At 62.5% G+C, this 57,350-nt stretch carries 49 protein-coding genes, 1 tRNA gene and 1 pseudogene; 26 read left to right on the plus strand and 25 right to left on the minus strand.

What is annotated here, in order from left to right; all coding sequences use genetic code 11:
- Window positions 1–317: 317 nt before the first annotated feature.
- Window positions 318–1,439 carry an efflux RND transporter periplasmic adaptor subunit gene (locus tag GL286_RS02290; RefSeq protein ID WP_170295011.1) on the plus strand — a complete coding sequence of 374 codons (1,122 nt, stop codon included), beginning with the start codon at window positions 318–320 and terminating at the stop codon, window positions 1,437–1,439.
- 4 nt (window positions 1,440–1,443) lie between these two features.
- Window positions 1,444–4,566, plus strand: coding sequence for an efflux RND transporter permease subunit (locus GL286_RS02295; protein ID WP_155093922.1), 3,123 nt, complete (start codon window positions 1,444–1,446; stop codon window positions 4,564–4,566).
- An 18-nt stretch (window positions 4,567–4,584) separates the two neighbouring features.
- Here the strand turns inward: GL286_RS02295 and GL286_RS02300 are convergent, their stop codons facing one another.
- From GL286_RS02300 to GL286_RS02325, 6 genes are all read right to left on the minus strand, one after another.
- Window positions 4,585–4,959: a GFA family protein gene (locus tag GL286_RS02300; protein WP_155093923.1), complete on the minus strand. Its 375-nt coding sequence runs from the start codon at window positions 4,957–4,959 to the stop codon at window positions 4,585–4,587.
- Window positions 4,960–5,118: 159 nt separating this feature from the next.
- A complete protein-coding gene (locus GL286_RS02305) occupies window positions 5,119–6,375 on the minus strand; it encodes a histidine kinase dimerization/phospho-acceptor domain-containing protein (protein ID WP_170295012.1) in 1,257 nt (418 codons plus the stop codon).
- A 65-nt stretch (window positions 6,376–6,440) separates the two neighbouring features.
- Window positions 6,441–7,202 (minus strand): glycosyltransferase family 2 protein, encoded by a 762-nt coding sequence (locus GL286_RS02310; protein WP_155093925.1) that lies wholly within the window; start codon window positions 7,200–7,202, stop codon window positions 6,441–6,443.
- Entirely contained in the window at window positions 7,199–8,758 is a 1,560-nt protein-coding gene (locus GL286_RS02315; protein ID WP_155093926.1) for an ArnT family glycosyltransferase, read from the minus strand. Before GL286_RS02315 ends, GL286_RS02310 begins: the two co-directional genes overlap by 4 nt.
- Window positions 8,755–9,033: a lipid-A-disaccharide synthase N-terminal domain-containing protein gene (locus GL286_RS02320; RefSeq protein ID WP_155093927.1), complete on the minus strand. Its 279-nt coding sequence runs from the start codon at window positions 9,031–9,033 to the stop codon at window positions 8,755–8,757. The genes GL286_RS02315 and GL286_RS02320 overlap by 4 nt, the downstream gene beginning before the upstream one ends.
- Before the next feature lie 108 nt (window positions 9,034–9,141).
- Window positions 9,142–9,798, minus strand: coding sequence for a response regulator (locus tag GL286_RS02325; protein WP_155093928.1), 657 nt, complete (start codon window positions 9,796–9,798; stop codon window positions 9,142–9,144).
- On the opposite strand from GL286_RS02325, the gene GL286_RS02330 reads away from it, so the two are divergent.
- The 4 genes from GL286_RS02330 (at window position 9,797) to GL286_RS02345 (ending at window position 13,494) form a co-directional block, all read left to right on the plus strand.
- Window positions 9,797–10,444, plus strand: a complete 648-nt coding sequence (locus tag GL286_RS02330) for a tyrosine-protein phosphatase (RefSeq protein WP_246184802.1) — start codon at window positions 9,797–9,799, stop codon at window positions 10,442–10,444. The genes GL286_RS02325 and GL286_RS02330 overlap by 2 nt on opposite strands.
- A 110-nt stretch (window positions 10,445–10,554) precedes the next feature.
- The gene (locus GL286_RS02335) at window positions 10,555–11,679 is read left to right on the plus strand and encodes an ABC transporter substrate-binding protein (RefSeq protein ID WP_155093929.1); all 1,125 of its coding nucleotides are present in this window, start codon (window positions 10,555–10,557) and stop codon (window positions 11,677–11,679) included.
- Window positions 11,669–12,739 carry a FecCD family ABC transporter permease gene (locus GL286_RS02340; protein ID WP_155093930.1) on the plus strand — a complete coding sequence of 357 codons (1,071 nt, stop codon included), beginning with the start codon at window positions 11,669–11,671 and terminating at the stop codon, window positions 12,737–12,739. The genes GL286_RS02335 and GL286_RS02340 overlap by 11 nt, the downstream gene beginning before the upstream one ends.
- Complete coding sequence (locus tag GL286_RS02345) at window positions 12,733–13,494, plus strand: ABC transporter ATP-binding protein (protein ID WP_155093931.1); 762 nt, start codon at window positions 12,733–12,735, stop codon at window positions 13,492–13,494. Before GL286_RS02340 ends, GL286_RS02345 begins: the two co-directional genes overlap by 7 nt.
- A gap of 566 nt (window positions 13,495–14,060) precedes the next feature.
- Here GL286_RS02345 and GL286_RS22845 read toward each other — a convergent pair.
- Entirely contained in the window at window positions 14,061–14,450 is a 390-nt protein-coding gene (locus GL286_RS22845) for an ATP-binding protein (protein WP_155093932.1), read from the minus strand.
- Window positions 14,451–14,601: 151 nt separating this feature from the next.
- Here GL286_RS22845 and GL286_RS02355 point away from each other — a divergent pair.
- A pseudogene (locus tag GL286_RS02355) lies at window positions 14,602–15,535 on the plus strand (IS5 family transposase).
- Window positions 15,536–16,119: 584 nt separating this feature from the next.
- On the opposite strand, the gene GL286_RS02360 reads toward GL286_RS02355, so the two are convergent.
- The 7 genes from GL286_RS02360 to leuB form a co-directional block, all read right to left on the minus strand.
- Window positions 16,120–17,790, minus strand: coding sequence for a calcium-binding protein (locus GL286_RS02360; protein ID WP_155093933.1), 1,671 nt, complete (start codon window positions 17,788–17,790; stop codon window positions 16,120–16,122).
- Window positions 17,791–17,822: 32 nt separating this feature from the next.
- A complete protein-coding gene (locus GL286_RS02365; protein ID WP_155093934.1) occupies window positions 17,823–19,820 on the minus strand; it encodes a TonB-dependent receptor domain-containing protein in 1,998 nt (665 codons plus the stop codon).
- A 62-nt stretch (window positions 19,821–19,882) separates the two neighbouring features.
- On the minus strand, window positions 19,883–24,094 hold the full coding sequence (locus GL286_RS02370; protein WP_155093935.1) for a cadherin domain-containing protein: 4,212 nt from the start codon (window positions 24,092–24,094) through the stop codon (window positions 19,883–19,885).
- Between the two features lie 1,149 nt (window positions 24,095–25,243).
- Window positions 25,244–25,666: an AAA family ATPase gene (locus GL286_RS02375; protein WP_343038816.1), complete on the minus strand. Its 423-nt coding sequence runs from the start codon at window positions 25,664–25,666 to the stop codon at window positions 25,244–25,246.
- Between the two features lie 334 nt (window positions 25,667–26,000).
- Window positions 26,001–26,077, minus strand: a tRNA-Pro gene (locus tag GL286_RS02380).
- A 70-nt stretch (window positions 26,078–26,147) separates the two neighbouring features.
- A complete protein-coding gene (locus tag GL286_RS02385; RefSeq protein WP_155093936.1) occupies window positions 26,148–27,095 on the minus strand; it encodes a DMT family transporter in 948 nt (315 codons plus the stop codon).
- 60 nt (window positions 27,096–27,155) lie between these two features.
- Window positions 27,156–28,277, minus strand: coding sequence for a 3-isopropylmalate dehydrogenase (gene leuB / locus GL286_RS02390; protein WP_155093937.1), 1,122 nt, complete (start codon window positions 28,275–28,277; stop codon window positions 27,156–27,158).
- Between the two features lie 144 nt (window positions 28,278–28,421).
- On the opposite strand from leuB, the gene GL286_RS02395 reads away from it, so the two are divergent.
- Both GL286_RS02395 and GL286_RS02400 read left to right on the plus strand, forming a co-directional pair.
- On the plus strand, window positions 28,422–28,823 hold the full coding sequence (locus GL286_RS02395; RefSeq protein ID WP_155093938.1) for a hypothetical protein: 402 nt from the start codon (window positions 28,422–28,424) through the stop codon (window positions 28,821–28,823).
- A gap of 61 nt (window positions 28,824–28,884) precedes the next feature.
- A complete protein-coding gene (locus GL286_RS02400) occupies window positions 28,885–29,682 on the plus strand; it encodes a uracil-DNA glycosylase (protein WP_155093939.1) in 798 nt (265 codons plus the stop codon).
- On the opposite strand, the gene GL286_RS02405 is transcribed toward GL286_RS02400, so the two are convergent.
- Window positions 29,679–30,485: a protein-disulfide reductase DsbD domain-containing protein gene (locus GL286_RS02405; protein WP_155093940.1), complete on the minus strand. Its 807-nt coding sequence runs from the start codon at window positions 30,483–30,485 to the stop codon at window positions 29,679–29,681. The genes GL286_RS02400 and GL286_RS02405 overlap by 4 nt on opposite strands.
- A 120-nt stretch (window positions 30,486–30,605) precedes the next feature.
- On the opposite strand from GL286_RS02405, the gene GL286_RS02410 reads away from it, so the two are divergent.
- The gene (locus GL286_RS02410; protein ID WP_155093941.1) at window positions 30,606–31,178 is read left to right on the plus strand and encodes a YqgE/AlgH family protein; all 573 of its coding nucleotides are present in this window, start codon (window positions 30,606–30,608) and stop codon (window positions 31,176–31,178) included.
- On the opposite strand, the gene GL286_RS02415 is transcribed toward GL286_RS02410, so the two are convergent.
- On the minus strand, window positions 31,175–32,125 hold the full coding sequence (locus GL286_RS02415) for an L-threonylcarbamoyladenylate synthase (RefSeq protein WP_155093942.1): 951 nt from the start codon (window positions 32,123–32,125) through the stop codon (window positions 31,175–31,177). The genes GL286_RS02410 and GL286_RS02415 overlap by 4 nt on opposite strands.
- A gap of 110 nt (window positions 32,126–32,235) precedes the next feature.
- Here GL286_RS02415 and GL286_RS02420 point away from each other — a divergent pair, with 110 nt between their 5' ends.
- From GL286_RS02420 to GL286_RS02435, 4 genes are read left to right on the plus strand one after another with little or no spacing between them, the layout of a single operon-like run.
- Window positions 32,236–33,927 (plus strand): acyl-CoA dehydrogenase family protein, encoded by a 1,692-nt coding sequence (locus GL286_RS02420; protein ID WP_155093943.1) that lies wholly within the window; start codon window positions 32,236–32,238, stop codon window positions 33,925–33,927.
- The gene (locus GL286_RS02425) at window positions 33,924–34,946 is read left to right on the plus strand and encodes an MBL fold metallo-hydrolase (RefSeq protein ID WP_170295013.1); all 1,023 of its coding nucleotides are present in this window, start codon (window positions 33,924–33,926) and stop codon (window positions 34,944–34,946) included. Before GL286_RS02420 ends, GL286_RS02425 begins: the two co-directional genes overlap by 4 nt.
- A 59-nt stretch (window positions 34,947–35,005) precedes the next feature.
- Window positions 35,006–35,158, plus strand: coding sequence for an aa3-type cytochrome c oxidase subunit IV (locus GL286_RS02430; RefSeq protein WP_155093944.1), 153 nt, complete (start codon window positions 35,006–35,008; stop codon window positions 35,156–35,158).
- Between the two features lie 22 nt (window positions 35,159–35,180).
- The gene (locus tag GL286_RS02435) at window positions 35,181–35,828 is read left to right on the plus strand and encodes a hypothetical protein (protein ID WP_155093945.1); all 648 of its coding nucleotides are present in this window, start codon (window positions 35,181–35,183) and stop codon (window positions 35,826–35,828) included.
- On the opposite strand, the gene GL286_RS02440 is transcribed toward GL286_RS02435, so the two are convergent.
- Together GL286_RS02440 and GL286_RS02445 are read right to left on the minus strand one after the other, a co-directional pair.
- Window positions 35,813–36,142, minus strand: a complete 330-nt coding sequence (locus tag GL286_RS02440; protein WP_155093946.1) for an AzlD domain-containing protein — start codon at window positions 36,140–36,142, stop codon at window positions 35,813–35,815. The two genes, GL286_RS02435 and GL286_RS02440, sit on opposite strands and share 16 nt — an antisense overlap.
- Window positions 36,139–36,933, minus strand: coding sequence for an AzlC family ABC transporter permease (locus GL286_RS02445; protein WP_246184803.1), 795 nt, complete (start codon window positions 36,931–36,933; stop codon window positions 36,139–36,141). Before GL286_RS02445 ends, GL286_RS02440 begins: the two co-directional genes overlap by 4 nt.
- Before the next feature lie 79 nt (window positions 36,934–37,012).
- Here GL286_RS02445 and GL286_RS02450 point away from each other — a divergent pair, with 79 nt between their 5' ends.
- Window positions 37,013–37,603 (plus strand): GNAT family N-acetyltransferase, encoded by a 591-nt coding sequence (locus tag GL286_RS02450; protein WP_246184804.1) that lies wholly within the window; start codon window positions 37,013–37,015, stop codon window positions 37,601–37,603.
- Here GL286_RS02450 and GL286_RS02455 read toward each other — a convergent pair.
- Window positions 37,600–38,520 (minus strand): hypothetical protein, encoded by a 921-nt coding sequence (locus GL286_RS02455; RefSeq protein WP_155093948.1) that lies wholly within the window; start codon window positions 38,518–38,520, stop codon window positions 37,600–37,602. The two genes, GL286_RS02450 and GL286_RS02455, sit on opposite strands and share 4 nt — an antisense overlap.
- Before the next feature lie 15 nt (window positions 38,521–38,535).
- Window positions 38,536–39,006, minus strand: a complete 471-nt coding sequence (gene greA / locus GL286_RS02460) for a transcription elongation factor GreA (protein ID WP_170295014.1) — start codon at window positions 39,004–39,006, stop codon at window positions 38,536–38,538.
- Between the two features lie 283 nt (window positions 39,007–39,289).
- Between greA and GL286_RS02465 the strand changes: the two genes are divergently transcribed.
- The 11 genes from GL286_RS02465 to GL286_RS02515 all read left to right on the plus strand — a co-directional run bounded on the left by GL286_RS02465 (window position 39,290) and on the right by GL286_RS02515 (window position 51,160).
- The gene (locus GL286_RS02465; protein WP_155093949.1) at window positions 39,290–40,936 is read left to right on the plus strand and encodes an electron transfer flavoprotein-ubiquinone oxidoreductase; all 1,647 of its coding nucleotides are present in this window, start codon (window positions 39,290–39,292) and stop codon (window positions 40,934–40,936) included.
- Window positions 40,937–41,031: 95 nt separating this feature from the next.
- Window positions 41,032–42,873 (plus strand): tetratricopeptide repeat protein, encoded by a 1,842-nt coding sequence (locus tag GL286_RS02470; protein ID WP_343038818.1) that lies wholly within the window; start codon window positions 41,032–41,034, stop codon window positions 42,871–42,873.
- 2 nt (window positions 42,874–42,875) lie between these two features.
- The gene (locus GL286_RS02475) at window positions 42,876–43,703 is read left to right on the plus strand and encodes a 4-(cytidine 5'-diphospho)-2-C-methyl-D-erythritol kinase (RefSeq protein ID WP_155093950.1); all 828 of its coding nucleotides are present in this window, start codon (window positions 42,876–42,878) and stop codon (window positions 43,701–43,703) included.
- Window positions 43,704–43,734: 31 nt separating this feature from the next.
- Window positions 43,735–44,472, plus strand: coding sequence for a pyridoxine 5'-phosphate synthase (locus tag GL286_RS02480; protein ID WP_155093951.1), 738 nt, complete (start codon window positions 43,735–43,737; stop codon window positions 44,470–44,472).
- Window positions 44,469–44,903, plus strand: coding sequence for a holo-ACP synthase (gene acpS, locus GL286_RS02485; RefSeq protein ID WP_155093952.1), 435 nt, complete (start codon window positions 44,469–44,471; stop codon window positions 44,901–44,903). The genes GL286_RS02480 and acpS overlap by 4 nt, the downstream gene beginning before the upstream one ends.
- Window positions 44,904–44,952: 49 nt before the next feature.
- The gene (gene lepB, locus GL286_RS02490) at window positions 44,953–45,753 is read left to right on the plus strand and encodes a signal peptidase I (RefSeq protein WP_155093953.1); all 801 of its coding nucleotides are present in this window, start codon (window positions 44,953–44,955) and stop codon (window positions 45,751–45,753) included.
- 43 nt (window positions 45,754–45,796) lie between these two features.
- Complete coding sequence (rnc, locus tag GL286_RS02495) at window positions 45,797–46,486, plus strand: ribonuclease III (RefSeq protein WP_155093954.1); 690 nt, start codon at window positions 45,797–45,799, stop codon at window positions 46,484–46,486.
- Window positions 46,483–47,394, plus strand: coding sequence for a GTPase Era (gene era / locus GL286_RS02500; protein ID WP_155093955.1), 912 nt, complete (start codon window positions 46,483–46,485; stop codon window positions 47,392–47,394). The genes rnc and era overlap by 4 nt, the downstream gene beginning before the upstream one ends.
- A complete protein-coding gene (locus GL286_RS02505) occupies window positions 47,387–47,722 on the plus strand; it encodes a DUF1491 family protein (RefSeq protein ID WP_155093956.1) in 336 nt (111 codons plus the stop codon). Before era ends, GL286_RS02505 begins: the two co-directional genes overlap by 8 nt.
- 93 nt (window positions 47,723–47,815) lie before the next feature.
- Window positions 47,816–50,251 (plus strand): DNA topoisomerase (ATP-hydrolyzing) subunit B, encoded by a 2,436-nt coding sequence (gene gyrB / locus GL286_RS02510; RefSeq protein ID WP_155094508.1) that lies wholly within the window; start codon window positions 47,816–47,818, stop codon window positions 50,249–50,251.
- A gap of 204 nt (window positions 50,252–50,455) precedes the next feature.
- Window positions 50,456–51,160 carry an outer membrane protein gene (locus tag GL286_RS02515; RefSeq protein ID WP_155093957.1) on the plus strand — a complete coding sequence of 235 codons (705 nt, stop codon included), beginning with the start codon at window positions 50,456–50,458 and terminating at the stop codon, window positions 51,158–51,160.
- 58 nt (window positions 51,161–51,218) lie between these two features.
- On the opposite strand, the gene pdeM is transcribed toward GL286_RS02515, so the two are convergent.
- The 5 genes from pdeM to GL286_RS02540 are packed head-to-tail and all read right to left on the minus strand — an operon-like array spanning window position 51,219 to window position 57,311.
- Complete coding sequence (gene pdeM / locus GL286_RS02520) at window positions 51,219–51,875, minus strand: ligase-associated DNA damage response endonuclease PdeM (protein WP_170295016.1); 657 nt, start codon at window positions 51,873–51,875, stop codon at window positions 51,219–51,221.
- The gene (locus GL286_RS02525) at window positions 51,872–54,271 is read right to left on the minus strand and encodes a ligase-associated DNA damage response DEXH box helicase (protein ID WP_155093958.1); all 2,400 of its coding nucleotides are present in this window, start codon (window positions 54,269–54,271) and stop codon (window positions 51,872–51,874) included. Before GL286_RS02525 ends, pdeM begins: the two co-directional genes overlap by 4 nt.
- Window positions 54,268–55,815 (minus strand): cisplatin damage response ATP-dependent DNA ligase, encoded by a 1,548-nt coding sequence (locus GL286_RS02530; RefSeq protein WP_155093959.1) that lies wholly within the window; start codon window positions 55,813–55,815, stop codon window positions 54,268–54,270. The genes GL286_RS02525 and GL286_RS02530 overlap by 4 nt, the downstream gene beginning before the upstream one ends.
- Window positions 55,812–56,804: a ligase-associated DNA damage response exonuclease gene (locus tag GL286_RS02535; RefSeq protein ID WP_155093960.1), complete on the minus strand. Its 993-nt coding sequence runs from the start codon at window positions 56,802–56,804 to the stop codon at window positions 55,812–55,814. Before GL286_RS02535 ends, GL286_RS02530 begins: the two co-directional genes overlap by 4 nt.
- Before the next feature lie 30 nt (window positions 56,805–56,834).
- Window positions 56,835–57,311 (minus strand): Lrp/AsnC family transcriptional regulator, encoded by a 477-nt coding sequence (locus tag GL286_RS02540; protein WP_155093961.1) that lies wholly within the window; start codon window positions 57,309–57,311, stop codon window positions 56,835–56,837.
- Between the last annotated feature and the right edge of the window lie 39 nt (window positions 57,312–57,350).

Genomic DNA, 57,350 nt, shown 5'->3' on the forward strand with positions numbered 1-57,350 from the left:
CGGGTCCGCGTTTTTCGTTTCGGATGATCCGAGGGGGCGCGGCCATAACGCCCTAAACCGGCTCAACTGTGGCTGGTGCAGTGGCGCAACGGCGGTGCAGACAAATACCAAACATAATGCCCGACTTTTGAAATTAAGCTGGTAACCTCTGCGCAGATAACTCGGCTTTCAGGATGGGAATTGGCATGCGCAGTTTCTGGCTCGATGGTGCGTTCGGGATCACCTCCCGATTGAAATGGCAACCAAAGCCGAAACGAAGCCAAGCCCTTCCGAAGGGCAACGCCACAGCCAAATGCCAAAGCCTAGGGACAGGCTTGATGCTGGCCTTGTCCTTGGGGGTCGTTTTGCACGCCGCCCCTGTCATGGCCCAGCAGGCCCCGGTGGTGGGAACAACGGCGGTCGTCTCGAAAGACATCGCCGAAAGCGCCGAATTTACCGGTCGGGTCGAGGCGGTGGATCGGGTCGATATTCTGGCCCGTGTTTCCGGCTTCCTACTGTCGGTCGGCTTTCAGGAAGGGCAGCGGGTCGCCAAAGGCCAAACCCTGTTCGAGATCGAGCCCGATTCCTACAAGGCCGACATTGCCCAGATCGAAGGCCAGATCGGCTCGGCACAAGCGGAAAAGACGCTGGCCGATCTTGAGGTGGCACGTCAGCAGGAACTGTATGACCGCAAGGTTTCGGCCCTGAACATCCTGCAGCAGGCACAGGCCCAGCAGGGCAAGATCGCCGGACAGCTGCAGCAGCTTCAGGGCGCTCTGCAGAACGCGGAACTGAACCTGTCCTATGCCACGATCGCCGCCCCATTCGATGGGCGGGTCGGGCTGACGGATATGTCGATCGGGGCCTTTGTCTCGCCGCAAAGCGGCGCATTGGTGACGATCACCAGCGTCGATCCGATCCACGTCACCTTTCCGGTGCCGGAGGCCGAGTTGCTGAACTATATCGCGCGCGGCACGGGTGGACCCGGAGGACCGCCCTTGGGTGTGCATATCACGCTTTCGAATGGTCAGGTCTATCCGCAGGCCGGAGCGATCGAGGTCGTGGACCCTCAGGTACAGGAAGGAACTGACACGGTCCGCGTGCGCGCGACATTCCCGAACCCCGACGGATTACTGCGCGACGGCCAGCTTGTGCGGGTGACGCTGACACAGGATGCGGGAACGCAATCGCTGACTGTTCCTGCACAGGCCTTGCAGCGCGATCAGGGCGGCTATTTCGTGCTGGTGGTCGGACCGGAAAACAAGGTCGAAAAACGCGTCGTCACCTTCGGTCGCCTTGCCGGAGCCGAAGTCGTCATCAGCGGCGGCGTAAGGGCCGGAGAGCAGGTCATCACCGAGGGCGCGCAACGGGCAAGACCCGGCGCGACTGTGACACCGCAACCAGCTAGCGCGGCTCCGGTGACCGGCAGCCCCTCTGCTCCGACCAAGACGGCGGAGTAACCGGATGCTCTCGAAAATCTTCATTCATCGCCCGCGTATGGCGCTGGTGATTTCCATCGTCATCACGCTTGCGGGGCTAATCTCGCTGACCCGCCTGCCCGTCGCGCAATTCCCCGATATCGTGCCGCCACAGGTTCAGGTGACGGCGGTCTATCCCGGCGCGGGCGCGGATGTCGTCGAGGCGACCGTCGCCCAACCGATCGAGGCGCAGGTCGTTGGCGTCTCGGACATGCTGTACATGAAATCGACCAGCGGAGCGGATGGCAGCTACAGCCTGACCGTCACCTTCGCGCCCGGCACAGATCCCGATATCAACACCGTCAACCTGCAGAACCGCGTCAGTCTGGCGGAAGCATCGCTGCCCGACGAGGTGACACGCAGCGGCGTTCGGACCAAGAAGAAATCCTCGGCGCTGCTGCAGGTGATCAACATCGTATCCAGCGACAGCAGCCATGACGACCTGTTCCTGTCGAACTTCGCGACGATCAACGTGCTCGACAATATCAAGCGCGTGCCGGGTGTCGGCGATGCCACGCTGTTCGGCGCACAGGATTACTCGATGCGGGTCTGGCTGGATATCGACAGCCTGACCAATCTGGAAATGACACCCGACGATGTGATCGCGGCGATTCAGGCACAGAACGTTCAGGCCGCAATCGGTCGCGTCGGGGCGCAGCCCATGACCAACGACCCGACCTTCCAGCTGACCATCCAGACCGAGGGTCGTCTGGCCTCGGTCGAGGCGTTCAACAGGATCGTAATCCGCGCGCAGGCAGACGGGTCCTTCGTGCGGCTCGGGGATGTGGCGCGGGTAGAACTGGGCGCGAAATCTCTGGACAGCGAAAGCCGGTTGAATGGCCAGCCCACGGCGATGATCGGGGTCTACCTTGCCCCCGGCGCGAACGCGATGCAGACCTCCGAGGCAATTGCCGCCACCCTGCGCCAGGCCGAGCAAGCCTTTCCGCAAGGCATAAGCTGGTCGGTCCCCTACGACTCGGTCAGTTTCGTCAAGGCCAGTATCCACGAGGTCATCAAGACCCTGATCGAGGCATTCATCCTTGTCGTGATCGTGGTCTTCCTGTTCCTTGGCAGCGTCCGGATGACGATCATCCCGCTGATCGCGGTGCCGGTTTCGCTGATCGGCGCGATGGCCTTCATGCTGGCGCTGGGGTTCTCGCTGAACACGATCTCGCTTCTGGCGCTGGTGCTGGCCATCGGCATCGTCGTCGACGACGCCATCGTCGTGATCGAGAACGTCGAGAAGGTGATGGAGGACCACCCCGAACTGTCCGTCCCCGAGGCGACCGAACTTGCGATGGAGCAGATCACCGCCCCGATCATCGCGATCACGCTGGTCCTGTTGTCCGTCTTCGTTCCGGTTGCCTTCATCCCCGGCATCAGCGGCACGATCTTCAAGCAATTCGCGGTGGCAGTGTCTTTTTCGATGCTGATTTCGGCCTTGAACGCGCTGACGCTTAGCCCTGCCCTGTGCTCGTTGCTGCTCAAGCGGCACGAGGGGCCGAAACGCGGGCCTTTGGCGTGGATATCGCGCCAGATCGACCGGGTCGGTCTGGGCTATGCCTATGTTGTGGGCGCATTGGCGCGGCGGGCATTGCTGGCGCTGGTGTTTCTGGCCGTCGCAATCTTTGGCGCGGGCTACCTGTTCAAGACATCGCCTTCGGGCTTTCTGCCGACCGAGGATCAGGGCGCCTATTTTGTCGAACTAAAGCTGCCCGACGGGGCCTCGATCAACCGCACCCGCCAGACTATGGCCGAGGTCTATAGCCAGCTGAAGGATGCCCCCGGTGTCGCCACGGTCGAGACGGTGACAGGTTACAGCTTTATCGACGGATTGGCGAAATCGAATAGCGGTTTCGCGATCGTCATCATGAAGCCCTTTGAGGAACGGACCGGCGCCGATGAAACCGTCGATGCATCATTGGCCTATACCCGCCAAAAACTGGCCGGTCTGACGACGGCGCTGGCGATCCCCTTCAATCTGCCCCCGATCATCGGGCTGGGGACCGGATCGGGGTTCGAATACCAGCTTCTGTCCTTGCAGGGGGCCGAACCGATAGACCTTGATGCGACGGCCAAGGGCATGGTGACGTCAGCGCATGGCGATCAACGCTTGCAGGGCGTCTATACGACGTTCTCGGCCAGTTCCCCGATCCTGCACCTCGATCTGGACCGCGAAAAACTGCAAACGCTGGGCGTCGATGTCAGCACGTTGTTCCGCGCCATGCAGGCGACATTGGGCGGCTATTACGTCAACGACATCAACCTGTTCGGTCGTACATGGCAGGTGAATGTGCAGGGCGAGGAAAGATATCGCGCCAGCGTCTATGACATCGGCCGCATCCATGTCCGCAACAATCAGGGTGAAATGGTGCCCATCCGCGCGGTCGCGAATGTCTCGCTGGCTGCTGGCCCGCAATCCCTGATCCGCTACAACAATTACCGCAGCGTGACCCTTGCCGGAGGACCGGCAACCGGCGTGTCTTCGGGCGAGGCACTGACCGCGATGGAGGAAGTCTCGGCAGCCGCACTTCCCACCGGCTACAGCTTCGAATGGACCGGCACAGCCCAGCAGGAAAAAGAGGCCGCAGGAAAGACGCCCATCGTCCTTAGCCTTGCGGTCCTTTTCGCCTATCTGTTTCTGGTCGCGCTTTATGAAAGCTGGACGATTCCAGTCGCCGTGCTGCTTTCGGTCGCGTTTGCCGTGTGCGGCGCGTTGATCTCGCTGCGGCTATGGGGGCTCGACAACAACATCTACGCGCAGATCGGGCTGGTGGTGTTGATCGCACTTGCCGCCAAGAACGCGATCCTGATCGTCGAATTCGCCATGGAGCGGCGCAAGCACGGCCAACCTGTCACGGATGCAGCCATAGACGGCGCAAGGGCACGCTTCCGTGCCGTGATGATGACCAGCTTTGCCTTTATCGCGGGGCTATACCCACTGGTCGTGGCCGAAGGCGCCTCGATGCTGGCCCGTCGAGGCGTCGGCGTGCCAGTTTTCGGTGGCATGATCGCCGCCGCGCTGATCGGCATCTTCATCATCCCCCCGCTGTATGTCATCGCGCAAACCCTGCGCGAAAAGGTGCATGGACAGGGAAAAGCTGACTGAACGCCACTCTACCGGCTCCTAGCCGTGACGATCACGTTCGTATTGCGTCATGGCCGGAAATTCGGGCAACCAGCCCTCGCGCCGGATCGTCCAGTTTTCATAGGTCGGCACGAACCCGTCCGGCGCATCCAGAGATCCAAGATAAACCTCGGTCTCGTCCCCCGTCCGCGCGAAGACCGAAGACCCGCAGCGCGGGCAAAAATGCCTTCCCGCGTATTCGCGCGTCTCGCCCGTAACTGTCACCGCGTCCGACGGAAAGATGGCCGCCGCATAGAAGACCGCTCCATGATGTTTGCGGCAGTCAAGACAGTGGCAGATGCCGACCCGATCCGGCCTGCCCTTGGCCAAGATCCGAACATCGCCGCACAGGCAGCCACCGGAAAGTTCATCCATCGAAGCGAACCTTTCTTACCCGAAAGCGAAGCACCATAGACCGTCCGGCATCTCCTGCAAAAACATTGCGGAATGGGCGGCACGACACATCAGAGCGGGCCGCACCGAATAGCCTTATGTCGTCGCTGGTCGCATGATTTTCTGCCGGAGTCATGCATCTTACGATTTGAACCGGACCTCGGCCAAGAACCCGTCGGGCTTGTCCGGTGCGGGTGAGGTCAGGCGCAGCGAAGTACCGGAATTGCGGGCGATGGTCTCGACAATGGCAAGGCCAAGGCCCGAGCCCGGATTCTGGCTGCCCGCGCGTTCAAAGCGCCGCGTCAGCTTGGCCAGTGCGTCGGGGGCGACAGGCGGCCCGGAATTTTCCACGACCAGTGACGACGCAGACAGACGCACGGTCACGGGCGGCGTGCCATGGACCAGCGCATTCTCGATCAGGTTGCGGGCAAGAACGGCAAAGGAGTCGATATCCATGGCAATCGGCGCGGGAACGTCGGTCAGCTCCAACCGCACCCGCCCGTCGAACTCCGAGGCCAGCAGACGCAACACCGGGACCATGTCATGCAGCCCGTGATCGCGGCCCGAAATGCCCTCGGCACGGGCCAGATCAAGCAGCTTTTCCGACAGTCGCGAAAGGCGGCGCAGCGAGGTTGCGATACCTTCGGCGCGGGCGCGGGTCTCGGGGTCCCTGGTTTCCGCAATCAGGCGCTGGGTCTGGGCCAAAGTGGCGGCGATGGGGGTGCGCAGCTCATGCGCGGCATTCGAGGAAAAATCCCGCTCGGCGGTCAGGGCGATGTCCAGCTGCGCCATCAGCTGATCGACCGCCTTCTGGATCGGCTCCAGCTCGGCGGGTAGGTCTTTCAGCCCCAGCGGGCGCAGGTCGCGAGCATCGCGCCCGGCCACCTCGCGTGACAGATCGTCAACGGGCGCAAGGCGGCGGCGGGTGAACCAGCTGATGCCCAGAAAGGCCAATGGCAGCAGCAGGATCGAGGGCAGAAGCATCCCCGCCAGCGTCTCTCGCGCGGCAGCACCGCGTTCCTCAAGCGGCGCCGCAATCTGCAACAGCCCGCCGCCTTCGGTTTTCAGTGTCAGAACCCGCATGTCGCCCGCATCCGAAAAGCCCTCGTCAATGGTCGCGGAGAACAGTGTGTCATCGGCATTGCGCGAGCGGAAAAGGACCTGCCTATCCGGTCCGGTCATTTGGGCCACCAGATCGCTGCGCCGAGGGGTGCCGCGCTGAATATCCTCGATCGCCAAAATCCGGTCGGCGGTGCGGCCAAGGGCGGCGTCATAGACCTCGTCGATCTCGCGGCGCAGGATAGTCCAGCCGACCAGCAGCGCGATCAGCCAAGTCAGGACGATGCCCGCGCCAAAGCCAAGGGCAAGATCGCGTCGCAGGCTGCGGGGGCGGGGCATGGGAACTCCATCACTGGGCCCGTTCATTGAACGGCCGGATTCCCCGCCACGTCCAGCCGCAATTTCTATTCGCGGCCCAGCAACAGGGGTTCGCTAGTCGGGCTTTCCGTCAGCACCGGGCGGGGCCTGCCGCTGCGCCGGATCAGCCATGCCGCGCCCAGCAGATCGACCGCGCCGACCAGCGCACGCTGCAGGTTAGAATAGTTCGAGCGCCCCGCGACACGAGCGCGATGGGTGACGGGAGTGACCAGAACCTCCCACCCGTCGCGGCGGATCATCGCCGGGGTGAAGCGGTGGATATGGTCAAAGAACGGCATCGCCAGCCAAGCCTCTCGCCGGAACAGCTTCAGCCCGCAGCCGGAATCCGCGACCCCGTCCTGCAGCGCGGCATTGCGCAAAGCGTTGGCCAGACGCGAGGCAATGCGCTTGCTGGCCGGGTCGCGCCGTCCCTGACGCTGACCCTGCACCATCCCGACCCGCGCCGCGGGCGCGATGGCAAGGGCGGCGATTAGGACCTGGATCTGGTCGGGCGGGTTCTGCCCGTCGCCGTCCAGCGTCGCGACCCAGTCATGCCGCGCCGCCGTGACGCCGCTGCGGATCGTCGCTGATTGTCCGCTGCACCGCGCGTGGCGGATCAGGCGCAGGCGTGGTTCGTGCGCGGCCAGTTCCAGCACCCGCGCAGCGGTGGCATCCTGCGAGCCGTCATCGACGATGATGACCTCGATCGCGCGCTCGGGCAGGGCGGCGAAGCATTCGGTGATCAGTCCGGCGATCGCGCCTTCTTCGTTATGGCAGGGAATGACGACGGAGAGAGAGGTGACGCTCATCTGCATGCCTCATTGTTTTGTTTGTCTTGGTCAGAGGAAACCCACAGCCCGTAAGACTGGCCGCGGAAGGTGATGATGTCCGAGGGCGAGGGTTCTTGCGCCGCGCGTTCGGTGGGCATGACAAGGATGCGGGCGGGGCGTTCGGCCAGCCATGCAAGCCCTGCTCCGGGCGCGTCGAACAGCTTCACAGGGTTGCGAAGGCGTCCGGCAAAATTGAACTCGCCCGCGTAATTGCTGCCGACCAGACCGACGCCCTCCTCGTCATGCAAAGCAAGGCGGCGGCCCAGATTGCCCGCGTCATAGACCTCGGTCATGCGGCCCAGAAACAGGGTGGAAACCGACAGGACGATCGCGCTGCTCGCAAGGGCCGCTGTCATGCCTCCGCGCCAGACCAGCAAGGCGGCGGTCAGGGCCAGAGCGGTCGCAAGTAGCGCGGGCGCAAGCGGCTTGGCCGCGATACCCCATTCCGTGGGGCCAAAGCCAAGGATGATCGCGCTCAGCAGCAGGGCCAAAGCCATAGGCACCAGCGCCGCCACCCGCAGCGGCAGACGTGGCAAGGTCAGCGCCGGGGCAAAAGCGATGGCCACGGCGGGCAGCATCGGCAGCAGGTAATGCGCCTGCTTGCCGCTGATCAGGCTGAAGATCGCGAAAGTTGCAAGGGTCCAGACCGCCAGAGGCCCCGGCAGTCGTGCCGCGCGCCAGCTGGCAAGGGACCAACCCCAAGGCCAGATCAGCAGCGGAGCCATGGCAAGGAAGAACCAGATCGGCTTTTGATGGGCAAATGAGTCGACCACCCTTCCGGCGCTTTGGGTCCATAGAACGGCGGTACGATATTCCGAGCCGCCCGCGATCAGCGCCGGACCCAGCCACAGCCCGACAAGGCCAAGGCCGGTCAGCAGACCCAGTGCCAGACCCTTGGCGGCTTGTCTCCAACCGATCCCGGCCCAAAGCGGCGTGGCCAGCGCCACGGGCAGCAGATGGACCAGAATGACCGGCCCTTTGGCCAGCGCGCCAAGCGCCAGCGCCGCGCCCCAGCCGAGCCATGCCGCCCGCCCGCGTGAGGCCACCCCGGTCAATGCGGTGACGCCCAGCACGGTGGCCAAGGTCTGCATCGCGTCGAACATGGTTAGCCCGGCAAAGAAGCTAAAGCCCAGCATTCCTGCCAGCACCAGCGCAGCATGGCCGCCGATTTCGGGCGTGTCGGGGACCAGCTTGCGCGCCAATCGCGCCGTCGCCCAGATCGAGGCCAGCCCGAAAGCCGGCGCGACGAGCCGTGCCGCGATCTCGGACGGTCCGGTGACCAGCCAGACAAGGTTGATCAGCCAGAACAGCAAAGGCGGCTTGTGGCTATAGGGCAACCCGTTCAGATGCGGGACCAGCCAGTCGCCGGAAAGCCGCATCTCCCAGGCGACGGTCAGATAGCGGGTCTCGTCGATGGGAATGGCGGGGCGCAGCAGGACGCCCGGCACCGACAGCCCTGCAAACAGGAGCATCGCCAGCGCCAGCGGCGGAACCACCAGCGTGTCGCGCCGGATCTGCGAGATCTGGTCGCTCATGCAGGGACCTTGGTTGCGGCCTCGGTCCGGATCAGGCGCAGATTGCGCAGATAGACGGCCAACCCTGCAGCCTGTCCGATGATGAAGACCGGATCGCGCCGCGCGATCGCATAGGCCAGCAGCGTGACCCCGCCCGCAAGGCTAAGCCACCAAAATGCCAAGGGGATGACGCTGCGGCCCTGCCTTTCGCTGGTGATCCACTGGACCAGAAATCGGGCGCTGAACAGCATCTGGCCTAAAAACCCGATGCCAAGCCAAAGGTTGGATGTGGTCATGTTCCCGTCCATGCAGTCCCGCCCTGGTCGCCATTGGTGCGGCCCGGATCATCGTTTCTGCGGCGGGGTTAGACGGCGAAGCTGAAGCGAAGCTGAACGCCGGACAGGTTATTTCGGGATGCGGTATCCCAAGCCACGCTGGGTCTGGATGCTGTCACGGCCCAGCTTGCGGCGCAACCGACTGACATAGACCTCGACCGTGTTGCTTTCGACGCCTTCCTCGAAGCTGTACAGCCGGTCCTCGATCTCGGGGCGCGAGACATAGCGCCCCGCATTGCGCAGCAGCGTCTCAAGCACGATCCATTCGCGGCGACCCAGATCGACCGGCCCCTCTGGCCCGGTTACCTGCCGTGCGGCCAGATCGATGCGGAACGCGCCAAGCACCATCAGCGGATTGGGATTGCCGTTATAGCGGCGGGCGACAGCCCCGATGCGGGCCGAAAGCTCGGACAGGTCAAAAGGTTTGACCAGATAGTCGTCGGCACCGGCATTCAGCCCCTCTATCCGGTTCGAAATGCGGTCCATCGCCGTCAGGATGATCACCGGCGTGGTGGCACCACGCCCGCGCAGGGCACGCAGAAACGGGATGCCTCGCCCGTCGGGTAGCATCAGGTCCAGCAGGATCAGATCATAATCGACGGTCTCGACGCAGGCCTCGGCATCGGCCAAGTCGCGCACCCAATCTGCCAGATGGCCATCGGCGACGATCTGTTCGCGGACTGCGAAACCCAGCCCCGCGTCATCCTCAACCAGCAGGATCCGCATGATCGCCCCTTTCGTGATTGCCGTTCAGCTTGCCTTCAGCTTCGCGCTGCAAGGACGCGGCATGACAGAATCATCCGCCCCCTCCCGCCCTTTTCGATCGTTTCTTTTCGCAACGGCAATCCTTGTCCTGCAAGCCATTTGCCTTGCCGTAGTCTGGGCCATGCATCTGCAGGCCAGCGGTAATTTCCACGAGGTCATCAAGGGAGAGCTTTACCGCTCGGCCCAACCTGACGGGGCGCAACTGGCGGATTGGGCGCAAAAGCACGGCTTTCGCAGCGTGCTAAACCTTCGCGGCGCCTCGGACGGGACGTGGTATGCCGAGGAAATCGCGACCTCGCAGCGGCTGGGGCTAGAGCATGCCGATTTCGGCATGAGCGCCGGGAAGCCTCTGTCGCAGGAACGTGCCGATCAGTTGATCGCCCTGATGCGGCGCCTGCCTAAGCCGCTTTTGATCCATTGCAAGCAGGGCGCGGACCGGACGGGACTGGCCTCGGCACTGTATCTGGCCACGAAAGGCGCAGGCGAGGACGAAGCCGAGGGGCAGATCTCGTTCCGCTATGGCCATGTCGGCCTGCCGCTGACCGCCGCATGGCCGATGGATCAAAGCTGGGAGGCGCTGGAACCCTCGCTGGGGTTCGAAAGCTGATCCGGCGGGCTCTCGCCCAATCCGACTGATTTGGTCAGACCAATCTTGACTTTTATTCTAAACATTCATCTAAGCCGCGCAGAACCTTTCGCCCAATACAGGTTGTATCCATGCTTGCGCGCCTTCTCGCCCTGACCACGACGCTTTGCGCCGTCCAATTCTCGGCGGCCCTTGCCGACCCGATCACGCTGACCGACATTGCCGGGCGCGAAGTCACCGTCGAGGCCCCCGCCAAGCGCATCATCCTTGGCGAAGGCCGCCAGATCTATCTGCTGGGCGCGCTGGAGCGTGAAGACCCCTTCGCCCGCGTCGTCGGCTGGCGCGAGGATCTGCATCAGGCCGATCCTGACACCTATGCCGCCTATGCCGCGAAATTCCCGCAACTGAAGGATCTGCCGACCTTTGGCGGCTTCAAGGACGGCACGTTCGATGTCGAGCAGGCCGCCGCGCTGAAGCCCGATGTCATGCTGATGAACCTTGAATCCAAGGCCGCGACCGAGGATGCGGGCTATGACAAGAAGCTGGCCGCATTGGGCATCCCGATCGTCTACGTCGATTTCCGCGAAGACCCGGTCGCCCATAGCGTCAAATCCATGGAGATCATGGGCAAGCTGGTCGGCAAGGAAGACCGTGCCAAGGAATATGTCGATTTCGTCGACCAGCAGATGAAGCGCGTGACCGATGTCATCGCCAAATCCGACATCAAGCGGCCCTTGGTGTTCGTTGATCGCGCCGGTGGGTATTCCGACGATTGCTGCATGACCTTCGGGAATGGCAATTTCGGCGAATATGTCGAAATCGCGGGCGGCACGAATATCGCCAAGGACATCCTGCCGACCACCTTCGGCACGCTGAACCCCGAACAGATCATCGCCGCGAACCCCGATCAGGTCATCGTCACCGGCGGCCAATGGGAGGCCTATGTGCCGGGCGGTGCATGGGTCGGTGTCGGCCCCGGCTCGGACATGAAGGCCGCGCATGACAAGCTGGAAGCGCTGACCAAGCGCACCGCGATGACCGGCATCAAAGCGGTCGACACCGGCAACTTCCACGCCATATGGCACCAGTTCTACGACAATCCCTATTACTTCGTTGCGGTCCAACAGCTGGCGAAATGGCTGCAGCCGGAACTGTTCGCCGATCTCGACCCCGAGGCGACGCTGAAGGAACTGCACACGCGCTTCCTGCCGGTCGATTACCAGCCGGGCTACTGGGTCTCGCTCAATGACAAGTAAGACCGATCCTCAGGATCAGGTTGTGGCGGGGCGCGATTTTTATCGCGCCCTCGTCATTCGCCGGCAGCTGATCCTTGTGGCGCTGGCGGCGGCGCTGGTCCTTAGCCTTTGCACCGATCTGGCGCTTGGTCCGGCGCGCTATTCCCTGTCCGAGGTGGTCACCGCCCTACTGCGTCCCGGTTCCGTCGATGAACGCGTCCGCGTCATCTTGTGGGAAATCCGCATGCCCGTCGCCCTGATGGCGATGACGGTGGGGGCAAGCCTGTCGATTGCGGGCATGCAGATGCAGACCATCCTGAACAACCCGCTGGCCAGCCCCTTCACGCTGGGCATCTCGGCCGGGGCGGGGTTCGGGGCGGCCTTGGCGCTGGCCTTTGGCGTGGCGCTTTTTCCCTTTGCCATCGAATATGTCATTCCGGTCAATGCCTTCCTGATGGCGATGCTGACTTCGCTTGCGATCTACGGCCTCAGCCTGCGGCGCGGTGTCAGCAGCGAGACCATCGTGCTTCTGGGCATTGCGCTGGTCTTCATCTTCAACGCGCTGATGTCGCTGATCCAGTTCTTCGCCAGCCAACAGGCCGTGGCCGCCGTCGTCTTCTGGACCATGGGCAGCCTGACGAAAGCCACTTGGCCCAAGCTCTGGATCTCGCTTGCGGTGCTGGCGCTGTCGGTGCCGCTGCTGACGCGGCGCGGCTGGGCGCTGACCGCGATGCGGCTGGGCGATGCGAAAGCCGAAAGCATCGGCGTCAAGCTGCGCAGCCTGCGGCTTGAAGTGCTGGTGATCGTCAGCCTGCTGGCCTCGATCTCGGTGTCATTCGTCGGCACGATCGGCTTTGTCGGTCTGGTCGGCCCGCATATCGCGCGGATGCTGCTGGGCGAGGATCAGCGCTTCCTTTTGCCCGGCGCGGCGCTGGCGGGTGCGTTGATCCTGTCGGTGGGCTCGGTCCTGTCGAAAATGATCATCCCCGGCACAGTCATCCCGATCGGCATCATCACCTCGATCGTGGGGATTCCCTTCTTCCTTTACCTGATCCTGAGCCGCAGGGGGGCATCATGGTAAGCCTGCAACTGACGGACCTTGGCGCGGCCTATCGTGGCCACAAGGTATTTGCAGAGATATCGACCCCTGCCCTGCAAGGCGGTCAGTTGGTCGCACTGCTCGGGCCTAACGGAGCGGGAAAATCGACGCTGTTCCGCCGCATCTTCGGACTGCTTTCCGGTCCCGGCCAGATCAGGATCGAGGGCGCCACCGCCGCCCGCCCCATCGCCTATATGCCGCAGGACAATGGCGCTCGGCCGGTGCTTTCGGTTTACGAATCCATTCTTCTGGCCCGCATGCAGGGCCGTCGCCTGAAAGTCCTGCCCGAGGATCATGCCGAGGTCGAACGGGTGCTAAACCTGCTCAGCATCACCCATCTACGCGGGCACAATGTTGGGGATCTCAGCGGCGGCCAGCGCCAGATGGTCAACGCGGCACAGGCTTTGGCGCAGCAACCGCAGATCCTGCTGATGGACGAGCCGACGTCGGCGCTGGATCTGAGCCGCCAGATCGACCTGATGTCGCTGCTACATCGCCTGACCCGCGAGCAGGGACTACTAATCATCGTCGCCATGCATGATCTGGGCCACGCCCTTCGATTTGCCGACGCGGCAATGGTCGTCAATCGAGGCCGGATGGTCGCCTGTGGCCCCACGCATGGAGTGGTCACCGCAAACCTTCTGCGCGAAGTCTTCGAGGTCGAGGCACGGGTCGAACCCTGTTCGAAAGGCACGCCACAACTCGTCGTTGAGGGACGCGCGGCGCAACCTGCTTGAACGCCCGCCAGATAGTCTGGGTCGGCAAGGTATCGTGCCGGTATCACTGTCAGTTCCAGGTGCCGAATGCCAGTCTTCTGCTGTCCGGAAAACCGGCAAGCCGTCATTGGGAGAACTCAACGGATGACCGGATAAAGTTGTGCTGATGGCGAGACGAAGAAATTTCGCTTAACACGGTCGGCCAATATATCGCTACAGAACCGCGGCTACCCTTAACGTCGAAAACGTTCGTGTCGCAGGGCAGCAGTGTTCCGGGTGTCCCCAAGCAATCATTCAGGCCAGGTCCGGCGAGCGGCAGGCAGGAACGATTGGCCGTCTCGCTGTTGATTTCCGCCCAGAGCTTCCCCGCCTTGCCAATCCGTTGGGCAGGTCATTGCCGGTTTCAAGGAGCAAGCCATCGGAGGCACCGTCAGTTCGAGCCCGATGGCGATAGCCCGTTCGCTGTAGCCAAGATTGGTGGTGATGATGACGCTGGTGCGCTGGTAGAGCTTGCTTCGCAGCTGGAGTGAAGCGGATCAAGAGGCGGTCCGCGCGACCGTTTTCCCGCTGGACGAGATCCAGCCGTATCAAGGTTTTGCTAACTGGCCGATCCTGCCTCTCGCCTTCGCCTGCTCGAGCGTGTTGACCAATTCTCTGTCCGAGACAAACCGGACCTTTCGGCGATAATGTTCAACGGCCTGAATGCCGCGGGACGCGGCAACATGGGTCTTTCCGGTGCCGTTCGCCATCGGGCTCGGACCGATGGCTCCTCGATGGCTCCTCGATGGCTCACCGCCAATCAGCAAGATGTTCTCGGCGCGCGCGATAGGCTGGTAGATCGCAAAGGGCGTGTAGCGACTCTTGTCGGCCTCGCCGCCAGAGATCTGGTGGCTGGCCTCCTCACAGGGCTGAAATCCTTTGCTGTAGGGCCTAAGCATCCGAGAATAGCGATGGCGGCTACCGGCAAGGTCGTCCACCCACCCGCAGCATGAGGTGGATCACATATACTTCGACAATTCAGTAAGCGATCAGTCTCTTCAAGAGGCAATTTTTTTGATCAAAAAGGGGCTTTGTTGCACAAATGCTGTGGGGATTCATACGGTGAATCCAGCGTGTTAGTCAGGCTGGATGAGCAGACCTACATCGCCGATCTACAAGACCAGGAACTGGCCAGCCGACAACAAAGCGTTGAAGCAACGCGACTCCCTGACCATCTGGTTTGACCCCGAGATGATCTGGGAGGCCAAGCCAACCGGAAAGCGTGGTCGTCAACCTACCTATAGTGATGCCGCGATCCAGATCTGTCTGTCGATGAAGGTTCTGTTCGGGATGGCCCTGCGCCAAACCACGGGCTTTATTGAAAGCCTTCTGGATCTGATCGGGTTGGATTGGTCGGTGCCGGATTTCAGCACCCTTTTCCCGTCGGCAGAAGGTCCTTGACGTGAGCATCCCCTACCGCGACTCACCAGGTCCGCTACGCCTGCTGATCGACAGCACGGGCATCAAGGTGGAGGGCGAAGGCGAATGGCACGCCCGCAAGCATGGTGGCCGAAAACGTCGCATCTGGCGCAAGGTGCACCTTGGTATCGACGAGGAGACCCTGGAAATCCGGGCGGTCGAGTTCACCAGCAGTGATATCGGCAATGCCCCGATGCTGCCCGGACTGCTCGACCAGATTCCGCCTGATCAGAAGATTGGCAGCGTCACCGCCGACGGTGCCTATGACACCTGGAAATGCCACGATGCCATCGCGGACCGGGGTGCTGCGGCCATCATTCCGCCCCGCAGGAACGCCAAGCCCTGGAAGCCGACCTCGGTTGGCGCAGTCGCGCGCAACGAAGCGTTCCAGGCGTCGAAATACCTTGGCCGGACGCTCTGGCAAAAATGGAGCGGCTATCACCGCCGAAGTCGCGCCGAAACCAAGATGCATTGCATGAAGCTTCTGGGACAACGCCTCATGGCGAGAGACCCCGATCGCCAGGTGGCCGAACTTCAGGTCCGTGTCGCCGCGCTCAACGGCTTCACAGCACTCGGTATACCCGTCACCCAGACTCAGGGATGAGCCCGTCCGGGGAAAGGGGGAACTCGACCGGTACCTGATTTGCGCATCAGAGCCGCGGCGCAGCGCCATCGTTTCGAGCGCATCGCGAACGCCGCGCATCGTTTAGGCCCTGATAACACGGGGTGGCGTCTACAAGCCTCCGGCCGTGGCGGCATAAGCCGAGCATCGGTCGCGAGGCCGTCGGAGCGAAAGAGGGCAAGGAGCCGCTTGGCGCAACTGTCGTGCGACAGGATCAGACGAACCAGTCTGCAACAAATTGCCTCTGAGCATGCGGTGTTGATTTGGGATGTTCAGCATATCTCTCGGACCGATGATGTTCGATGCCTCACTCCGCGAACACCATACGGGCCCGTGGCATTGTCCATGGCCGTATCAGCGGGCGGATACATTCCAGGCCTTAAAGCCAAACCTAGTGGGGTCGCGATGCCAATTTGGGCGGGAGGGTACGGGACGCAATATCATCCGCCGCAACGGCCCATGGCAAACCTCACAGCACCGTCGCGACTACAGGCCGGAAACGCCCCTGCCACAATACAGCTATGCTGAGCAGTGGAAACGCATAGGTTCCAAAGCGAGGGGATGCATCAAAGCAGGAAGAAACTCTCGTTCAGATTGACTTGGGCATCGATGACGATTGCAAAATCGGTGACCCTATCGCCGTTCACATCGCCATAGATGAAGGTGTCGCCGTTCTGCTGTTGATAGCGCAATTGGCCAGCCGTGCCCGAAAACACTGCCGTCCCCATCCATGAAAACGCCTGGTTACCCGCGACAGCGGTGTTCGCGTCGATCCCGCTTAGGCCGATGCGATCACCCGTACCTCCCTGAAAGTCGACGATCACGTCGCGACCGCCAATCGCAACGGTCGAGTCAGACATAGCTGCGAAGACGAAGGTATCGGCACCAGCGCCCCCGGTAAGCCTATCTGCGCCTGTGCCGCCATTCAGGTTGTCGTTACCAGTACCGCCATTCAGGCGGTCGTTACCGGCCGCACCCAGAAGAACATCCGCACCCGCACCTCCAATCAGGATATCATTGCCTGCGCCGCCGTTCAGGCGATTTGCAGCCCCGTTTCCGGTCAGCGTATTGGCCAGAGTGTTGCCGATCCCATTGATCGCACCGGTGCCTAGCAGTAACAGCGCCTCGACATCGGCGGGCAGTATATAGCCCACGGTCGAGCGCACGGTGTCGGCACCGCCCGCAGCCGCCTCGACTACGCGATCGCTGGCCGAGTCGACCCAATAGATATCGTTGCCGATGCCGCCTGTCATGACGTCGGCACCTGTACCGCCATTCAGCGTATCGCTTCCGGCACCGCCATTCAAAGTGTCATTGCCAGCATCGCCGCTCAGAAGGTTCGCGGCCCCGTTTCCGGTCAGCGTATTGGCTAGCGCATTGCCCTTTCCGTTGATCGCGCCCGTGCCAAGCAGCTGCAGCGCCTCGACATTGGCGGACACAGTGTAGCTGACGGTCGAGCGCACGGTGTCGGTGCCCCCTGCCGCGGCCTCGATCACGCGGTCGCTGGCTGAATCGACCCAATAAAGGTCGTTTCCGGCACCGCCGGTCATGGCGTCCGCGCCCGCGCCGCCATTCAATGTGTCATTTCCGGCCGCTCCGCTCAGGTTGTCGTTGCCTGTTCCACCGATGATGCTGTCATTGCCGGCAGCCCCAGCCAGCGTATCATTGCCTGCACCCCCGTTGATCGTGTCGTTGAAGCGCGTTCCGGAATAGGTGTCTGCCCCGGCCGAGCCGATGACGTTATGCGCTTCGGCCCAGATGAAACTCTCCAGCCGGGTGGGGTCGGCGCGCCCGCCATCATGCCCGTCGCCACCCATCAACCCGTTTGTGACCTGATGGAAGTTCCCGCGCACCGCCGGCGCATTCGAGATGTTCAGCCCGGAAATCTGGATGGAGGTCGAGATATTGGTGATATGCCCCGCCGCATCGCGGGTGAACGTGCCGGTTGACGAATTGTAGCTGTTGCCCAAGGTCGCCAGTCGGATCGAGGTCATCGTGCCGCTGAGCGTATGGCTGGCAAAGGCATAGCTCAGATCACTGCCATCCATGATGACGGCTTGGGTATTGCGTGGGTCTGCGGTCTGCGTCCCCAGAAGCAGCAGTTGGTCGCCGTTGTACTGGTTGTTCTCGCCCAGAAACAGAGGGAAGCCGTTCTGGTCGAAGCGGTTGAAATAAGAGTCGAAATCGGCGTTGAAGTTTACCCCGGTCGAGGCAAGAAGGCGGATCGTCAATGCCATTTCGAGTGTCTCCTTGAATTCAGATTGGTTGATCAGAAGCGGACGCTAATCGTGGCATGGGCGTTGAAGCCGGGGCTGGGATTGGCGTTCAGGTATTGCGTGTAGTCGCGGTCCAGAACGTTGTTCAGCGCCACATTCGCGCTGAAATCGTCACTGATCTGGTATTGGGCAAACAGGTCGAGCGTTTCATAGCTGTCGCCCACATAGCCTTCAGCACGGGCGTTTTTCTGCTCGCCGACGAAAGTTGCACGCGCGCCCATCTGAAGGCGTGCGTCCAGTGCCTTGATGCCGGCGGTCGCGGCGATCTGGTAAGGCGGCACCTTGGGCTGAACCCCATTTTCCTGAGGGTAAAGCAGGATGTCGTTCAGATCGTCGCCACTCAGACGCTTGCCGTCCAGAAGCTGGCCGTTCAGCCCGCCGAAATAGCGCGACGAGTCGTAGGACAGCTCGAGCTCGGCCCCGCGGATACGGACCTTGCCGATGTTCAGATATTGGATTGCGCCGAAAAGCCCGTGTTGGACCAGATTCTGGTCGATGTAGTCGTCAACGTCATTCTGAAAGACCGCGAAACGGGCGGTAAATTCGTCATCGTCGCGCAGCAGGCCCTGAAGCTGCGCATCCAGACCCGCCTCGATCGTATGAGCAATTTCTGGTCGCAAATCGGGGTTGGGCAGGAACTCACCGCTGACCGCGCCGGGATGAAAGCCTTCGATCATGCTTTCGGTCAAGGCAGGGGGGCGCATCGCCTCGGCATAGCTCAGGTAGAAGCTGATCCGCTGATCGGGGGCGTACCGGACCAGAAACTTGGGCGAAAGCCGGTCGCCCTCGACCCTGTGGCGGTCGTTTTCCAGCTTATAGGCGTCAAAACGCAGCGCCCCCTCAAGCTCGAACCATGGGTTCAGAGCTACGCGATCCTGAACATAGGCCCCCCAGACGACCCGCGTACCCGGAGGGGTCAGCTCGCCACTGGTTCCGACGCGGTCGAGCGTGCTAACCCTGTCGCGAAAGACATCCCCGCCGAAGGTCACTTCGTGTTCGATACCACCTGTCGAGACATGCGCGGTGTTATGGGCATCAAGCCCGCTGGTCTCGATCCTGAACGATCGCTCGAACGGGCCGTTCTGAAGGGATTGGTCCGCCTCGGTACGTGTCAGGTAGGTCTTGACGCTGAGGTCCCAGAAATCCGAGTCGACCGGCCTCCAGCGATAACCGGCGATGGCTGTATCCACCGTCACATCGGTGTCGCGCAGGATCGACGTGCCGGTCAGGAAAGATGTGTCATAGCGACTGGCGGTAAAGCTCAGCTCATGCCCCTCGGCCGGGCGGAACCGGGTCTTGAACAGGCCGGAATTCATGGCCTGGCCCGAGGCGACCACCTCGCCACCACCCGAAGTATAGTCGCGCCGATCAAGATAGGTCCCGCCCAGCAGGAAATCGACGCGATCATCGGGCCGCATGGCACCGACAAGGTTCACCGTCGGGCCGGGGCCATTGGAATCCAACGAGAAGCGAAGCCTGCCGCCGCGGTCCGACCCGTCCGCGATGATGTCATCGGCATCGATGGTCGTCAGACTGACGACGCCGCCAATCGCGCCGCCGCCGTTGACCGTGGCGCCGGGTCCGCGCGTGACCTCGACCGACTTGAGCATTTCCGTATCGGTATAGAATGAACCATTGGCACCGTGACCGGTCCGCTGGAAATTCTGCCGCGCGCCATCGACCAGCACATTGACCCGACCGAAATCCTGCATGCCCCGGATATTGACCGAAACGCCGGGATCGCCATCCGAGACCTGCGTCGTGACGCCCGGGATCTCGTCCAGAACCTGTGACAGATCGAGACCGGAATATTCCAGTTGGACCTGATCGGCGCTGAGTACGGTGCTGGTGCCATCGCCGTCACCATCGGCCTCGCTGCTGAGGACAACCGTATTCAGCCGCACTTCCTCTTGGGCGGACGTGGCATTTGGTGCTGCGGCAATCAGCATGACGGTCGTGGTCAGGGTCGCAAGCCTGCGGACGGCTGCCATGGTCTTTTCCTTTTGGCCCAGATGACAGGGAGGGCCACAGCCCTCCCCGTCGGTTCACTCGATCACAGCAGGAAGTCGCTCTGCGTGAAGGTCAGCCTGTCGTCAAAATGGATAGAAAAGTCGGTGCGCCCGTCGCCATTCACATCGGCTTGAACAAGGCTTTGCCCGTTCACGTTCACAAAGCGCAATTCTCCGGCCTCGCCCGAGAATGCCGCGTTCCCGATGAACGAGAAGGCCTGATTGCCTGCCGTCGCGGTATTCGCATCGATCTGGGAAAGATCGATCCGGTCCGCGCCCTTGGTGAAGTCCCAAATCGAGTCGCGACCGGCCAGCGATGCCGTCGAGTCGCGCAGCGAGGTGAAGACAAAGACGTCTCTGCCCTCACCCCCCCTGAGGATATCGGCACCCGCGCCGCCGATCAGCCGGTCATTGCCGACACCGCCGAACAACCTGTCATCGCCCGCGCCGCCATTCAGGACATCGTTCCCCGCGTAGCCCATCAGGACGTTCGCGCCGGAATTGCCGGTCAGGGCGTTCGCCACAGCATTCCCGGTGGCATTGACTGCGGCCGTGCCGGTCAGGATCAGGTTCTCGACATTCGCACCAAGGGTATGGCTGATGGTCGAGCGGACGGTATCCACACCCTGGCCGGAAAGCTCGATAACCCGGTCGCTTGCATGATCGACGTAATAGGTGTCGTTGCCGACACCGCCGCTCATCTGGTCAATGCCCGTGCCACCGTTCAGCGAGTCGTTCCCAGCACCGCCGATCAGCGTGTCGTTGCCCGCAGCGCCATTCAGCGCGTTCGCACCCGCCGTGCCGGTGATCCGGTTCGCGCTGGCATTACCGTTGCCATTCAACGCGCCGCCCTGCAGCTCCAGGTTCTCGACATTCGCGGAAAGCGCATGACTGACGGTTGCGCGGACGGTGTCGGCACCTGCATTCGCGGCCTCGATGATCCGGTCGCCCAGATTATCCACAAAATACAGATCGTTGCCGATGCCGCCCTGCATCGCGTCCGCCCCAAGGCCGCCATTCAGACTGTCGTTTCCGGCCCCGCCGATCAGCGTGTCATTGCCCGCCGCACCGTTCAGTACGTTCGCACCCGCATTGCCGGTGATACGGTTGGCCAAAACGTTGCCGGTGCCGGACAGCGCAGCCGTACCATACAATTCAAGGTTCTCGACATTCGCCGCAAGCACGTGGGTGACGGTCGAGCGCACCGTGTCGGTGCCCTGACCGGCAAGCTCGGTCACGCGATCACTTGCGTCGTAGATGGCATAGACATCATTGCCCGCACCGCCCTGCATCACGTCGGTCCCGATTCCGCCGTTCAGCGTGTCGTTACCAGCGCCACCGATCAGCGTATCATTGCCAGCCGCGCCGATCAGCGTGTTCGCGCCCACGTTGCCGGTGATCCGGTTGGCCAGCACGTTGCCGGTACCACCAATTGCCGCCGAGCCCAGCAGTTCAAGGTTCTCGACATTGCCCGCCAGCGTGTAAGTGACGGTCGAGCGCACTGTGTCGGTGCCCTGACCGGCTAGCTCAACAACCAGATCCCCCGTATGATCGACGATATAGATGTCATTGCCGATCCCACCGCGCAGAGTGTCGGCACCTGCGCCGCCATTCAGCGTATCGCCCTCGGGTGTGCCATTCAGAAGGTCGGCAGCGGCGGTTCCGGTGATTACCCTACCCAGCACGTCGGTAACGCCAACGGTGAAGTTCTGCGTCACGACGCCTCCGCGCCCGTCCGAGACTTGAACCGAAATCTGGTGCGACCTTGCCGTTTCATAGTCCAGCGCGCCATTCACCACCAGACGGGTCTGCCCGTTCTGCGTGACCAGCGCAAAACGGCCACCGGCATTGTTCGTCAGGCTGTAGGTCAGCGCATCGCCATCGACATCGGTCGCCGACAGAATGCCGACAACGGTACCATTAGCCGAATTCTCGGCGATCCCGGTTGCGGACAGGCTGACGGTCGCGGGAGCGGTATTCGCAACCGGATCATCGACGGAAATCGTGATTTGCTTGTCGAATTCATTGCCCGCGCCATCGGTGACGCGAATGGTCAGCACATAGTTGTCATGCGAGAGCGGTGCCGTTCCGGTGACACGGATTTCGCTACCGACGATGCGGAAACGACCATCTGCGTCGTCGATCAGCGCGAAGCTATGCGTGTCGGAAACCTCACGATCGGTAGCGGTCAGGCTGCCGACGACCGTGCCAGCAACCGCGCTGCCGATAACATCGGCGTTGGACAGCGCCACATCGGTCGGCGTGTAATTGGCGCGGTGGTTGATGAAATCATATGTCAGGTTATCGAAGCGGAGCAGTTCGATATTGGTCAGCGTATCGGTGCCGGTGCCATCCGCGCGACTGTCGGTGATGACCAGAGGTGCGCCACCCATACCACCGGTAAAGGAGTAGTTGCCGGAGGGACCGCCGAACACGCCGTCGAAGACCGCGACATCCGTGCCTTCTCCGCCATTCAGCAGGTCGTTGCCGCCTGCACCCTCGATCGTGTCGTTGAAGCGGCTGCCAACATAGATGTCATTCCCGGCCGAGCCGATGAAATGCTGGCGGTATTCGTCCAGCGCGTCGGCATAGGCATCCAGCCGCGCCTGCGAACCCGCCGAGCCGTACATATGGGCGATGACGAAGTTGTGGACCGCGCCATTCGCTTCGATCAGGGCTTCCTCGGCAGGGGTCGCCGGGCGCCCGTTTGCAAATTCCAGCCCGCTGATACGCAGTTCCGTATCGCCACCAACGAACGCGCCGCTTGCGTCATAGCTGCCGGTGCCGCGCGTACCATATTCGATTGTGCCGATTTCACCAGCAACCGTGTGGGTGCCGAAATAATATTCCAGCGCCCCGCGCGCCAGGATGTAGGACGACGAAGCATCGCTGCCATAGGCCAGCATTGCCTCGGTTCCGCTGAAATTCGTGCCATTGTCAAAGACCGGCATGCCGCCGCCCGATACGCCTTGCAGGAAACCACCGCGAATGAACGCCTCTAGATCCATGCCCGCGCTTGCGCCCGATGCGTCGATGGTGATGACCGGCGGTTCGGTCACGTTGACGGTCAATGCCTGTTGGTAGGTATTGCCCGCGCTATCAGTGACCCGGACCTCGATGTCGTAGGTGCCATCGGTCAGAGGCGCGGCAACTCGCACTTCGCCGTTCTCGATCACGAAGCGGTCATCAGCGCTGTTCACCAATTCATAGGTGTAGCTGTCGCTGGTTTCGCGATCCGTCACCGAAATCGCGCCAACCGTCGCGCCGACAGCCGCAGTCTCGGCAATGCTGGCATTGCTCAGCGCCAATCCGGTGGGGGTGAAGTTGGCGCGATGGTTCACGAGATCGTAGGTCAGGTTGTCGAATTGCAGGATCTCGACATTCGTCAGCGTATCCGTGCCCGTTCCCCCGCTTGGGTCGGTGATGACCAATGGCGCCCCGCCCACGCCTCCGGTGAAGGTATAACCTCCCGGACCGCCGAAATTGCCCTCCAGCACAAGCGTATCGGTGCCGGTGCCGCCGTCGATCGTGTCATTGCCTGCGCCCGACTGGATCAGATCATCGCCCGCGCCGCCATTGATGATGTCCGCTCCCGCGCCACCGTCCAGCGTATCGTTTCCAGCACCCCCGTCGATCGTGTCGTTCTGAGCGGTGCCGGTGAAGCTGTCAGCATGGGTCGAACCGATGAAGTTCTGGGCATAACCTGAAAGGAGATCATAAACAGCATCCGCGTCACCCGTAGACGCTGCGCCATGCATATCCATGACCGGATTGGAAACCGTTTCCGACGATGCCCCCGTTCCGGGCGCGACATCGATGTCCAGTCCGTTAATGACCAACTGCGTGTCAAGACCGGCGATGCGACCTGCCGCACCCGTGCCTGCGGTCGCCGTGGTCTGCCCCTCGACCCAGTTGCCAAAGGTCAGGCCGTCAAGCTGACCTGACAGCGCATGCGGATAGCTGGTGCCATAGCGGATCCAGTCATAGGCGAGACTGCTGCCCTCGAGGACGAAAACCCCCTGCGACCCAGGGAAGGTGTAGGCTACCTGAGAGCCGCTGACGGCCTGAGGCTGGCCGAAAAACGGCGTGGTTTCACCGCCGTAAAAGCTGAATGAGCCCGTGCCCGAGACATAATCGCCAATAAACGTTGCCCAATCGATGCCCGCAGTTGCGGTCGAGGCGTCAATCGTAATGCCGCTCCCGGGTGCTGCGGCTGCCGCCGCTGCAATCGGAGCGAGGTTCGGTTCGGTGCTCACGTCGAGAATCTCCCTACGCCCCTCGGGGCCGGATTTGGATCAGTGTTGTTCAGGAATTCGAATGGTGCAGCGCGCAAGCGGTCATGCCGTGGCAACGAGGGGCGGCATCACTGTGCCCCACCCGGCTGTCAATCATGTCTTGAAGCGATCCATGCTTCATAGGCCCCTATCACACGAAGCGGATGGCCTTACGGCCGTCATTTTGCGCTGGGTGAGCTGACCCTGATCCAAAGCCGATTGGCTGCGATCAGGGGCCGAAGCCTGCCTATGACGTAGGGAATGCCAATGTTAATAAATTCAGTCAAGTATGACTTTTGCCGACTAGAGGCTTTGGATCGTGATTTACGTTAGTTGGACGCCCAGAGGCGTGATTCAGAGGAATCTCTGACCCGACTTTGTTTATCCCGGCTTCATCCGATGCTTCAATAATCGAAAAAACCGAAACGACGGCATCCGGTAAGGGCCGGAAACTGCCGGTGCTGGACGATCTGGTTCTGACGTACCTTGTTTGCCGTCTCGACCGCAATCGCTGCGGGTCCGACAATATTTTATTATGTGATGCATTGGCGACCCTGAATAGCAAAGCCGATCCGCATTAAAATTTCCGGCCCGAAATGCGGTGAATATTTGCGCCCAGAATTCCCCTCCGAACCCGAGGGAAATCCCTCACAATCAGGATCCGTCAGTCATGATGAATGGTCGCTACGGATAATACTAATTTCTTGCCATGCGGCAGGACTCCAAATCGGAATGGGAACAAGCGGCGGGTCAACGCCCCGAGTAAAACAAAACAAGCCCTTGATCCCGCAAACGCCCGCGAAACGGGAACTGGGAGATGTCTAGTTCTGGGTTGGTCTGAGCGTGTCGATGATCTGCTTTCTGGGGGCCATCGGCATCGTGGCGTCGACGTAACCAACGGTACTCGACTTGGGACATACTATCACAGGTTCAGATGCAAGACCCGATGGCCCGGCGGCTTGCCGAGCCGTTCCGTAACAGGATTCCTCTTTCTTTCCCTCCGGCCTTTCTCGAACCTTATCGAATTCAGCCTATTTACATGACCGAGCCTGACCGCGAGCGTCCCGATCATGGGGCACTCGAAAGCCCGTTGCCGGCAGGACGTAGCTGCGCCATGCCTTTACGGTCGCTTTAACGAACGCTGCCGCAGCCTGGTGATAAACTGAGCGACCGGTATGGGCCGGCGAGCTTAAGGCGGTAGAAAGGCGGAGGGACCGCGCGGCTTGTCCGCTTCAGCAACTCCGTGAGTTCGTACCCGAATGCGGAGCAGGTCTCATACATAGCTGCACAGGTTGCCTCGGCTTGAGCGTGGCACTGCTTGCGCTCCGTGTCCTGTGTGAATTTCTCATCCCGGTAAGGTACCCGAAAGACGCGACGATTATAGCGGGCTGCCTTGGCCGTTGCGACCACATGGGGCGGCACGGGTGGGCCGCAAAGGCTCAGGCAGCCCACGATGACTGGAATGCCGCGGTCGAAGATTACGGGACCTGATAGCGCCTGTGCGGCGCTGTAGGGTTGAAGATCACGCTCGAGCATCCAGTCGGCGTAGGCCATGCGATTGATCCAGGGAAATCGTCTCCGCCGCGCGCCATCTCCTCGCTGATGATCGCGCGGCCAGATTCGGGGATTGCGTGAAAGCCGCAGCGGGCGAGTTCGGTGATCAGCCTGGTCGTGCCCCACCGGGGCCGCTCGTCATGCCGAGGAAATGGTCGCTCATGGGCCCTACTCGGTTTTGACAGGTGGGAGAGCTGCGAAGCGATCAACGCGCCGAAAAGCGCGGATCAAAACAGAATAAATTTTTGTAGGGGAAAACAGCACCTGTCTGCGCGGCAGAGGCAAATCCTCTGACGAGAAAGGCAGAACTATCTGCCTCTTATCATCGGGAAAATGGTCGGAGCGAGAGGATTCGAACCTCCGACCCCCTGCTCCCGAAGCAGGTGCGCTACCAGGCTGCGCTACGCTCCGACCGTGAGGCGGCAGGTATCCCGTCGCTGTAGGGAATGCAAGGGGGGACGTGCGTTTTTTCGTTTCTTGGTCATTCGCGGCGCAGTAAACGGCGCAGAAGATTAGCGCGAGGGGCCGTCACGGTTTCGCTGCGCAGCCTTGCCTCGGTCACGGGACGCATCAGCGAGGGGCCCGCGCGCTCGCGCATCAGGATGAACAGGCCCGAGCCGATGATCAAGGACGCGCCCAGCAATGTCATGGAATCGGGATGCTCGTCGAAGAAAAGCCAGCCATAGGTGATGGCCCACAGCATTTGCGAATATTGCATCGGTGCGACATTGGCGGCCTCGCCCGCCTGATAGGCCTGAATCAGCAGAAAACCGGCGATCAGCCCAAGCACCGCGATCAGCGCGGTCAGGGCAAGGTCCCCCCCTGCCATCGGGCGATATGCTAGGCCGAGCGACATGCCGGTCAGGATGAAGTTCCCGATGATCGGCCACAGGATCAGGATCACCGTTCGCTCGGACCGACCCAGCCTGCGGATCGACACGGCTGCCATCGCGCTCGAACAAGCCGCCAGCAGTGCGGCCATATGCCCCATGCCCAGATCGACATATCCCGGCCTTAGCACGACCAACACGCCCAGAAGGCCAATCGCGACAGCTATCCAGCGCTGGGGACCGACGCGCTCGCCTAGGACCGGAACCGAAAGCATGGTGATGAACAGGGGCGAGGCGAACAGGATCGAATAGACCTGCGCAAGCGGAAGCACCGAGAAGGCGTAAAACCCGCATATCCCCGAATTGATGATGCAGAGCGAGCGCAGGCCGACCCAGAACGGCGAGCGCGGCCGCAACGTGCCATGCGTGGGATCGCGCAAAAGCAGGATGGCGATGGGTGGAAAGGAAAACAGGGCCGAGAAGAACAGGATCTGCAGCGCAGGATAGCCCTCGCCCAGCAGCTTGATGATCACGTCATGGGTCGAATAGATCCCCATGGACAGCAGCGCCAGAAGCGCGCCTTTCAAATTCCCCGGCATGCCCCCTCCGCAAGCCCCAGAAAAGACAGCGCCCGCCGGTAAGGGCGGGCGCTTGGTGGCTTAGAGCGCGGACAGGGCTTCGACGATCTTGTCGCCCATCTGCGAGGTGGTGACCGGCGTGCCGCCCTCGGGGCCCATCAGATCGCCGGTGCGGACGCCGTCGGCCAGAACCTTCTCGACCGCGGCCTCCAGCAGGTCGGCCTCGGCACCCAGATCGTAGCTGTAGCGCAGCGCCATTGCGAAGCTGAGGATACAGGCGATCGGGTTCGCCTTGCCCTGCCCTGCGATATCCGGGGCGGAACCGTGGACCGGCTCATACATGGCTTTCGGACGGCCATTCGCCATCGGCGCGCCAAGGCTGGCCGAGGGCAGCATGCCGAGGCTGCCGGTCAGCATCGCGGCGGCGTCCGACAGGATGTCGCCGAACAGGTTGTCGGTCACGATCACGTCGAACTGGTTCGGGCGGCGCACCAACTGCATCGCGCCGTTATCGGCATACATATGGGACAGCTCGACCTCGGGGTATTCGTTGTCGTGGACCCACTGAACTTCCTCGCGCCACAGGATGCCCGATTCCATGACGTTGGCTTTTTCCATCGAGCAGACGCGGTTACCGCGTTTCTTGGCCAGCTCGAAGGCCGCGCGCGCGACGCGACGGATCTCGCCCGAAGTGTAGCGCTGGGTGTTGATACCGACGCGGCCACCCTCGTTCTGCGGGTTGTTGTCGTCGGAATGGATGCCGCGCGGCTCGCCGAAATAGACGCCCGAGGTCAGTTCCCGCACGATCAAGATGTCCAGACCCGCGACGATCTCACGCTTCAGCGAAGAAAAATCGGCCAGCGCGTCGAAGCATTGCGCCGGGCGCAGGTTCGCGAACAGGTCCATTTCCTTGCGCAGACGCAGCAACCCGCGCTCGGGCTTCACCGAGAAATCGAGGTTGTCATAGGCGGGGCCACCGACCGCGCCCAGCAGGACCGCGTCGACTTCTTGGGCTTTAGCCATGGTCTCATCGGCCAGCGGCACGCCGTGCTTGTCATAGGCGGCGCCGCCGACCAGATCCTCGCTGACGTCGAACTGGATGCCTTTGTTCGTCTGGAACCAGTCGATGACCTTGCGGACCTCGGTCATGACTTCGGGACCGATGCCGTCACCGGGCAGGATCAGAAGGGAATGGGTGGTCATCGCAGGGCATCCTCTCGTGCAACTCGACGTTCGGAAATCCGCGTAACGGGGCGGCTCGGCCCCGTCAAGTTCACGGCGAATTGGGTTGCGCCCAAGGAGTGGTTGGGGCGGGATGGCCAGGCAATCGGAATGAGGGGGCAACCCATGCATGCACTCACGGCTTTGGCCGGGGCGCTGGCCGTCATGGCCGGCACAGCTTTGGCCGACGGGGGCGTTACCGTCCAGCTACCTGACGTCTCGGAACTGAGTACCGACGAGGCAAAAGCACTGATCGCCGAACTGGCGAATGTGAATGTCATCACCTCGAACTGTCCGGGATTCGAGATCAGCAATGGCGAATGGACGCTCATCACCGGAACGGGTGACAAGCTGGCCGCGAAACTGGGGTTGGATGCCACAGCCTATGACCGGAACTATTATGGCCCCGCCTTCAAGCTGCTGGACGATCCCGGCGCCTGCGACCGTATCGGCCCGACCGCCAAGCCGTTGATTCAAAGGCTGGTAGAGATGGGGGGCGGCACGACGCCCCTGACGCAATCGCAGTAACCCTGCGCGTCTTGGCAAGCAGCGCCTTGCCCGCGCACCGCCCAGACTTTAGCCTGCGCGCATGACGGCTGATCCGACCTACCGGGGATTCGCGCTCGACGCGGAGACGGCGCTGGCTCTCCTGCAATGGCAGGCCGAGCTGGGCGCGGATGAGCCATGTCTGGACGAACCCATGGATCGCTACGACCTGCCCGACAGGATCGTGACGCCCCCCTCGCCCGCTGTGGCGGCTTCTGTCTCGCCACCGCGCGATCAGGGCAAGGATCTGGTCGCGCAGGCCGAGTCGCTTTCTGCCGCCGCGACCACGCTTTCCGCCTTGGCCGACGCTCAGGAATCTTTCGAAGCCATCGAGTTACGCAAGGGCGCGCGGAATTTCTGCTTTGCCGATGGCCGCGTGGGCGCAAGGATCATGGTGATCGGAGAGACCCCTGACGAAGAAGACGATCTGCAAGGCCGCCCGTTCACCGGACGCAGCGGAGAAATGCTGGACCGGATGTTCGCGGCCATCGGGCTTGCACGCGACTCGGTCGATGCCGAGACGGGGCTTTACGTCACCAATGTCCTGCCGTGGCGGCCGCCGGGAAACCGGATGGCCGAACCGGAGGAAATCGCGCTGATGCTGCCCTTCCTGAAGCGCCATATCGAATTGGCGCAGCCCGAAATCCTTGTCCTGATGGGCAACACACCCTGCATCGCGGCCCTGAACCAGCAAGGCATCCTCAGGCTACGCGGCGGATGGACGACGGCCTTTGGCCTGCCCGCCCTGCCGATGACGCACCCTTCCTATCTGTTGCGCACACCGCTGGCAAAACGCGAGGCCTGGGCCGATCTTTTGTCAATCGCGGCAAAGCTTGGCTAATCCAGAACCGGATTGCAGCCCTCGAACTCGATTGCTTTATCCGGCCCGATCAGGGTCAGCCGAACCCGAGCCGCATCCAGCGCAAACGGCTTGCCGGTTTCGTCGATGAACTCGGCCGTCGCCCGCAGCGTCTCGCCATGATGAGCCAGCTCCGGCTGCGAGACCCAGACCTGATCGTCGTCAAGCTCCATCGCGACTTCGGGCGCGTCACGATTGTCGAACTCGGCCGTGACCCGCATGCCGTCCTTGATTTCCTCGACCCGACAATCCGGCTTGTCCGCAGACAGGTCGGGAAGTTGCGCAAGCGCGGCCTCGATCCGGGGATCGGGCAGGTCTTGCGGCGGCGGTGCGGTCAGACTGACCTGAACCGGCACGCAGATATCGTCGCATAGCCCGAAATCGACCACCGCTTTCAGATCGGTCGGCGCATCTGCCGTCCGGGGCGCGATCTCGATCGGCAAGATCAGCGTGTCGTGATAGCCCAAAGTCCGCTCGCCCCCCGATTCAATCGCCTCGGGACGAGGCCATAGCAGTTTCACGGCGCCGATGTTCTGCGACCCCTGCCAGTCGAAATGCGGCGGTACACCCGCATCACCGGGGCTGCGCCAATATGTCTTCCAGCCGGGCTCCAGCCGCAGCGCAAAAGCCGTCATCCGGCGTCCTTCGGGGGTGACCCAACCCGGAAGAAGCTCGGCGGAAACCAATCCGGGCGGTTGCTCGGAATCAGCGGGGACAGAGATATTCAAACCTTCCTGCGCGATGGCGGGAAGTGCTGAAACCAAAAGGAAAGCAAACCATTTCATGGCTGCATTCTTAGGTGGCTTGGGGGCATCGGGTGAAGTCACATTCACGGGAAATTAGCGCTTTCCCTTGCGAAACCGGCGATCAGCGCCGATCTTTACAGGAAAGAAAAGGAGCAGCCGTTGGACAGTTCCGCCAACCTGACAGGCAAGATGCTGATCGCCATGCCCGGCATGCGCGATCCCAGATTCGAACATTCCGTCATCCTGATCTGCGCCCATTCCGACGATGGCGCGATGGGGCTGGTCGTGAACCGCCCCATGCCCGAGGTGGGATTCTCGGACCTGCTGGGCCAACTTGGGATCGACACCAGCGACGACACCACCGACATTCCGGTGCGTTTTGGCGGTCCGGTCGAGCCGGGGCGCGGCTTTGTCGTGCATCGTGTCACCGAGGGGGACGAACTGGACGAAACCCGGATGCGGATAGACGGCGACCTTGCGATGTCCACCACACGCGACATCCTCGAGGATTTCGCCCATGGCCGTGGTCCGCAGCCCGCGATGCTGGCACTGGGTTACGCCGGCTGGGGACCGGGCCAGCTGGATTCCGAGATTCTGGACAATGGCTGGCTGACCCGCGACCGTTTGGACGAGTTGATCTTCGGTCAGGACAATTCCGGCAAATGGCGCGCGGCGCTACAGGGCATGGGAATCGACCCTCTGGCCCTGTCCCCAAGCGCCGGACGCGCCTAACGCGGAGCCGCCGCGCGGCGCAGGCGGTCGTTGATCGCCGCGCCAAGACCGGTTTCGGGCACGGTTGCGACTGCGATGGGCCGTCCCGTCGCATCGGCCTGACGCAGCAGATCGAACAGGTTCGACGCCGCCTCGGCCAGATCGCCCGAGGCGCTTAGCGTCAACTCGCCCGCCACCTCACCAAAGCCGATCATCACCTCACCTGGCGCGACGCTCGTGGCGTTCAGCCGCAGGCTGGCGCGGGGGGCGTAGTGGCTGGTCAATTGGCCCGGCGCATTGGGGGCGTCGGGATTGATCGCCGGACGGGTCAAAGGCTGTCCCAGCACCGCTTCGATCTGCTCGGCGGAAACTCCGCCGGGGCGCAGCAAGGCGGGCCGTCCATCCACCCAGCCGATGATCGTCGATTCGACGCCGACCGGACAGTTGCCCGCATCCAGCACCGCTGGAATGCGCCCGCCAAGACCGGTTTCGGTATCTGCCACATGCGCGGCGGCCGTCGGACTGATCCGCCCGGACGGATTGGCCGAAGGTGCCGCCAGCGGTCCACCGAAACGCTCGAGCAGCGCATGTGCAACCGGATGGGCCGGAACCCGCAGCGCCACGGTATCCAGTCCCGCCGTCACCAGCGACGCAATTCCCGCATCCTCGCGCAAAGGCAGCACCATGGTCAGCGCTCCGGGCCAGAACGCCGCCGCCAATGCCCGCGCGGCATCGTCGAAATGGGCCACTTTCTCGGCCGCGACACGGTCGGGCAGATGTACGATCAGCGGGTTGAAGCTGGGTCTGCCCTTGGCCTCGTAGATGCGGGCGACGGCAGTTGCGTTTCTTGCATCGCCCGCCAGACCGTAGACGGTCTCGGTAGGCATGGCGACGACATCGCCCTGCGACAACCAGTCACAGGCGATGGCAAGACCTTGATCATCCGTTGAAAGCAGTCGGGTGTGCATTTGTTACGTCGGGTTGTGGTTGATGGCTTACGAGCCGCACATATGATCGACCCCAGGGGATCAGTTATGCGCCTAATCGGCATTTGCCAAGGCGCGAAGGGAAGAGGGCCATGTCATACACTGCACCAGTCGGGCAGATCGCGTTCATTCTGAACAAGGTCGTTGGCCTTCCGGAAGTTTCGAACACCGAGGTTTTTGCCGAAGCCACATCCGAAACCATCAATGCCGTCCTGACCGAGGCCGGCCGGATCGCGACCGAGGTCATCGCGCCGGTGAACCGCTCGGGCGATCTGTCTCCGGCACGGCTGGAAAACGGCGTATTGCGTTCTAGCCCCGGTTTTGCCGAGGCGTTCCATGCGCTGGCCGAGGGGGGCTGGATCGGACTTTCCGCGAATCCGCAGCATGGCGGCATGGGCTTGCCGCAGGCGCTGAACATGGCTGTCAACGAAATGGTCGCCTCGGCCTGTCTGGCGCTGCAATTGAACCCGATGCTGACCCAAGGCCAGATCGAGGCGCTGGAGCATCACGGCAGCGAAGAATTGAAGGCGCTGTATCTGCCCAAGCTGAATTCGGGCGAATGGTCAGGCACGATGAACCTGACCGAACCGGGTGCCGGATCGGATGTCGGGGCGCTGACCACCCGCGCCGAACGGGCCGGGGATGGCAGCTACCGCATCACCGGCCAGAAGATCTTTATCACATGGGGCGACAGCGACGTGACGCAGAACGTCTGCCACCTCGTTCTGGCGCGTCTGCCCGATGGTGGTCCCGGCACACGCGGCATCAGCCTGTTCATGGTGCCGAAACTTATTCCGGACGAAGACGGCAATCCCGGCACGCCGAACGACCTGCGCGTCGTCAGCCTTGAACACAAGCTCGGCATCCACGGCTCGCCCACCTGTGTCATGAGCTTCGAGGGCGCCAAGGGCTGGATCGTCGGGGCCGAGCATAAGGGCATGGCAGCGATGTTCACCATGATGAACTGCGCCCGTCTTGGCGTCGGCATTCAGGGCGTCGCGCAGGGCGAGGCCGCTTTGCAGCAGGCCACGACCTATGCCTTCGAGCGCAACCAGATGGGCCCGATCATCCGCCACCCCGATGTGCGCCGGATGCTGGCCGTTTCGCGTGCCGAGATCTTTGCCGCACGCGCGATCTGTCTGGCTTGCGCGGTCGCCATCGACATGGCCAAGGCAACCGGCGATGCGGAATGGGCCGCGCGCGCTGCATTCCTGACCCCGATCGCCAAGGCTTACGGAACCGATGCGGGCACGCGGGTCGCCGATACGGCGGTGCAGGTGCATGGCGGCATGGGCTATATTGAAGAAACCGGCATCGCCCAATATTTGCGCGACGTGCGGATCACCTCGATCTACGAGGGCACGAACGGCATTCAGGCGATGGACCTTGTCGGCCGGAAATTCGCCGATGGCGGGGTTGCGGCGATGGCTCTGCTGGATGAGATTCTGGACGGCGCGAAAGAGGCACAATCCCAGCACCCCGAACTGGCACATCAGGTCTGGCAGGCCGCCGAAACCCTGCGCGAGACAACGCAGGATCTTCTGGAATGCGATCTGCCCGACCGTTTTGCGGGCGCAGTGCCTTATCTTTCGGCCTTTGCGCGCGTTCTGGGCGCCCATTACCACTTGCGAGCAGCGATCAACGGCGGCAGCGCGACCTTGGCCCGCGTCCATATCTCCCGCGTATTGCCGCAATTTAACGGAGAACTTGCCGCCGCACGCGCCGGAGTTGCCGATCTGGAAGAGCTTGACGATGCCCTTTTCCTCGGTCAGATGGCGGTGTGATCCACACCGAGCCTCATATCCTGCCCGCAAGCGGCGAAGCGCATGAAATCGCGCCGGGGGTGCTGTGGATACAGCTTCCCCTGCCCTTCAAGCCCAGCTTCGTCAACGTCTATGCCCTCCGCGATGCGCAGGGCTGGACATTGATCGACTGCGGCATCGACACCCCCGAGGTGCGCTGCATCTGGCAGGATCTGCTGTGCGGCCCTTTGGCCGATGCGCCTGTCACCCGCCTGATCGTCACCCATCACCATCTGGATCATATCGGCCTTGCCGGCTGGTTCCAGTCGATGGGGGCCGAGTTGTGGACTTCGCGCACGGCATGGCTGATGGCGCGGATGAGCGTTCTGGACGTGCAGGACCGCCCCACCCCGCAGGCCGTGAACTTCTGGCGTGAAGCGGGAATGTCGCCCGAAATGATCGCAGAACGAATGGGCGAGCGCCCGTTCAATATGGCGGATGCCACCGCGCCGCTTCCCCCCGGCTACCGCCGCCTGACCGAGGGGCAGGAGGTCGGATTCGGCAACCGTCAATGGATCGTCCGCATGGGCGAAGGGCACGCCCCCGAGCATGTCACCCTTTGGTCGCTGGACGACGATCTGGTGATCGGGGGCGACCAGCTTTTGTCCTCGATCTCGCCCAATCTTGGCGTCTATCCGAACGAGCCCGACGCCGACAGCGTGGGCGCGTGGATCGATTCCTGCGAGCGACTGCTGGGCTTTGCCCGCCCCGAACAGCTGGTCCTGCCCGGACACAAGTTGCCTTATCGGGGTCTGCCGACCCGCTTGCGCCAGCTGATCGAAAACCAGAACGCAGCCATCGAACGGCTATTATGCGGACTTCGCGAAGACCCCCGCACCACCGTCGGTTGCTTTGACCTGCTGTACCGCCGGATGATCGGCAAGCCCGAGTTCAGTCTGGCCTTGGCCGAGGCGGTCGGTCACATCAACCACCTGCGCGCGACGGGACAGGTGTGGCCCGTAGGCCAGACCAAGGACGGCGCGACCCTTTGGGGGGCGTGACAGGGGGCGGGGCATCAGTTATCCCTTGGCGCGACGCAGCGTTGCAAACAGGGTGACACATGGCCTCGCATCACGAGATCACCGAGCACAAGCACGGTGAAATGGATATCAGCCACCAGCAGAAAACCTTTGCGGGCTTTATCAAGGCCTCGACATGGGTTGCCGGCCTTTCGATCTGCGTCCTGATCTTTATGGCGCTGACGAACGCCTGACCCCACCTTTCGGAGAATTACGATGCAAAGGCGTGCCTTCCTCGCGCTGGCGCTGCCGGCCACGCTTGCGGCTTGCGGTGCGGACAATATCTGGGCCAGCGACGAGTCCGTGCGCAAGGCGCGTTATGTGTCGAACGAGCCCCCCTTGATCACGCTGCTGACGGTGATCGGTATCCCCAAAGGCGAGGGTGGCCATTCCGCCCTGCTGATCAACGGCACGCAGCGCGTGATTTACGATCCGGCGGGCAGCTGGAATCACCCCTCGATCCCTGAACGCCATGATGTGCTTTACGGGATCACGCCGAATTTCAAGAACTTCTACATCGATTACCACGCCCGCCAGACCTATTGGGTGGCCGAGGATACGATCCAGGTCCCGCTGGCCGTGGCCGAGGCCGCGATCCGTTCCGCCGAACAGCAAGGCCCGGCGAATAAAAGTTTCTGTGCCGTCTCGACCGGACAGGTGCTGCGGCGCGTGCCGGGCTTCGAAGGCGCGCCGACCGGTTTTTCGCCTCTGAACCTACGCCGCTGGTTCCTGACCCTTCCGGGCGTCACCAGCCAGAAGCACATGGACGGCGATCCGGCCAACAACCACAACGTCTTGCTGCGCCAGAAGAATGGCGTCGTGACCGGCTACGGCACCGACGGCCAACTTCACGCCATGAGATAAAGCATCCCGAACAGCGCCATCAGGCCCGCGACAATCGCCAACAGCGTGTTGCGGGTCACAAGCCCGACCCCCAATGTCACCGCAGCGGCGGTCAGGCGCACCGGATCGGGCCGCCCGTCTGTCGCGGCGGGCCAGACGACAAGCGGCGCGACAATGGCCGGAAGCACGGCAACAGCGGTATACCGCAAAGAGCGCTCGGCCCATTCAGGGATGGCGCGGTTGCCGATCGCGCCCAGAAATGACCACCGGATCAGGTAGGTTCCGACGCCAAGGACGGCGATGATGAACCAGACTTTCAGGTCGAAACCGCTCATTTCAGGCCTCCGGCTTTCAGCCGCTCGGTCCGTTTCTCGACCCATGCGCCCGTCGCCATCGCCAGCGGCGCAGCCAACAGGATGCCCAATCCCGAGGGCAGCACGGTGAACACCAACGACGCCACGATGGATACGCCAGCGGCCGCGATATGGGCGGCCGAGCGCAGCATCGGCGCGACCATGGCAAGGAAGGTGATCGGCAGCGCGAAATCCAGCGCCCAGCTTTCCGGAATAGCGCGCCCCAGCCGGAAGCCGACCGCGCTGGCAATGACCCAAGGCACACAGGCACAGATCGCCGTGCCAAGGAAATAGGCCAGCCTTTGATCCAGGCGCAGGCGGGGATTCCTCTCGAATTGCTGGATCGACAGGGCATAGGTCTGGTCAATCAGCAGATAGGCGGTCAACGCGCGCTGACGCGGACCGGCATCACCCAACCACGGCACCAGCGAGGCCGAATACATCGCCATGCGCAAGTTCACCGCAAGGGCCGAGACGATGACGATGACCGTGGGCGCATGATCGGTCAAAAGCTGAACGGCGGTGAATTGCGACGCTCCGGCCAGCACCAGCACCGAAAATCCCATGACCTGCGCCAGATCCAGACCGGATTCGGCGGAAAGCACCCCGAACAACAGTCCGAAAGGCACCAGAACCAACAGGAACGGCAAGGATTGGATCACGCCGTGACGCAGGCATTGCGCCGGAGTGCGAGCCAGAGCACGCTTTTGCTCGGGAGAAAGTACGGGTTCGGCCTCGGGCGTCATGGCCGCCGGGCTGTCAGGATAGGTCATGGTGGAAACGGGGCCGTTCGCGCTATGGATCGCCGACAGATTGACCAAAGGCCAAGGCAGGTGCAAGGGTGACCGGGATTTGAGCGCAAAACCGCATGGCCCGATCCGGATCCAGCACGGCGTTCCGCAGCATTTGCGCGGCGCGGCGGCGCGGTTGTATTGGCGTGGTTTCGGCTCGGGGCTGCTGCCGCTGCCTACCCCACCGCGCAAGGGTATTGCGCTGGTCGCCGCCACAATGAACCCCGATAATGCCTTGATCGCGGTAACAGATCGCGGCGCATTGGTCGGCATCGCGGGCCTGCGCGGGCCCTGGGGCGGCTTCCTGTCGCCCTCGGGGCCGGATTTCCATCGCACGTTCGGTCCTTGGCACGGACGGCTGCGGCATCTGTCCAGCAAACTGCATCTCAGCGGCGATGCAACCGCCGATCTGATCCTTGACGGAGTTGCCGTCCGTCCGCAATGGCGCTGCCGCGGCATCGCCCGCGCTTTGGTGGATGTCGCGGCGGGGCGCGCACGTCAACTGGGTCACCCCGCCCTGATGGTCGAAGTTGAGGCACACAACCGCGATGCTTTGGCCGCGTGGCAGGCACTGGCATTCGAGGCTTCGGGTCGACAAAAGCTGGGCTGGCCATGGCGCGCACCGGCCCATGTCATGCGCAGGCCGGTCTAGTCTTTGGCCAAGGTATATGGGCGGCCCAGCATCCCGCAGGTCTGCGCCAGAAGAACGAAGGCCCGACCCGACCGCGACTCGGCCAGAACGGCCAGCACGACCGGATCGTCGATCTCGGCGCGACGGGCCAGAAGCCGGTCGAAATGGCGCAGGAAATGCTGCGCGACATCACGAAAGACCTCGTCCATGCGCATCATTTGGGCGGCAATATCCAGAGCGGAATCGTCTTCGATCACGGCAAGGGCCGACACGGATTCGCCGCGCTGGCCTTCGGCAAATTGGCGCCATAGTTCGGGGTCGGTTTCGGGAATGCCAAGGTCGTCCATATAGACCCCCTGCCCCGCCAGAAGCGTGACGACGTCCTGAGCGGCGCGGATCAGTCGGGCAAGTTCTGGATCGCCCAAGGCCAGCTTCAGACAGCGAATCGCCTCGTGATCGTCGGGGCCGTCCGGAAAATTCAGCGCCCGGACAAGTTCGGTCGGAGTCAGTTCGGGGCTGCGCTGCGTGCCCAGATCCAGCGAATCCTGCCGATTGTCGGCCTGCGGCGCGGGAATGGTCGCGACATGACGCGGAACACTTGCCGAGCGTGGCTTCAAACGCGGTTCCTGATCGGTGACAGGTGGTGCCGCGCTGGCCCTGATGGCGTGCAGGCTGGCGCGCAGATCGTCGGCCTCGGCCCGAAGCAAGGCAAGGCTGCGGGCAGACCAGACCCCGAACCAGATCAGGGCCAAAGGCACCAGCGCCCCCACAAGCCCGACCAGCCATCCGGTCATATCCTGGGGCAACCCGTCAGGGTCGAGCCAGACAAAGATTCCGACCACCACCAGCCAGACCGCGCTGGCAGCGATGCCGATCGAAAGAAGCCGGTCGCGGGATTGGTCTGCCGCGACACGGCGCAGGGTTTCGAGCGCGGTCATACGCCCGAACCCGCTTCAGATGAATTTGATCGCAATGATCTCATACGATTTCCCGCCGCCGGGGGTGACGACCTCAACGCTGTCACCTTCATCCTTGCCGATCAGCGCCCGCGCCAAGGGCGAGCGAATGTTCAGCAATCCGCGCTCCAGATCGGCTTCGGCCTCTCCGACGATCTGGTAGGTGCGCTCTTCTTCGGTGTCCTCGTCCAGCAGCGACACGGTCGCGCCGAACTTGATGCTGCCCGAGAATTTCGACGGATCGATCACTTCGGCCCGAGAGATCAGCCCTTCGAGTTCCTTGATGCGGCCTTCGACGAAGCTCTGCTTCTCGCGCGCCGCGTGATATTCGGCATTCTCGGACAGGTCGCCATGCTCGCGCGCCTCCGCGATGGCGCGGATGACAGCGGGACGGTCGACCGAACGCAGCACGCGCAGTTCCTCGTCCAACTGATCAAAACCCGCACGGGTCATCGGTATCTTTTCCATTCCGGTCCTTCCGGCCGCTCGGCGGCGGCCCACGTCTGCGCGAAACAAGGTGTTGGAACGCCCCCGACCTTTGGGCCGAGGGCGTCTTGAAGTTAGTCGGCATCGTGGCGCGATTGTTCAAGCGTTTCAAGTCCCGCCCAGACCGATCCGCGATCATTTGCCCATGCCGTATGCCTGCCCCGTGGTCAATTGTCAGACAACCGTCGGGTCAGCATTGCCCGCAACGAAACGACGCGCTACCTCTTGCCCGCAGCAAATGAGCCAGGGAGCAAGGGGCCGAGCCATGACCGATATGACCCGCGAGTCGATGGAATATGACGTTGTGATCGTGGGCGGTGGTCCTGCAGGGCTATCGGCGGCAATCCGGCTCAAGCAGATCAAACCCGAGCTTTCGGTCGTGCTGCTGGAAAAGGGCAGCGAGATCGGCGCGCATATCCTGTCGGGCGCGGTGCTGGACACGGCTGGCCTGAACAAGCTGATCCCCGACTGGAAGGAAAAGGGCGCGCCCGTCGAGACCGAAGTGACCGAGGACAATTTCTACATCCTCGGCGAAGGCGGCCAGATGCGCGTGCCAAACTGGCCGATGCCGCCCTTAATGTCGAACCACGGCAAATACATCGTCAGCATGGGCAATGTCTGCCGCTGGCTTGCCGAACAGGCCGAGGCGCTCGAGGTCGAGATTTTCCCCGGCATGGCCTGCTCGCAACTGGTCTATGAAGGCGACCGCGTCGCGGGTGTCGTCGCGGGCGAGATGGGCCTCGAGGCCGACGGCTCCCCCGGCCCGCAATACGAACCCGGCATGGAGCTGCGCGGCAAATACGTCCTGATCGCCGAGGGCGTGCGCGGGTCGCTCGCCAAGGAACTGATCGGCAAATACGACCTTTCCGCCGGACACGAGCCGCAGAAATTCGGCCTCGGCATGAAGGAAATCTGGGAGATCGACCCCGCCAAGGCCAAACCCGGCACAGTCACCCACACGATGGGCTGGCCCTTGGGCAAAAACGCGGGCGGCGGCAGCTTCATCTATCACATCGGCGGCAATCAGGTCGTGGTCGGCTTCGTCGTCCACCTGAATTACGCCAACCCCTATGTCTTCCCCTACATGGAATTCCAGCGTTTCAAGCACCACCCACTGGTCGCGGACCTGCTGGAAGGCGGCAAGCGCGTGGCTTACGGCGCGCGGGCAATCAGCGAGGGCGGCTGGCAGTCGATCCCGAAAATGACCGTTCCGGGTGCGGCTCTGCTGGGCTGCTCGGCGGGTCTGGTGAACGTGCCGCGGATCAAGGGCAACCATAATGCGATGCTTTCGGGTATCGCTGCCGCCGAGGCCGCAGCCGCCGCCATCGCCGAAGGCCGCGAAGGCGACGAGCTGACCGGTTATGAGGCCGAAGTCCGCTCGGGCGAGATCGCACGCGATCTGAAGCCCGTGCGCAACGTCAAGCCGCTCTGGTCGCGTCTGGGCCTGACCGCCAGCCTTGCGCTGGGAGGCTTTGACATGTGGGTCGCGAACCTGACCGGCTGGAACCCGATGGGGACGTGGAAACACGGCAAGACCGATGCCGAGGCGACCGGAAAAGCAGCTGATTTCAAGCCGATCGACTATCCACGCCCCGACGGAAAACTCAGCTTCGACCGCCTGACCAACGTGTCGTTCAGCTTCACCAATCACGAGGAATCGCAGCCCTGCCACCTGCGGCTCAAGGATGCATCGATCCCGATCTCGGTTAACCTGCCGCAATATGCCGAGCCGGCTCAGCGCTATTGCCCCGCTGGCGTCTACGAAGTGCTGGAGGGCGAGGACGGTCCGCGCTTCCAGATCAACTTCCAGAACTGCGTCCATTGCAAGACCTGCGACATCAAGGACCCGTCGCAGAACATCAACTGGACCACGCCGCAGGGCGGTGACGGGCCAAACTACCCGAATATGTGATCTGTCCCGGCGACGCCGCACCTCCCCCGGCGTTGCCCATTTCCGTCGGGGCGGCTAGGGTCACAACGCGTATTGCCAAGGACTGGGCCAAAGCCGTGACGACAAGATTGATCCCGCTGGCGCTGATCGCGCTGACTTCGGTGCCGATGATTGCCGGACCGACCTCTGCCGCTCCGGTGCTGGCCCAACAGGCCGCGCCCGCCACCGAGCAAGCCAAAACGGCAGCAACATCCGGCCCCGCCGCGCGCGGTCTGGCCGGTCCCTATCTTGCCGCGCGTCAGGCCGCGATCGAGAACGACTACATCTACGCCGCGAATTATTACCTGCAAGCCATGGCGCAGGATGATACCGATCCGTTCCTGCAGGATTCGGCGCTGGTCGCGCTGATCTCGGCAGGCGAGATGGAGCGCGCCGGTGCGCTTTCTGTCACTATGTCGGATCAGGGTCGCGCGACCGAACTGGCGCGACTGATGCAGCGCTCGGAACTGGCGCGGGCCGGTCGCTGGCAGGACCTGGTCAATGCCATCGACAAGGCTCCAACGCCCAATAACGGCGAGAACGGCAGCGATACCGGCTCGGCGGGCAACGCGCTTCTGGACAAGATGATGCGGGCATGGGCCCTGCTTGGCGCAGGCAATGCCCGTCAGGCGCTGTCGTCGTTCGAGGAACTCGGCAAAGTGCGCGGCGCGCGTCCGATGGTGAATTACCACCTCGCGCTCGCCAAGGCCGCGGTCGGAGATTACGAAGGGGCCGAGCAACTGCTCGCCGATCCCAATAACGGCGCGCATATCCTTGGCGTCATCGCGCGGGCGCAGATCCTGTCGCAGCTTGAGCGCAACAAAGATGCCATCGCCATGCTCGAGGCCACGCCCGGCCTTAACGAGGAACCCCAGCTTGTCGCGTTGCGCGACCGTCTGGCAAAGGGCGAAACCCTGCCCTTCGATTCCATCCGCACCCCTGCCGACGGGATCGCACAGGTCTTTCTGACCTTCGCCAGCGTCCTCGCGACAAGCGAAGAACCCGATCCGCTGGCTTTGATCCATGCCCGTCTGGCATCGTACCTTTCCCCTGATCTGGGCGAAGCGAACCTGCTTAACGCGCAGATGCTTCAGGGTTTCGGCCAGTTCGATCTGGCCGAGCAGGAATTCGAGCGCCTGCGCGAACGCGGCGACATGCGTCCGATTGCCGAACTGTCCCGCATCGACGCCCTGACCCGCGCCGAGCGGCTTGACGATGCCGAGAAAGCCGCGCTGACGCTAACCGCGGCCTATCCCGATCTCGCTCAGGGCTGGATCGCGCTTGGCGACCTACTGCGACAACAGGATAAATTTGCACAAGCAATTCCGGCCTATGACAAGGCGCTACAACTGATCGGCGACAAGGCCGGTGAAGCGCGCTGGTTTCCGCTTTATGCCCGAGGCATCGCACTTGAGCGCTCGGGCCAGTTCCCCAAAGCCGAAGAGGATTTCCGCGTCGCTCTGAAATTGCGCCCGGATTCGGCGCAGGTGCTGAACTATCTGGGCTACAGCCTTGTCGATCGCGGCGAAAAGCTGGACGAGGCTCTGAAGCTGATCCAGAAGGCCGTCCAGTTGCGGCCCGATGATGGCTACATTCTGGATTCATTGGCATGGGCCTATTACCGCCTTGGTCGCTACGATGAGGCCGTTGTCCCGATGGAACGCGCCGTGGCCGCCATGGCCAGCGATTCGCTGGTGAACGACCATATGGGCGACATCTACTGGATGGTGGGCCGCAAACGCGAAGCGCAGATCCAGTGGCAACGCGCCCTGTCGCTCAACCCCGAGCTCGAATCCGACGCCAAGCGCATACGCGCCAAGCTGGACCGTGGCCTTGACGCCGTGTTGGCCGACGAAAACAGCGGCAAGAAGCCCGTTACGCGCGAACTTGAAATGCCGTCCGAGGCACCGAAGAACTGACCATGACGCTGCCCCGGCGCGAGCTTGCGCCCGCCAAGCTGAACCTGACGCTGCATGTCACCGGCCAACGCGCCGATGGTTATCACCTGCTTGATTCGCTGGTGGTGTTTCTTCAGGTCGCCGATGTGGTGCAGATCGACGCCGGACCGCTGTCACTGGCGCTGACCGGACCATTTGCCGCAGGACTTGCCGGTGACGCCGACAACCTTTGCCTGAAAGCGGCGCGCCTTGCCGGACGCGAGGCCGCAATCACGCTGGAAAAGAACCTGCCCGTCGCCTCGGGCATCGGCGGAGGCTCGGCAGATGCTGCGGCAGTCTTGCGCGCGCTCGGATGCCGTCCCGAACATCCCGAAACCCTTGGCGCGGATGTGCCGGTCTGCCTCGAGGGGCGTCCGGCCCGTATGCAGGGCGTGGGCGAGATGCTGACGCCGGTGCCATCGCTGCCAACGCTACATCTGGTGCTGGTCAACCCGCTGCAAAGCCTTTCAACACCTGCGGTTTTTAGCGCCATGACCCGCCGGGACAATCCCGCTATGCCGGACGCCCTGCCGGAGTTTCCGGATACAGATGCGGTGATCTCGTTCCTCGACACCTGCCGGAACGACCTGCAAGCACCGGCGATCTCGCTGCTGCCGGTCATTGCTGACTGTCTGAGCGCGCTGGACGCGAGCGGCGCTCGCCTGTCGCGTATGTCAGGCTCGGGCGCGACCTGTTTCGGCATTTTCGCGGATCGCGACAGCGCCGAACGCGCCAAGTCGAGGATTGGTGCGGAAAATCCTGATTGGTGGGTGGTCGCATCGGGACTCGCCTCTGCCCCTGCGACACACTAGAACCAACGCCAGATCCGTAAGGGGAATTCGCATGCTTCGTCTTGGCGTGAACATTGACCATGTCGCAACCATCCGTAACGCCCGAGGCACTCCTTGGCCCGATCCGGTGCGCGCCGCCACTTTGGCCGCCGCTGTCGGAGCCGACGGCATCACCGCACATCTACGCGAAGATCGCCGTCATATCTCGGATGCGGATATCGACAATCTGATGGCCAGCCTTAGCCTGCCGCTGAACCTTGAAATGGCAGCGACCATGGAGATGCAGGCCATCGCCCTGCGCCACCGCCCCCACGCCGTCTGCATCGTTCCGGAAAAACGCGAGGAACGCACCACCGAGGGTGGGCTGGATGTCGCCGGAAACGAATCTTTCCTTGCCGATTTCATCGCGCCGCTGCGCGAGGCGGGCTGCCGTGTTTCGCTGTTCATCGGCCATGAAGCCGCGCAGATTCAGGCCTCGGCCCGTATCGGAGCCGCCGTCGTCGAACTCCATACCGGCGCTTACTGCGACTTCGACACCGAAGGCCGCATCGCCGAACGCGACGCCGAACTTGCCGCCCTGCGCGAGGCTGCTGTCCTAGCCGACAGCCTTGGCCTCGAGGTCCATGCCGGTCACGGTTTGACCTTCGACACGGTCGGCCCCATTGCTGCCATTCCGCAGATCAAGGAACTGAATATCGGGCATTTCCTGATCGCCGAGTCGGTTTTCACCGGCCTCGACAACGCGATCCGCGAAATGCGGGCCTGCATGGACAAAGCGCGCAACGCATGATCCTTGGCATCGGCTCTGACCTCGCCAATATCGACCGGATCGCCGCGGTGCTGGAACGCCATGGCGACCGCTTCCGCAAGCGTGTCTTCACCGAGACCGAACTGGCCCTTGCAGCGCGCCGCAAGCTGGAGGCCGCGACGCTGGCCAAACGCTGGGCAGCCAAAGAGGCCTGTTCGAAGGCGCTTGGCACCGGACTTGCGATGGGCATCAGTTGGAAAGACATGGCGGTGCGCAATCTGCGCAGCGGCCAACCGACGATGGAACTGACGGGCTGGGCAGCGGAGCGGCTGAAAGCGATGACGCCCCCCGGTCACCGGACCCGCGTCCACGTCACTTTGACCGACGATCATCCGTGGGCGCAGGCATTCGTCATCATCGAGGCCCTTCCCGACAACGTGAGCGACCCGCCTATTCCGGGCGCTTCCGCTTGACTTTGCTGGGCCCTGCGGCCCATGAACGCGCGACTTCCGCATAAGGGGAATGGCATCCATGGCCAAAAGCGAAGCCCGCAAGGATGGGGGCATCTGGGAAACCGTCAAGACCATCTTCTGGGCGCTGCTGATCGCAGGCGTCTTCCGCACCCTGTTCTTCCAGCCCTTCTGGATTCCGTCGGGCAGCATGAAGGACACGCTGCTGATCGGCGATTTCCTGTTCGTGAACAAAATGGTCTATGGCTATTCCAGCCACTCCTGCCCGATGTCGCTTTGCCCGATCACCGGCCGCCTGTTCGGGTCCGAGCCCCAACGTGGCGACGTTGTCGTGTTCCGTCATCCGACTCGCGGCGACGATTTCATCAAACGCCTGATCGGCCTGCCCGGCGACCGGGTCCAGATGCGTGGTGGGGTGCTTTACATCAACGGCGAAGCCGCGCCTCAGGTTCCGAACGGCACCTTCACCGAGGCTCAGGCCCCGCAAGGTCCGCAAGGCAGCGTGCCCTGCCCCAGCCAGATCCGCGGCGCGTCCGAGGGCCAATGCGTCGCAGAACGCCTGACCGAGACGCTGCCGAACGGCGTCAGCCATGACGTGCTGAACCTGACCGACAACGGCCCGGGCGATAACACGCCCGAATTCACCGTCCCCGAAGGAAACTATTTCTTCATGGGCGACAACCGCGACAATTCGGGCGACTCGCGCTGGCCGGCCTCGGCGGGCGGCGTTGGTATGGTTCCAGCGGAATATCTGATCGGTCGGGCCGACCGGATCATGTTCTCGTCTGCGGGCAAGTCGCTGCTGTATTTCTGGACGTGGCGCGCCGACCGCTTCTTCAAAGCCGTCGATTAAGGAAGAATTGCCGCGGCATAGCTTGCCGTGGCAGGATTGTGACATGAAGATTTCCGCCGAACTGCGCATGTTTACAGAAAGGCTGGGCCATGATTTCGCCCGGCCCGAACTGTTGCAGCGCGCACTGACGCATGGTTCGATTTCGACCGCAACGCGGCCCGACAACCAGCGCCTCGAATTTCTGGGTGATCGTGTCCTTGGGCTGACCATGGCCGAGGCATTGTTCAGCGCCGACCGATCCGCGACCGAAGGCCAGATGGCGCCGCGCTACAACGCGCTGGTCAAGGGCGAGACATGCGCCGCCGTCGCGCGCGAGATCGGGTTGGGCGAGGTCCTGAAACTTGGCCGTTCCGAGATGATGTCGGGCGGTCGCCGCAAGGAGGCCCTGCTGGCCGATGCGATGGAGGCCGTGATCGCCGCCGTCTATCTGGATGCGGGCTTCGAGACGGCACGCAAAGTCATTCTGGCGCTTTGGGCAAATCGGCTCAAGAATGTCGATCAGGACTCGCGCGATGCCAAGACGGCATTGCAGGAATGGGCGCAGGCCAATGGCATGGGACCGCCCCGTTATGTCCAGACGTCACGCTCGGGGCCAGATCACGCACCCGAATTCGAAATCACCGTCCGGTTGGACGATGGCCGCGAAGCCGTCGCCAATGGCAAGGGCACGAAACGCAGCATCGAGCAAGCGGCCGCACAGACCCTGCTTGAGCAGATCGAAGGTTCCAAATGACCGAAACGCGCGCGGGCTTTGCAGCCCTGATCGGCGAACCCAATGCGGGGAAATCCACGCTTCTGAACCAGATGGTCGGGGCCAAGGTCTCGATCGTCACGCATAAGGTGCAGACGACCCGCGCCCGCATCCGCGGCATTGCCATGCATGAAAACGCGCAGATCGTGTTTGTCGACACGCCCGGCATCTTCCGCCCGCGCCGCAGGCTGGACCGCTCAATGGTCAAGGCCGCTTGGGGCGGGGCTGCGGATGCCGATGTCATCTTGTTCCTGATCGAGGCGCATCGCGGCCTGACCGATGGCGCGCAAGCGATCATCGACCAGCTCAAGGAACATGCGGGGAAAACTCCGGTCGCGCTGGTCATCAACAAGATCGACCGCGTCAAGGCCGAGCAGTTGCTGGCCCTGTCCGAAAAGGTCAACGCCGCTTTCGAGTTTGCCGCGACCTTCATGATCTCGGCCGAAAAAGGCTATGGCTGCGGTGATCTGATGGATTGGCTTGCAACCGAGTTGCCCGAAAGCCCGTGGCTTTATCCCGAGGATCAGGTCGCCGACCTGCCGATGCGGATGATCGCGGCGGAAATCACCCGCGAGAAGCTGACCCTGCGCCTGCACGAGGAAATTCCCTACCAACTCACGGTGGAAACCGAGAAATGGGAGGAGAAAAAGGACGGATCAGCCCGCGTCGACCAGATCGTCTATGTCGCTCGTCCGGGCCATAAGGGCATCGTCCTTGGCAAGGGTGGCGAGACCATCAAGGCCGTCGGCCAAGCCGCCCGCGCCGAGATGATCGAGTTCATGGGCCGCCCCGTCCATCTGTTCCTGCAGGTGAAGGTGCGCGAGAACTGGCTGGACGAGGCCGAGCGCTATAACGAGATGGGCCTCGATTTCAAAGACGGCGATGCCTGAGGCAAGGCTGGCGGCTGGGATCTGGGTCTCGGCCTATCTCAAACGCCTGCAACTTGCCGATATCCCCGCCTATGTCATCCGCCACGGCGATGACACTGCGGGGGCCGTGATGGTCAAATGCGCGACGCTGGACGGGCGGGCAAGCCTGTGGGCGCGGGAATGGGATTTCGAGACCGACCAGCGCCCCTGGACGCGGCGCTCAGAGGCATCCGAACCCGAGATCGACGCCGAGATCGCGCGCAATTCCGGCTATGATCCGGACCTCTGGGTGATCGAGATCGAAAGCCGCGACGGGACCACCTTGCTTGATCAGGCCGGACTGGCCTGAACGCCCTGAAATGCCCTAAATCTTGTGGCTTTCCCGTGACATTCCGCCACTGGCCTACTATAAGATGGGAGCCCAAGGCAGGATAAGATGACAATGACCGAACCCGCCACCCAGCCCTCCGAATACGGTGCCGATTCCATCAAGGTTCTCAAGGGCCTGGAAGCGGTGCGCAAACGCCCCGGCATGTATATCGGGGACACCGACGATGGCTCGGGTCTGCATCACATGGTCTACGAGGTCGTGGATAACGGCATCGACGAAGCCTTGGCCGGTCACGCCGATTTTGTCCGCGTCAAGATTCACGCCGATTCCAGCGTCTCGGTCCGCGACAACGGTCGCGGCATCCCCGTCGATATGCACCCGACCGAGGGCGTCTCGGCCGCCGAAGTCATCATGACCCAGCTTCACGCGGGCGGCAAATTCGACCAGAACAGCTACAAGGTCTCGGGCGGTTTGCACGGCGTCGGCGTTTCGGTCGTCAACGCGCTGTCGGACTGGCTGGAACTGCGCATCTGGCGCAACGACAAGGAATATTACGCCCGCTTCGAGCATGGCGACACGGTCGAGCATCTGCGCGTCGTCGGCGATGCTCCGGGCGAGAAGGGCACCGAGGTGCGCTTCATGGCATCCTCGAAGGCCGATGGCGGCGAGGGCACGTTCTCGAACCTCGATTACGTGTTCAAGACTCTGGAAAACCGTCTGCGCGAACTGGCGTTCCTGAATTCGGGCGTGCGTATCATCTTGCAGGACGAACGCCCCGCCGAGCCGCTTCGCACCGAACTGTATTACGACGGCGGCGTGCGAGAGTTCGTGAAATATATCGACCGCTCCAAGACCTCGGTCATGGCCGAGCCGATCTTCATCACGGGCGAAAAGAACGGCATCGGGATCGAAGTCGCCATGTGGTGGAATGACAGCTACCACGAAACCGTCCTGCCCTTTACCAACAACATCCCGCAGCGCGATGGCGGCACGCATATGGCGGGCTTCCGCGGCGCATTGACCCGCGTGATCAACAATTACGCCCAGTCCAGCGGGGTCGCCAAACGCGAGAAGGTCGATTTCACCGGCGACGACGCCCGCGAGGGTCTGACCTGCGTGCTGTCGGTGAAAGTGCCGGACCCCAAATTCTCAAGCCAGACCAAGGACAAGCTGGTCTCGTCCGAAGTTCGTCCGGCCGTCGAAAGTCTGGTCGGCGAAAAGCTGGCCGAATGGTTCGAAGAAAACCCCGGCGAAGCCAAATCCATTGTCGGCAAGATCGTCGAGGCCGCGCTGGCCCGCGAGGCCGCCCGCAAGGCCCGCGAACTGACCCGCCGCAAAACCGCGATGGACGTCGCATCGCTGCCCGGCAAGCTGGCCGATTGTCAGGAAAAAGACCCGGCACTGTCCGAACTGTTCATCGTCGAGGGTGACTCGGCCGGTGGTTCCGCCAAGCAGGGCCGCTCGCGCCAGAACCAGGCCGTGCTGCCCTTGCGCGGCAAGATCCTGAACGTCGAGCGCGCGCGTTTCGACCGGATGCTGTCCTCGGATCAGGTCGGCACGCTGATCACCGCGCTTGGCACCGGCATTGGCCGCGACGAGTTCAATCTGGGCAAGCTGCGCTACCACAAGATCGTCATCATGACCGATGCCGACGTGGACGGCGCGCATATCCGGACGCTGCTGCTGACCTTCTTCTTCCGCCAGATGCCCCAACTGATCGAGGCGGGCCATCTCTATATCGCGCAACCGCCGCTGTACAAAGTTAGCCGCGGGCGGTCCGAGGTTTACCTCAAGGACGAGGCCGCGCTGGAAGATTACCTGATCGAACAGGGCATCGACGGCGCTGCGCTGCGATTGGGCAGCGGCGAAAGCATCTCGGGCGCTGATCTGGCAAGGGTCGTCGACGAGGCCCGCACCGCGCGCCGTATCCTGCGCGCCTATCCGACGCATTACCCCAACCATATCACCGAGCAGGCCGCGATTGCGGGCGCTCTGGTGCAGGGCCGCGTCGATGCCGATGCGCAAGGCGTGGCCGAGGCTGTCGCCAAGCGGCTGGACCTCATCGCTGAGGAATATGAGCGCGGCTGGACCGGCCGTCCCACGCAAGACGCCGGTATCCGCCTGACCCGCCAGCTGCGCGGGGTCGAGGAATCGCGCACGCTGGACGGTCCGATGCTGCGCAGCGGCGAAAGCCGTCGGCTTGGCGCGATGACGGCGGGGCTACAGGAAGTCTATGGCAAAACGGCGCATCTGATCCGCAAGGATCGCGACATTCCGATCCACGGCCCGCTAAGCCTGCTGCAAGCCATCTTCCTTGAGGGTGAAAAGGGCCTTTCGCTGCAACGTTACAAAGGTCTGGGAGAAATGAACCCCGAACAGTTGTGGGAAACCACCCTGGACCCCGTTGCGCGCACCATGCTGCAGGTCCGCGTCGACGATCTGAGCGAGGCTGACGATATCTTCACCAAGCTCATGGGCGACGTCGTCGAGCCTCGTCGGGACTTCATCCAGCAAAACGCTCTTAACGTGGAAAACCTTGATATCTGAGAGATTGAGTTCGCGTTTTTGCGAATTCGATCTCGACAAGTTTACCACATTAAAAAAAGATTAATACGTCTGGACGTGTATTAACACTTGGCATCTGGGCGCGTCGGTTGTTTTCTGCAATGCAGCTAGCGCGAGCATCTGCGTAGGCATTCCTTTAGCGGACGATCCGTCGCTGATTGGTCCATTTAGCCTCTGGAGACGACAATGAGCTTGAAGAAGATCACTATTTTGGCGACGTCCCTGACCATCGGGGCAGGCGTTGCGGCAAATGCCGGCGGTTATACCCCTCCGGTCACCGAGCCGATCGTGGCTCCGGTCATGGAAGCACCGGTCCTGAACTGGGAAGGCGGTTATGTCGGTGGCACCCTTGGTTATGCCTTCGGTGGCGAGGACCGCGTCGGTGTCAGCAACTCCGCTGGCCGGCTTTTGGGCGATATCGGCGATCTTGAAATCAGCGGTGCGAATGTCGGCATCCGCGCCGGTTACCGTTGGCAGCGCGAGAAATGGGTGTTCGGCCCTGAACTCGGCTTCGAAATGACCGATATCCGCGATGACACCAATGCTCTGGTTGGCGGCGTCGATGTGAACGCAGATACCAAAGTCAAGAACGTCCTCGCCCTGCGCTTCAAGACCGGCTACGAAGTCCAGCCCGGCACTCTGGTCTATGGCATCGCCGGTTGGGCACGCGCCGATATCGACTACGAACTGGCAAGCCAGGACGTCAGCTTCGATGCTGATGGCTATATCCTTGGCCTCGGCGTGGAAAAAATGATGAACGACCGCATGTCGGTGACCGGCGAATACGAATATGCCGATTTCGGCAAGGACACGCTGGAAGCCGGCGGTTATTCGACCGCCGCGACCACCAAGTACCACAACCTCAAGATCGGTGTGAACTACCGCTTCTGAGTGCTTGGCCAAGTATGAATATCAACGGGGTCGCTGCGAGGCGGCCCCTTTTCGTTACTCAGGCCCTTGCCCGCAATGGCAGCGCCATCGCCTTGCGTCCGCAGGCAATCGCGATCCCCTGCGGCACCAAGCGCCGGATCGCCAGATCGTCACAAATCAACCCGCCCGTATAAGTGCCGAAGGCGGGCAGGATCAGATGCTCCGCGCCAATGACGAAGGCCTTCCGGCGTTCACCGGCCAAACTGACGACCGGATGGAAATGCCCGGAAATATCAGGCCCTTGCCCTGCCATCGCGCAATGCCTGAGCGTGACGGGCCCAAGCCGCAATTCCGCAGCACTGCGTCCGGTCAGTCCCCTGGGTTCGGCAGGATCATGGTTTCCGACGACCCAGATCCAGTCCCTGTCGACCGATAGATCCGATATACACCTAGCGATATGGAGGTCCAAAGCCTGAACCGCGGCCAGATCGTCGAAGCTGTCACCAAGGCACACCACCGTCCTTGGATCAAGCGTTCCTATTTCGGCAGCAAGCCGCTGTAACGTGGCTTGCCCTTCATAGGGCGGTAGCAACGCCCCGCCCCGACGGGCAACGCGCTCGGACTTGCCGAAATGCAGGTCGGCCACAAACAGCCAGCGCCCCTCGGGCCACCAAAGCGCGCCCGAAGTCCGCGCTTCAAATCCGAATCCATGAAAATCAAAGGGATATCCGGTCACGCCACCGTCTCCAGTCCGGCTTCGCGCATCAGCGCATCTGCCTCGATCTGGGCCAGACGTTCGCGCCCTTCACCTCGGATCGGGATCTTGCCCACTTCGAGAAGCAAAGGAGCAGCCAGTGGCGATACCCGATCCAGCATCCGATGTTCGCGACGCGGAGAGCGCGCCAGCATTTCCTCGATCCGGCCAAAATCGACCAAGCCCCTGTCCGCTTCGTCGGCGGTAACGCGCAGTAGCAAGTGGTTCGGGTCATATTTCCTGAGCGTGTCGTAAAGAATATCGCTCGAGAATGTCGCCTGCCTGCCGGTCTTACGCAAACCGGGCATGTTGCGCTGGATCAGCCCTGCGACAGTCGCCACATTCCTGAAGGTCCGCTTCATCACCGCGTTCTCGCCCAGCCAATCGCCAAGACCGGCCCGCAGACGTTCTGCGGCCAGCAGCGGGCGCGGATCGCTGACGGGGTCCATCGACCAGATCAGAAGCGCATAATCGGTCGAAAGAAATCCTAGCGGTCCTAGCCCCTCATCCTCCATCTCGCGGGTCAGAAGCAGGCCCAAGGTTTGCATGGCGTTCCGGCCCGCAAAGCCATAAAGCGCGAAATGCCACCGTCCGGCATGGGGGAAGCTTTCCGAGAGCAGCAACCCCGGTTCTGGCAGGCTAGAGACGCGCGCCTGAAGCGAAAGCCAAGCGCGCGTGTCCGGTGCCAGACCGGCATGACGCGCGGGATCGCCGATCAGGGCCAAAACCCGATGGGCCAATTGCGTCGACATCGCAAGCTTGACGCCGGAATAGACTGCAATCTTGGGTTGTTGGCGCGGATCCGGCGTGACCTCGATCACCATGTCCCGCATGGCGTCCATCCGCACGACCCGCCCCCCGATCAGGAAGCTGTCGCCGGGGGTCAGGCTTGCCGCAAAGGCTTCTTCGACCTCGCCCAATGGCGCGCCGCCACGCCCGCGCAAACGGACGCGGACCATCTCGGCCTCGACGATGGTTCCGACATTCATGCGCAAAAGTCTGGCGGCGCGCGGATCGCGTAGACGCCACAGCCCGTCGCGCAGCATCAGCCTTTGCCAGCGGTCATAGGCCCGCAGCGCGTAACCTCCGGTCGCCGCAAAATCGAGACAGGCATCGAAATCCGCGCGGGCAAGTTCGCGATAAGGCCCCGCCGTCGCGACCTCGGCGTAAAGCGTCTCTGCATCGAACGGCGCGGTGCAGGCGGTCAGCAGGATATGCTGGCACAGCACATCCAACGGTCCCGGCCCACGCGGATCACCATCCAGATCGCGCGCTTGCACCGCCTGGAGCGCGGCCACGCATTCGATCTGCTCGAAACGGTTCGCTGGCACGATCCTTGCTTTCGAGGGGGCATTGTAGCGATGGTTCGCCCGCCCGATCCGCTGAACCAGACGTTTGACATTCTTTGGCGCCCCGATCTGGATGACCAGATCGACCGCACCCCAGTCGATCCCCAAATCAAGGCTGCCGGTCGCCACGACAGCGCGCAATTCACCTGCCGCCATGGCCGCTTCGACGCGTGCCCGACTTTCGTGCGATAGGCTGCCGTGGTGAAGTCCGATCGGCAGGTTGTCGTCATTCGCGGCCCATAGCGCCTGAAAAAACAGTTCGGCCTGCGCGCGGGTATTGATGAAGACGATGGTCGTGCGGGCCTGACGGATCGCTTGCAGCACTTCGGGAATGGCGTAGTGACCGCCTCCACCCGACCACGGCGCGGGCTGGGCGGTCGGCAGCATGGCAATGTCGGGTTCGGGCCCCGGATCGGCGTTGATGACATGAACGGGCTTGGAGCCCGACATGAAATCCGCCAAGGCCTGCGCGTCCTCGACCGTGGCAGACAGACCGGTGACGCGCAAATCCGGAGCCAAGCCGCGCAGTCGCGCGAGGCACAGCATCAGTTGATCACCGCGTTTGCTTTCCGCCAAGGCATGCAATTCGTCCAGCACGACCCGACGCAAACCGCCAAAGATCGTCGGGGCCTCGGGGTAGCTGAGCATCAAGGCAAGGCTTTCGGGCGTGGTCAGCAAAATCCCGGGGGGATCGACGCGTTGACGGCGGCGTTGGGTCGCGCCTGTATCGCCGGTCCGGTCCTCGACTCTGATCGGCAACGCCAGATCCGCCACAGGACGCGCGAGATTGCGCCCGATATCCGCCGTCAGCGCCTTGAGCGGCGAGACGTAAAGCGTATGGACCGAGCCGGATCGCGCACCGTCTTGCAGATCGACCAGCGAAGGCAGGAAACCGGCCAGTGTCTTGCCGCCGCCGGTGGGTGCGATCAACAGACTGTCGCCGGTCGCCGCTAGAAGTTGCAACTGGTGCGGATGCGGTTGCCAACCTTGTTTCGCAAACCAATCCTGAAAGGCGGGCGGCAAGGTCATAGCAGGGCCTCTAACGTGGCCAGATGATCGGCCTCGGCGGCGGGCTTGTCCCAGCGGATGCGGCTGATCCGGGGAAAGCGCATTGCAACGCCCGAACGATGACGGCTGGACCTGTTCAACCCTTCGAAGGCGACCTCGACCACCAGCTTCGGCGCCAGCGCCCGAACCGGCCCGTAACGTTCGGTCGTATTGGCGCGCACGAACTTGTCCAACTCACGCAACTCGGCATCGGTGAAGCCGAAATAGGCCTTGCCGACCGGCACAAGCTCCGGCCCGTCCCAAAGCCCGAAGGTGAAGTCCGAGTGGAACCCCGAGCGTTTGCCATGCCCGCGCTGCGCATAGATCAGCACCGCATCAACAACCATCGGATCGCGCTTCCATTTGAACCACGGCCCGCGCGGACGACCCGAGACATAGGCGCTGTCGCGACGCTTGATCATCACGCCCTCGATCACCGTCGCCGGAGGATCGGCGCGCAGCTTTGCCAGATCATCCCAAGTCGCAAATTTCAGCAGGCTTGATACATCGATGCGCGCATCGCCAAAATCGGCAGCGTCAAGCACGGCCCGACGCTGATGCAATGGCTCGGACCGCAGATCGCGACCCAGCCAGATCAGCAAGTCGTAAAGACGCAACCCTGCGGGATGACTTGCCAGCAGCCCTTTGCCGACGGATTTCCGGTTCAGTCTTTTCTGCAATTCTCCGAAAGGAGCGATCTCGCCGTCGCGCCGGACCAACAATTCGCCGTCGGCGGTTCCGTCGAAATCCATCGCATCGATCACATCGGGAAATGCTTCCGAGATATCCTCTCCGGTGCGGGAATACAGTCGCCGGATGCCCTCATCGCTGACCGCCTGCACGCGGATGCCGTCCCATTTCCATTCCGCGTAAAAATCATCGGGCGAGAGCGCGCGCAATTCTTCCAGATCGGTAGGCGTTGCCAGCATCACCGGACGAAACGGAGCGCGGGCCGCATTTTCAGGCCGCGCCCCGCCAGCGATCCAATCGAAAAGCGGCACATAGGGGGGCGACAGACCGTGCCACAACTCCTCCAGATCCGGAACCGAAGGGCCTCCCATTCCAGCCAACGCCATCCGCGCCATGCGGGCCGAAAAGCCGACGCGCAGATTGCCGGTCGCGAGCTTCAGAAATGCCAAACGCTCGGAGGGGCCAAGCCGGTCCAGCATCGCCGAGATCGCGGCCGGAAGCGCCACCTTTCCCGTGGTCCGGAGCAGATCGACCGCCTGCGACAGCGAAGGATCGTCCTCGGCCCCATCGGGCCAGACCAGCGCGATGGTTTCGGCAAGGTCTCCGACAAAATCGTAACTCAAGGCAAGCAGCTTTTCGTCCAACCGCTCTGCCGCCAAGCCACGCAGCATCGACGGGGTGACGGTCCGCAATTGCAGGTCACCGGTCATGGCAGCCAGTGCCCATCCTCGGTCCGGATCCGGCGTGCGTTCAAGATAATGCCGCACCAGTTGCAGCTTGGCATTGCGCGACGGCGTGAAGGCAAGACGCTCGAGCAGGCTCGCAAAGGCTTTCATTCCGCTTCGTCCTCGTAACCGACCAGACGCAGGGGACGCGCGGGGGTCTGCGCCAGTTCGCACCAACGGATCACCCCGTCCTCGGTGCCGTGGGTGACCCAGACCTCGGACGGGGCCAATTCGGTCAGGGTGGCGGTGAGAGACGGCCAATCGACGTGATCGCTGATGATCAGGGGCAGTTCCACGCCGCGCTGTCGGGCGCGGGCGCGCACCGCCATCCACCCCGAGGCAAAGCCGATCACCGGATCGCGGAACCGCTGCACCCAAAGGCTGGCGAATGCCGAGGGCGGGGCAATCACAAGCTGCGCCGGAACCTCATCGGCGGTCGCTGGGATCAACTCGCCCAGATCGACTCCTTGCCCGATGTAATAGTCGCATAGCGTCTTCAACGCGCCATGGATCGCAATAGGGGCAGCATAGCCTGCCTCGCGCACCAGCGAGATGACATGTTGCGCCTTGCCCAAGGCATAGGCTCCGATCAGATGCTGCCGATCGGGGAACTCGGCCATGCTGGCAAGCAGTTTTGCGGCCTGCGTCAAAGGTTCGGGAAAGCGGAATACCGGCAGCCCGAATGTCGCTTCGGTCACGAAAACATCGCAAGGCACGGGCTCGAATGGCAGGCAGGTCGGGTTTGGCGCTCGGCAATAGTCGCCCGAGACCACGATCTTCGGCCCCCTGTCCGGCGTCACGGCAATCTGGGCCGATCCCAGCACATGCCCCGCCGGATGGAAACTGACGGTGACCCCGCCGATCCGCGTTGGCCCGTCGGCAATCTGGGTCGATGCGGCAAAATCCGGCCCCATCCGCAGGCGCATGATGTCCAGCGTTTCGCGCGTCGCCATAACCGCGCCGTGACCCGATCGTGCGTGGTCACTATGGCCGTGGGTAATCAGCGCCCGTTCGACCGGACGAAGCGGGTCGATATGGAATCCGCCCTCGGGACAGTAAAGGCCGGACTCTGTCGGGAACAGGATGGAATCGGCGCGCATATCCCGAACATGTAGAACATTTCGTGAAAATCAACCCGGAGAGACCAACGGCCGCCCCTCGAATATGGTCTCCATAGAGAAAACGCCGGTGACGCGTTCCAGATCCATGTCGACGATCAATCGCTTGTACAGCGCATCATAACCCGCCATTCCGGTCGTCACCGCCTTGGCCATGTAATCCCATTCGCCACCGATCCGGTGGAAGGCGACGATTTCAGGTTGGGCCTCGATCCGGGCGCGAAAACGCCGTGCCCATGCATCATCATGGTGACGGGTCCGGATCATGATGAAGACCGTCAGTTGCAGCCCCAACGCCGAAGGATCGACCACGGCACGGCTGCCTTTCAGCACCCCTGTCTCGGTCAAGCGGTTCAACCGGCGCCAGCAGGCGTTCTGCGACAGGCCGACACGCTCGGCCAGATCGCGCTGCGACAGGCTGGCATCGCCTTGAAGCAAGGCCAGCAGCCTGTTGTCAATCTCGTCGAAATCCCGATCATAGCTTGGCATTTGACAACCATATCTCCGAATCTGCGCAAAGTTTGAAAA

Origin of the sequence: Paracoccus aestuariivivens (genome assembly GCF_009711225.1) — a bacterium.
GTDB classification, from domain to species: Bacteria; Pseudomonadota; Alphaproteobacteria; order Rhodobacterales; family Rhodobacteraceae; genus Paracoccus; species Paracoccus aestuariivivens.

What these genes read in the sequence shown, in the direction of transcription:
- GL286_RS02330 (WP_246184802.1), top strand. Translation starts at nt 9,797, where the DNA reads ATGATCGCCCCTTTCGTGATTGCCGTTCAGCTTGCCTTCAGCTTCGCG.
- GL286_RS02420 (WP_155093943.1), top strand. Translation starts at nt 32,236, where the DNA reads ATGTCATACACTGCACCAGTCGGGCAGATCGCGTTCATTCTGAACAAG.
- GL286_RS02300 (WP_155093923.1), bottom strand. Translation starts at nt 4,959, where the DNA reads ATGGATGAACTTTCCGGTGGCTGCCTGTGCGGCGATGTTCGGATCTTG.
- GL286_RS02400 (WP_155093939.1), top strand. Translation starts at nt 28,885, where the DNA reads ATGACGGCTGATCCGACCTACCGGGGATTCGCGCTCGACGCGGAGACG.
- leuB (WP_155093937.1), bottom strand. Translation starts at nt 28,277, where the DNA reads ATGACCACCCATTCCCTTCTGATCCTGCCCGGTGACGGCATCGGTCCC.
- GL286_RS02465 (WP_155093949.1), top strand. Translation starts at nt 39,290, where the DNA reads ATGACCGATATGACCCGCGAGTCGATGGAATATGACGTTGTGATCGTG.
- GL286_RS02445 (WP_246184803.1), bottom strand. Translation starts at nt 36,933, where the DNA reads ATGACCTATCCTGACAGCCCGGCGGCCATGACGCCCGAGGCCGAACCC.
- GL286_RS02505 (WP_155093956.1), top strand. Translation starts at nt 47,387, where the DNA reads ATGCCTGAGGCAAGGCTGGCGGCTGGGATCTGGGTCTCGGCCTATCTC.
- GL286_RS02310 (WP_155093925.1), bottom strand. Translation starts at nt 7,202, where the DNA reads ATGAGCGTCACCTCTCTCTCCGTCGTCATTCCCTGCCATAACGAAGAA.
- GL286_RS02480 (WP_155093951.1), top strand. Translation starts at nt 43,735, where the DNA reads ATGCTTCGTCTTGGCGTGAACATTGACCATGTCGCAACCATCCGTAAC.
- lepB (WP_155093953.1), top strand. Translation starts at nt 44,953, where the DNA reads ATGGCATCCATGGCCAAAAGCGAAGCCCGCAAGGATGGGGGCATCTGG.
- GL286_RS02405 (WP_155093940.1), bottom strand. Translation starts at nt 30,485, where the DNA reads ATGAAATGGTTTGCTTTCCTTTTGGTTTCAGCACTTCCCGCCATCGCG.
- gyrB (WP_155094508.1), top strand. Translation starts at nt 47,816, where the DNA reads ATGACCGAACCCGCCACCCAGCCCTCCGAATACGGTGCCGATTCCATC.
- GL286_RS02345 (WP_155093931.1), top strand. Translation starts at nt 12,733, where the DNA reads ATGGTAAGCCTGCAACTGACGGACCTTGGCGCGGCCTATCGTGGCCAC.
- acpS (WP_155093952.1), top strand. Translation starts at nt 44,469, where the DNA reads ATGATCCTTGGCATCGGCTCTGACCTCGCCAATATCGACCGGATCGCC.
- GL286_RS02340 (WP_155093930.1), top strand. Translation starts at nt 11,669, where the DNA reads ATGACAAGTAAGACCGATCCTCAGGATCAGGTTGTGGCGGGGCGCGAT.
- GL286_RS02360 (WP_155093933.1), bottom strand. Translation starts at nt 17,790, where the DNA reads ATGGCATTGACGATCCGCCTTCTTGCCTCGACCGGGGTAAACTTCAAC.
- rnc (WP_155093954.1), top strand. Translation starts at nt 45,797, where the DNA reads ATGAAGATTTCCGCCGAACTGCGCATGTTTACAGAAAGGCTGGGCCAT.
- GL286_RS02375 (WP_343038816.1), bottom strand. Translation starts at nt 25,666, where the DNA reads ATGGCCTACGCCGACTGGATGCTCGAGCGTGATCTTCAACCCTACAGC.
- GL286_RS02315 (WP_155093926.1), bottom strand. Translation starts at nt 8,758, where the DNA reads ATGAGCGACCAGATCTCGCAGATCCGGCGCGACACGCTGGTGGTTCCG.
- GL286_RS02365 (WP_155093934.1), bottom strand. Translation starts at nt 19,820, where the DNA reads ATGGCAGCCGTCCGCAGGCTTGCGACCCTGACCACGACCGTCATGCTG.
- GL286_RS02475 (WP_155093950.1), top strand. Translation starts at nt 42,876, where the DNA reads ATGACGCTGCCCCGGCGCGAGCTTGCGCCCGCCAAGCTGAACCTGACG.
- era (WP_155093955.1), top strand. Translation starts at nt 46,483, where the DNA reads ATGACCGAAACGCGCGCGGGCTTTGCAGCCCTGATCGGCGAACCCAAT.
- greA (WP_170295014.1), bottom strand. Translation starts at nt 39,006, where the DNA reads ATGGAAAAGATACCGATGACCCGTGCGGGTTTTGATCAGTTGGACGAG.
- GL286_RS02335 (WP_155093929.1), top strand. Translation starts at nt 10,555, where the DNA reads ATGCTTGCGCGCCTTCTCGCCCTGACCACGACGCTTTGCGCCGTCCAA.
- GL286_RS02385 (WP_155093936.1), bottom strand. Translation starts at nt 27,095, where the DNA reads ATGCCGGGGAATTTGAAAGGCGCGCTTCTGGCGCTGCTGTCCATGGGG.
- GL286_RS02435 (WP_155093945.1), top strand. Translation starts at nt 35,181, where the DNA reads ATGCAAAGGCGTGCCTTCCTCGCGCTGGCGCTGCCGGCCACGCTTGCG.
- GL286_RS02430 (WP_155093944.1), top strand. Translation starts at nt 35,006, where the DNA reads ATGGCCTCGCATCACGAGATCACCGAGCACAAGCACGGTGAAATGGAT.
- GL286_RS02515 (WP_155093957.1), top strand. Translation starts at nt 50,456, where the DNA reads ATGAGCTTGAAGAAGATCACTATTTTGGCGACGTCCCTGACCATCGGG.
- GL286_RS02440 (WP_155093946.1), bottom strand. Translation starts at nt 36,142, where the DNA reads ATGAGCGGTTTCGACCTGAAAGTCTGGTTCATCATCGCCGTCCTTGGC.
- GL286_RS02455 (WP_155093948.1), bottom strand. Translation starts at nt 38,520, where the DNA reads ATGACCGCGCTCGAAACCCTGCGCCGTGTCGCGGCAGACCAATCCCGC.
- GL286_RS02535 (WP_155093960.1), bottom strand. Translation starts at nt 56,804, where the DNA reads ATGCGCGCCGATTCCATCCTGTTCCCGACAGAGTCCGGCCTTTACTGT.
- GL286_RS02395 (WP_155093938.1), top strand. Translation starts at nt 28,422, where the DNA reads ATGCATGCACTCACGGCTTTGGCCGGGGCGCTGGCCGTCATGGCCGGC.
- GL286_RS02325 (WP_155093928.1), bottom strand. Translation starts at nt 9,798, where the DNA reads ATGCGGATCCTGCTGGTTGAGGATGACGCGGGGCTGGGTTTCGCAGTC.
- GL286_RS02295 (WP_155093922.1), top strand. Translation starts at nt 1,444, where the DNA reads ATGCTCTCGAAAATCTTCATTCATCGCCCGCGTATGGCGCTGGTGATT.
- GL286_RS02290 (WP_170295011.1), top strand. Translation starts at nt 318, where the DNA reads ATGCTGGCCTTGTCCTTGGGGGTCGTTTTGCACGCCGCCCCTGTCATG.
- GL286_RS02540 (WP_155093961.1), bottom strand. Translation starts at nt 57,311, where the DNA reads ATGCCAAGCTATGATCGGGATTTCGACGAGATTGACAACAGGCTGCTG.
- GL286_RS02415 (WP_155093942.1), bottom strand. Translation starts at nt 32,125, where the DNA reads ATGCACACCCGACTGCTTTCAACGGATGATCAAGGTCTTGCCATCGCC.
- GL286_RS02320 (WP_155093927.1), bottom strand. Translation starts at nt 9,033, where the DNA reads ATGACCACATCCAACCTTTGGCTTGGCATCGGGTTTTTAGGCCAGATG.
- GL286_RS02305 (WP_170295012.1), bottom strand. Translation starts at nt 6,375, where the DNA reads ATGCCCCGCCCCCGCAGCCTGCGACGCGATCTTGCCCTTGGCTTTGGC.
- GL286_RS02525 (WP_155093958.1), bottom strand. Translation starts at nt 54,271, where the DNA reads ATGACCTTGCCGCCCGCCTTTCAGGATTGGTTTGCGAAACAAGGTTGG.
- GL286_RS02530 (WP_155093959.1), bottom strand. Translation starts at nt 55,815, where the DNA reads ATGAAAGCCTTTGCGAGCCTGCTCGAGCGTCTTGCCTTCACGCCGTCG.